General features: G+C 38.8%; 44 protein-coding genes, 1 tRNA gene and 5 pseudogenes (2 of these 50 cut by a window edge). 27 read left to right on the forward strand and 23 right to left on the reverse strand.

Annotation, left to right across the window (positions count from 1 at the left end):
- The 3 genes and pseudogenes from FXW07_RS12375 to thiC all read right to left on the reverse strand — a co-directional run.
- A pseudogene (locus tag FXW07_RS12375) lies at positions 1 to 618 on the reverse strand (ISNCY family transposase) (it extends 687 nt beyond the left edge of the window).
- Between the two features lie 300 nt (positions 619 to 918).
- Positions 919 to 2,994: a M3 family oligoendopeptidase gene (locus FXW07_RS12380; protein WP_229395701.1), complete on the reverse strand. Its 2,076-nt coding sequence runs from the start codon at positions 2,992 to 2,994 to the stop codon at positions 919 to 921.
- 409 nt (positions 2,995 to 3,403) lie between these two features.
- A complete protein-coding gene (thiC, locus tag FXW07_RS12385) occupies positions 3,404 to 4,690 on the reverse strand; it encodes a phosphomethylpyrimidine synthase ThiC (protein ID WP_048122842.1) in 1,287 nt (428 codons plus the stop codon).
- Between the two features lie 228 nt (positions 4,691 to 4,918).
- On the opposite strand from thiC, the gene FXW07_RS12390 reads away from it, so the two are divergent.
- Positions 4,919 to 5,182 (forward strand): hypothetical protein, encoded by a 264-nt coding sequence (locus FXW07_RS12390; RefSeq protein WP_229395702.1) that lies wholly within the window; start codon positions 4,919 to 4,921, stop codon positions 5,180 to 5,182.
- On the opposite strand, the gene aglJ is transcribed toward FXW07_RS12390, so the two are convergent.
- The 7 genes and pseudogenes from aglJ to FXW07_RS12425 form a co-directional block, all read right to left on the reverse strand.
- Positions 5,154 to 6,071: an S-layer glycoprotein N-glycosyltransferase AglJ gene (gene aglJ, locus FXW07_RS12395; RefSeq protein WP_229395703.1), complete on the reverse strand. Its 918-nt coding sequence runs from the start codon at positions 6,069 to 6,071 to the stop codon at positions 5,154 to 5,156. The genes FXW07_RS12390 and aglJ overlap by 29 nt on opposite strands.
- A gap of 116 nt (positions 6,072 to 6,187) precedes the next feature.
- The gene (locus FXW07_RS12400) at positions 6,188 to 6,739 is read right to left on the reverse strand and encodes a TATA-box-binding protein (RefSeq protein WP_048122839.1); all 552 of its coding nucleotides are present in this window, start codon (positions 6,737 to 6,739) and stop codon (positions 6,188 to 6,190) included.
- Positions 6,740 to 6,932: 193 nt separating this feature from the next.
- On the reverse strand, positions 6,933 to 8,048 hold the full coding sequence (gene scpB / locus FXW07_RS12405; RefSeq protein ID WP_229395704.1) for an SMC-Scp complex subunit ScpB: 1,116 nt from the start codon (positions 8,046 to 8,048) through the stop codon (positions 6,933 to 6,935).
- A gap of 124 nt (positions 8,049 to 8,172) precedes the next feature.
- Positions 8,173 to 8,327: pseudogene (locus FXW07_RS12410) on the reverse strand (ATP-binding protein); the annotation flags it as partial.
- A 348-nt stretch (positions 8,328 to 8,675) separates the two neighbouring features.
- Positions 8,676 to 9,857, reverse strand: a complete 1,182-nt coding sequence (locus FXW07_RS12415; RefSeq protein WP_229395705.1) for an MFS transporter — start codon at positions 9,855 to 9,857, stop codon at positions 8,676 to 8,678.
- A gap of 49 nt (positions 9,858 to 9,906) precedes the next feature.
- Positions 9,907 to 10,374 carry a MarR family transcriptional regulator gene (locus FXW07_RS12420; protein WP_229395706.1) on the reverse strand — a complete coding sequence of 156 codons (468 nt, stop codon included), beginning with the start codon at positions 10,372 to 10,374 and terminating at the stop codon, positions 9,907 to 9,909.
- A 794-nt stretch (positions 10,375 to 11,168) separates the two neighbouring features.
- Positions 11,169 to 11,681, reverse strand: a complete 513-nt coding sequence (locus tag FXW07_RS12425) for a DUF4405 domain-containing protein (RefSeq protein ID WP_229395707.1) — start codon at positions 11,679 to 11,681, stop codon at positions 11,169 to 11,171.
- 895 nt (positions 11,682 to 12,576) lie between these two features.
- Here FXW07_RS12425 and FXW07_RS12430 point away from each other — a divergent pair.
- The 6 genes from FXW07_RS12430 to FXW07_RS12455 all read left to right on the forward strand — a co-directional run bounded on the left by FXW07_RS12430 (position 12,577) and on the right by FXW07_RS12455 (position 21,206).
- The gene (locus FXW07_RS12430; RefSeq protein ID WP_229395708.1) at positions 12,577 to 13,137 is read left to right on the forward strand and encodes a TetR/AcrR family transcriptional regulator; all 561 of its coding nucleotides are present in this window, start codon (positions 12,577 to 12,579) and stop codon (positions 13,135 to 13,137) included.
- 993 nt (positions 13,138 to 14,130) lie between these two features.
- Complete coding sequence (locus FXW07_RS12435) at positions 14,131 to 14,688, forward strand: TATA-box-binding protein (protein WP_229395709.1); 558 nt, start codon at positions 14,131 to 14,133, stop codon at positions 14,686 to 14,688.
- A 484-nt stretch (positions 14,689 to 15,172) separates the two neighbouring features.
- Positions 15,173 to 15,733, forward strand: coding sequence for a TetR/AcrR family transcriptional regulator (locus tag FXW07_RS12440; RefSeq protein WP_229395710.1), 561 nt, complete (start codon positions 15,173 to 15,175; stop codon positions 15,731 to 15,733).
- Between the two features lie 1,225 nt (positions 15,734 to 16,958).
- On the forward strand, positions 16,959 to 18,338 hold the full coding sequence (locus FXW07_RS12445) for an agmatine deiminase family protein (RefSeq protein WP_229395711.1): 1,380 nt from the start codon (positions 16,959 to 16,961) through the stop codon (positions 18,336 to 18,338).
- A 25-nt stretch (positions 18,339 to 18,363) separates the two neighbouring features.
- Positions 18,364 to 19,719, forward strand: a complete 1,356-nt coding sequence (locus tag FXW07_RS12450; protein WP_229395712.1) for a phosphatidylserine decarboxylase family protein — start codon at positions 18,364 to 18,366, stop codon at positions 19,717 to 19,719.
- A gap of 77 nt (positions 19,720 to 19,796) precedes the next feature.
- Positions 19,797 to 21,206 (forward strand): C69 family dipeptidase, encoded by a 1,410-nt coding sequence (locus FXW07_RS12455; RefSeq protein WP_229395713.1) that lies wholly within the window; start codon positions 19,797 to 19,799, stop codon positions 21,204 to 21,206.
- A gap of 325 nt (positions 21,207 to 21,531) precedes the next feature.
- Here the strand turns inward: FXW07_RS12455 and FXW07_RS12460 are convergent, their stop codons facing one another.
- Complete coding sequence (locus tag FXW07_RS12460) at positions 21,532 to 21,816, reverse strand: hypothetical protein (RefSeq protein ID WP_048122820.1); 285 nt, start codon at positions 21,814 to 21,816, stop codon at positions 21,532 to 21,534.
- 99 nt (positions 21,817 to 21,915) lie between these two features.
- Positions 21,916 to 23,118, reverse strand: a complete 1,203-nt coding sequence (locus FXW07_RS12465) for a pentapeptide repeat-containing protein (protein WP_229395714.1) — start codon at positions 23,116 to 23,118, stop codon at positions 21,916 to 21,918.
- Positions 23,119 to 23,542: 424 nt separating this feature from the next.
- On the opposite strand from FXW07_RS12465, the gene FXW07_RS12470 reads away from it, so the two are divergent.
- From FXW07_RS12470 to FXW07_RS12490, 5 genes and pseudogenes are all read left to right on the forward strand, one after another.
- Positions 23,543 to 24,871: a DNA double-strand break repair nuclease NurA gene (locus FXW07_RS12470; protein ID WP_229395715.1), complete on the forward strand. Its 1,329-nt coding sequence runs from the start codon at positions 23,543 to 23,545 to the stop codon at positions 24,869 to 24,871.
- A gap of 635 nt (positions 24,872 to 25,506) precedes the next feature.
- Complete coding sequence (locus FXW07_RS12475; protein WP_229395797.1) at positions 25,507 to 27,300, forward strand: ATP-binding protein; 1,794 nt, start codon at positions 25,507 to 25,509, stop codon at positions 27,298 to 27,300.
- A 468-nt stretch (positions 27,301 to 27,768) separates the two neighbouring features.
- Positions 27,769 to 28,586: pseudogene (locus FXW07_RS12480) on the forward strand (IS4 family transposase).
- Between the two features lie 173 nt (positions 28,587 to 28,759).
- A complete protein-coding gene (locus FXW07_RS12485) occupies positions 28,760 to 29,056 on the forward strand; it encodes a hypothetical protein (protein ID WP_048120003.1) in 297 nt (98 codons plus the stop codon).
- Between the two features lie 526 nt (positions 29,057 to 29,582).
- Positions 29,583 to 30,812, forward strand: coding sequence for an acyltransferase (locus FXW07_RS12490; protein WP_229395716.1), 1,230 nt, complete (start codon positions 29,583 to 29,585; stop codon positions 30,810 to 30,812).
- Between the two features lie 283 nt (positions 30,813 to 31,095).
- On the opposite strand, the gene FXW07_RS12495 is transcribed toward FXW07_RS12490, so the two are convergent.
- Entirely contained in the window at positions 31,096 to 31,242 is a 147-nt protein-coding gene (locus FXW07_RS12495; RefSeq protein ID WP_229395717.1) for a hypothetical protein, read from the reverse strand.
- Positions 31,243 to 31,650: 408 nt separating this feature from the next.
- Here FXW07_RS12495 and FXW07_RS12500 point away from each other — a divergent pair, with 408 nt between their 5' ends.
- Positions 31,651 to 32,295 (forward strand): hypothetical protein, encoded by a 645-nt coding sequence (locus FXW07_RS12500; protein ID WP_048154920.1) that lies wholly within the window; start codon positions 31,651 to 31,653, stop codon positions 32,293 to 32,295.
- A gap of 62 nt (positions 32,296 to 32,357) precedes the next feature.
- Here the strand turns inward: FXW07_RS12500 and FXW07_RS12505 are convergent, their stop codons facing one another.
- Complete coding sequence (locus tag FXW07_RS12505) at positions 32,358 to 32,639, reverse strand: hypothetical protein (protein WP_229395718.1); 282 nt, start codon at positions 32,637 to 32,639, stop codon at positions 32,358 to 32,360.
- A gap of 197 nt (positions 32,640 to 32,836) precedes the next feature.
- On the opposite strand from FXW07_RS12505, the gene FXW07_RS12510 reads away from it, so the two are divergent.
- Both FXW07_RS12510 and FXW07_RS12515 read left to right on the forward strand, forming a co-directional pair.
- Positions 32,837 to 33,142 carry an MscL family protein gene (locus FXW07_RS12510; protein WP_229395719.1) on the forward strand — a complete coding sequence of 102 codons (306 nt, stop codon included), beginning with the start codon at positions 32,837 to 32,839 and terminating at the stop codon, positions 33,140 to 33,142.
- A gap of 277 nt (positions 33,143 to 33,419) precedes the next feature.
- Positions 33,420 to 33,676, forward strand: a pseudogene (locus tag FXW07_RS12515) (IS701 family transposase); the annotation flags it as partial.
- Between the two features lie 539 nt (positions 33,677 to 34,215).
- Here FXW07_RS12515 and FXW07_RS12520 read toward each other — a convergent pair.
- The 3 genes from FXW07_RS12520 to FXW07_RS12530 form a co-directional block, all read right to left on the reverse strand.
- On the reverse strand, positions 34,216 to 34,488 hold the full coding sequence (locus tag FXW07_RS12520) for a hypothetical protein (protein WP_229395720.1): 273 nt from the start codon (positions 34,486 to 34,488) through the stop codon (positions 34,216 to 34,218).
- 207 nt (positions 34,489 to 34,695) lie between these two features.
- Positions 34,696 to 34,941, reverse strand: coding sequence for a hypothetical protein (locus FXW07_RS12525; protein WP_229395721.1), 246 nt, complete (start codon positions 34,939 to 34,941; stop codon positions 34,696 to 34,698).
- A gap of 205 nt (positions 34,942 to 35,146) precedes the next feature.
- Positions 35,147 to 35,788, reverse strand: a complete 642-nt coding sequence (locus FXW07_RS12530; protein ID WP_229395722.1) for a hypothetical protein — start codon at positions 35,786 to 35,788, stop codon at positions 35,147 to 35,149.
- Between the two features lie 1,294 nt (positions 35,789 to 37,082).
- Here FXW07_RS12530 and FXW07_RS12535 point away from each other — a divergent pair.
- The 3 genes from FXW07_RS12535 (at position 37,083) to FXW07_RS12545 (ending at position 42,272) form a co-directional block, all read left to right on the forward strand.
- Positions 37,083 to 39,476, forward strand: a complete 2,394-nt coding sequence (locus FXW07_RS12535; RefSeq protein WP_229395723.1) for a glycosyltransferase — start codon at positions 37,083 to 37,085, stop codon at positions 39,474 to 39,476.
- 211 nt (positions 39,477 to 39,687) lie between these two features.
- A complete protein-coding gene (locus tag FXW07_RS12540; protein ID WP_229395724.1) occupies positions 39,688 to 40,722 on the forward strand; it encodes a glycosidase in 1,035 nt (344 codons plus the stop codon).
- Between the two features lie 209 nt (positions 40,723 to 40,931).
- Positions 40,932 to 42,272, forward strand: coding sequence for a glycosyltransferase (locus tag FXW07_RS12545; RefSeq protein ID WP_229395725.1), 1,341 nt, complete (start codon positions 40,932 to 40,934; stop codon positions 42,270 to 42,272).
- A gap of 78 nt (positions 42,273 to 42,350) precedes the next feature.
- Here the strand turns inward: FXW07_RS12545 and FXW07_RS12550 are convergent, their stop codons facing one another.
- Complete coding sequence (locus FXW07_RS12550; RefSeq protein WP_229395726.1) at positions 42,351 to 42,695, reverse strand: hypothetical protein; 345 nt, start codon at positions 42,693 to 42,695, stop codon at positions 42,351 to 42,353.
- A 458-nt stretch (positions 42,696 to 43,153) separates the two neighbouring features.
- Complete coding sequence (locus FXW07_RS12555) at positions 43,154 to 43,909, reverse strand: MBL fold metallo-hydrolase (RefSeq protein ID WP_229395727.1); 756 nt, start codon at positions 43,907 to 43,909, stop codon at positions 43,154 to 43,156.
- Positions 43,910 to 44,005: 96 nt separating this feature from the next.
- Between FXW07_RS12555 and FXW07_RS12560 the strand changes: the two genes are divergently transcribed.
- Positions 44,006 to 44,090 (forward strand) — tRNA-Leu (locus FXW07_RS12560).
- A gap of 347 nt (positions 44,091 to 44,437) precedes the next feature.
- Here the strand turns inward: FXW07_RS12560 and FXW07_RS12565 are convergent.
- Positions 44,438 to 45,568, reverse strand: coding sequence for a right-handed parallel beta-helix repeat-containing protein (locus tag FXW07_RS12565; protein ID WP_229395728.1), 1,131 nt, complete (start codon positions 45,566 to 45,568; stop codon positions 44,438 to 44,440).
- Positions 45,569 to 45,729: 161 nt separating this feature from the next.
- Here FXW07_RS12565 and FXW07_RS12570 point away from each other — a divergent pair.
- Positions 45,730 to 45,879, forward strand: a pseudogene (locus tag FXW07_RS12570) (CatA-like O-acetyltransferase); the annotation flags it as partial.
- 1 nt (position 45,880) lies between these two features.
- On the opposite strand, the gene FXW07_RS12575 reads toward FXW07_RS12570, so the two are convergent.
- Together FXW07_RS12575 and FXW07_RS12580 are read right to left on the reverse strand one after the other, a co-directional pair.
- Positions 45,881 to 47,536, reverse strand: a complete 1,656-nt coding sequence (locus tag FXW07_RS12575) for a hypothetical protein (RefSeq protein ID WP_229395729.1) — start codon at positions 47,534 to 47,536, stop codon at positions 45,881 to 45,883.
- 424 nt (positions 47,537 to 47,960) lie between these two features.
- Entirely contained in the window at positions 47,961 to 48,287 is a 327-nt protein-coding gene (locus FXW07_RS12580; RefSeq protein ID WP_229395730.1) for a hypothetical protein, read from the reverse strand.
- A gap of 181 nt (positions 48,288 to 48,468) precedes the next feature.
- On the opposite strand from FXW07_RS12580, the gene rsgA reads away from it, so the two are divergent.
- From rsgA to FXW07_RS12595, 3 genes are all read left to right on the forward strand, one after another.
- Entirely contained in the window at positions 48,469 to 49,578 is a 1,110-nt protein-coding gene (rsgA, locus tag FXW07_RS12585) for a ribosome small subunit-dependent GTPase A (RefSeq protein WP_229395731.1), read from the forward strand.
- Positions 49,579 to 49,879: 301 nt separating this feature from the next.
- Positions 49,880 to 50,989, forward strand: coding sequence for a DUF362 domain-containing protein (locus FXW07_RS12590; RefSeq protein WP_229395732.1), 1,110 nt, complete (start codon positions 49,880 to 49,882; stop codon positions 50,987 to 50,989).
- A gap of 396 nt (positions 50,990 to 51,385) precedes the next feature.
- Positions 51,386 to 51,571: a hypothetical protein gene (locus FXW07_RS12595; protein ID WP_048119964.1), complete on the forward strand. Its 186-nt coding sequence runs from the start codon at positions 51,386 to 51,388 to the stop codon at positions 51,569 to 51,571.
- A gap of 24 nt (positions 51,572 to 51,595) precedes the next feature.
- Here FXW07_RS12595 and FXW07_RS12600 read toward each other — a convergent pair whose 3' ends face one another.
- On the reverse strand, positions 51,596 to 51,832 hold the full coding sequence (locus tag FXW07_RS12600; protein ID WP_229395733.1) for a hypothetical protein: 237 nt from the start codon (positions 51,830 to 51,832) through the stop codon (positions 51,596 to 51,598).
- Positions 51,833 to 52,131: 299 nt separating this feature from the next.
- On the opposite strand from FXW07_RS12600, the gene FXW07_RS12605 reads away from it, so the two are divergent.
- The 4 genes from FXW07_RS12605 to amrS form a co-directional block, all read left to right on the forward strand.
- Positions 52,132 to 53,406, forward strand: a complete 1,275-nt coding sequence (locus tag FXW07_RS12605; protein ID WP_229395734.1) for an acetylserotonin O-methyltransferase — start codon at positions 52,132 to 52,134, stop codon at positions 53,404 to 53,406.
- A gap of 446 nt (positions 53,407 to 53,852) precedes the next feature.
- A complete protein-coding gene (locus FXW07_RS12610) occupies positions 53,853 to 56,324 on the forward strand; it encodes a PAS domain-containing protein (RefSeq protein ID WP_229395735.1) in 2,472 nt (823 codons plus the stop codon).
- A 21-nt stretch (positions 56,325 to 56,345) separates the two neighbouring features.
- A complete protein-coding gene (locus FXW07_RS12615) occupies positions 56,346 to 56,549 on the forward strand; it encodes a hypothetical protein (RefSeq protein ID WP_229395736.1) in 204 nt (67 codons plus the stop codon).
- Positions 56,550 to 56,789: 240 nt separating this feature from the next.
- Positions 56,790 to 57,671: the 5' portion of an AmmeMemoRadiSam system radical SAM enzyme gene (gene amrS, locus FXW07_RS12620; RefSeq protein ID WP_229395737.1), read on the forward strand. 183 nt of this gene lie beyond the right edge of the window; 882 of the gene's 1,065 nt are visible here — the first part of the coding sequence; its start codon is at positions 56,790 to 56,792; the stop codon falls past the right edge of the window.

Here is a 57,671-nt window from a genome sequence, read left to right on the forward strand (position 1 = left end):
CTCTGATGCATCCAGATTTTTCTGTAAAAATCCCTTGATGGTTTCTGARCTCTTATCTTCAAAWAGTTCATCTGCTATCGTTCTTTGAGTTTTTGCATCCAGTAARGTTAAACGGTATTTCTGACATCTTCCTTCTTTTGGATGTTGTTCGTCATAGTGYACCATATGTATATTTTCTGAAAATGGAACAGTTTTCTGTTCCATTTCTTCGTAGAATGCTCTTAAAATAGTGCTTTTTGATCTTGGATAGATGAAGTCCATTATATCAGAAATTCCACCATATGAAACGTTATGGTATCTGAGTAACTGGAAGAAATCATTGAATTAATTAAAAAGTAAAGTCTTCAGATCTTCCCAAAAACTATGATCTTCTTCGTGTGTACTACCACAATTTGAGCATTTATATCGACCAATGTTGATTTYTCCAAGACCTTCTTTAGTATGGGGATTATAGCCATTATGAACCATTGGAGTAYTACAAATTGARCAGACTGGAGGAATTTTTCTACGAAAAATTCCTCGTGTASTATATTCATAATCGTTTCCAAAACAACCAAAAACATCTAAGAGAGCAGGGAGCTCCGAAAAGTTATTAAGAGTAAGGTTTATAGTTACCATTGTTTTTGCCGTAACATCATTACATAATTATAGAATTATAATTTTGTGTAGTGATGTTACACTTACTTTTATCACTAGATTTTGAGACTGAGTCGAATCGGGTAGATTTTTATAAATAGAAAATAACTGGAAAAAGTGCCTTCCACAAAAAAGAAATTAAAGGTTAAGGGCACTTAAGTGCCCGCGAACACCCTCAAGCGTTTTATCTAAAACACTACAGTTTCACCTTAAGTGTCCGCGAATACCCTCAAGCGTTTTATCTAAAGCACTACAGTTTTACCTTAAGTGTTTAAACGCGTTTTACCTGGGGTGTTCCAGTTCATTTGTTTTTATATTATTTGTCCAGAAAAATTCAGATGTATTCAGGTCTTTTGCGCCAGAATCAGACTTATTTTCACTCTTTTCTTTCTCCAGTTCATTGAGCTCCTGAATCCTCAATTCAACAACATCCATTGCATCTTCAAAAAGTTGCCTATTTATTTCGATCCCGAAATACTTTTTAAGTTTTTCTTCAGGAGGCATTGTCGAGCCTGCCGAAAGGTACGCAATGTAGTTTTTGTTGAAAGTTTCCGGGTCTTCCTTATACTGTTTGAAAAGGGAGAGAGTTATTGCCTTTGAAACTGCGTAGTTGAAAGTATAGTAATTGGTTGTTAAGTAAATATGGTTAATATAGGCCCATTCTGCAGAATCCTCATCATAATATTCCACCGAGTCGCTCCCATACTCTTTAGAGAGATTTGTCCAGATAGCATTGAGGTCGTCTCCGCTGGCTGTCCCGTTTTCAGCATATAGCTGGTGTGCTTTATATTCAAATTCCGTAATCATAGGCTGGCGAGTAAAGTAGTTCTGGTATTCCCCTATATGCTGGGAGAGAACATTAACTGCAGTTTCTTTATCGGAATTTTGAACCACGTAATCAACAAAAAGTTCTTCGTTGAAAGTGGAAGGAACCTCCATTTCATAAATCGGACCTGAGCAGTAGAGATAATCGACGGAGTTGCCAATAAGGTAGAAATTAATCCCATGTCCAAGTTCATGAGTAATGGCCTTCTGGTCGCTGATAAGGCCATTGTAGTTGAGAAATACAAGGGCTGGAGACTTTAAAGAACATAAACTGTAAGTGTAACCTCCTGGCTGTTTCCCGTGTTCAGGATCAGGATATACATCTACGAAATTCCCAGTTACCATTTTTAGAAAGATTTCATTGAAACGGGGGTCTATTCTGGAATACGAATTCTGGATTTCCTGCAAGGCTTCTACATACGTATAATTTTTGCCTGGCTGGTCCGTCAACTGCAGCATAAGGTCGTATGGCCTGAGCGTTTCAACTCCAAGTTTCTTTTTCCTGAATTCATTATAGTCTTCAAACACGCCTTTTCTTTCTTTGAAAACCGTATTCATCTCATCAATTTGAGTATGGTTAAGATAGGCACTATAGAGAGTGTAGTCGTAGTAATCTGTATAGTTCAGTTCCCTTGCTTCAATATCGTCAATCCGGGCTTTTTCTGAATAGAGGGATGCCATGGAATCTGATTCGTTTTTCAGGTGGTAAAACCTCTTCTCATAACATTTCTTTCTGTTTTCCCGGTTTTGATCGGTTGAAAGTAAAGTATTGTAAGACTGAGAATTGACTGAATATTCCTCTCCATTCTCAAGCGTTATATTTCCTGCCATTGTGACGTTATTCGTAATTTCCGAAAACGCCTCAGTTTCCAGTTTCATGCGCTGGTTTTCGAGTTCTGTAATGTATATAGCCTGAGATTCATTCATTGCCTTGTGGTCTGAAAACCTCATATACTTAGTTTCAAGATAAAGCCTGTACTCCTCAAGTTTTGGCTCTTCGGAAAAGAGTCTGTCCCACTCTTCCTTATTGAGCGAGGTCAACTTAACGGTTGTAAATGAGGTTGCTTTCCCATATTCGGTAAGCAAGTTCTGAGAGTCCGTAAGAAGAGAAGCAAAGAACGGGTCACTCACATTTTTACTGAGCTGAGTATACGCATAAACGTACAAAACTTCAGTAGATTTTGAGAATTCCTTTTCAGCGTTCAGGTAATCGAGTAAAACAGGTCCAGATAAGTTTTCGAATTCAGGACGGAAAGTTGCGTTTATTTCTTCTGGCTTCTTTTTTAAGGTTTCAAGTTCTTTTAATGCATCTTCCCTGCTGCTGAAAAGATATGTATCGTTCCATTGAGTCGTAACATCATTTGGATTCAGTTTTTCAAACGGTTGTTCCTGGTTTAGTGTTTCAGAATAATTCGTAACCTCTGCAGAAGCACCACATTCAGAAAACGTTGAAAAAAACAGTAATAACCCTAGAGTGATGAGTCCTTTAACTATTCCGAGAACAACAAGCCCTTTAACCGATTTATATCTCATAAAAGCACCGTCCTTAATAAAATAAAAAATTTCAACTCAGGTTTAGAAGAAATCTTTCCAGTATCTCAATAAAATAATAAGAATAACTATTGATATTTCTATAATAATTATGTAAAAAGTTGTCGATTTTGAACGCCAGAATGGCAAAAACATGGGTTTCAAAACAATATAAAAGTGTACAAATTGAGTGAAGCATGTAAGTTTACTGAAAAAGAAGTTTACTGAAAAAGAAGTTTGCTGAAAAAGAATTTTACTGAAAAAGAAGTTTGCTGAACAAAAAGTTTGCTGAAAAAGAAGTTTACTGAAAAAGAACTTTCATGCCAAATGAGTGAAAAAAACATGAAAAACCGTTTAAAAAGATGAGTAAGTAAAGCCCGAAGGCTTCACTTTAAGAATTTACTGTACCTGCTTATTTTGCGAGGTTGTAGTTCTGGTTGACGATCTTGAGGGCGCAGAAGTTACCGCACATTGTGCAGGCGTCAGAATCTTCGGGGGCCCTGCTGTTCCTTACTTCTTTTGCGTGTTCTGGGTCGATTGCAAGAGAGTACATCTTTTGCCAATCGAGTTCTCTTCTGGCCCTGCCCATCGCAAGGTCCTGTTCTCTTGCCCTGTCTGGATATTTTACCATATCGCCTACGTGAGCTGCAATCCTGGAGGTTTTGACTCCTGTGATGACATCTTCGAGGTTTGGAAGGGCTAGGTGTTCTGCAGGAGTAACGTAGCAGAGGAAATCACAGCCATATGAGGCAGAAACAGATGCTCCAATTGCAGTTACGATATGGTCATAACCGGGTGCGATGTCAGTTACAAGCGGGCCAAGCATGTAGAAGGGCTTGTGGCCGCTCATTTCCTTCATGAGTTTTACGTTGGTTCCAATCTGGTCGAGAGGGACGTGACCTGGACCTTCAACAATGACCTGCAGACCCTGTTTGTGGGCTTTATCGGCCAGTTCGGCATTGATGATGAGTTCCTGGATCTGGGCACGGTCGGTTGCATCGTGGACTGCACCTGCACGCATTCCATTTCCGGTAGAAAGGACTACTTCGTGCTCCTTGAGGATTTCAATGAGATAATCAAAGTTTGCGTAAAGAGGATTTTCTTTTTCGTTGTGGAGCATCCAGGAAGTCATGAAGGCACCACCACGGGAACAGAGACCACCGTACCTGCCGTGGGCTTTAAGCCGGTCCATTGTGATATTGTTGATTCCTGTGTGGATTGCCATGAAGTTGGTTCCGAGCTTTGCCTGATCTTCGGTTGCCTTGAAAAGTTCGTCTTCGGTCATATCCACGATTGAGCCGTATTTCCTTGCAGCTTCAATGAAAGCCTGGTAAAGAGGCACTGAACCGACTGAAAGGGAAATACTGTCAATGACTTTTTTCCTGATTGCAAGGAAGTCTCCGCCAGTTCCGAGCTCCATAAGGGTGTCTGCACCTGCAGCTTCGGCAGCCTGTGCTTTTTTAACTTCCATATCTGCATCAACAATATCCGAGGACACACCGATAGATGCATTGACTTTGGTTCTGAGCCCTTCTCCTATACCGCAAATCTTTACCTTCCTGTATGGAGATGTTGGAATAACAATTCTGCCGGCTGCAACTCCACGGCGGATGAATTCAGGTTCAAGACCTTCGTCTTTTGCAACAATCTTCATTTCTTCAGTAATAATCCCTTTTTGTGCATCTTCCACGATCGTCATATTATTAACCTCAAGATTTTGATCATCTGTAAAATTTGTCTGTAAGATAAATCTGTAATTAAAGCAAGGGTGAATTAGATCATAAAATGCGCGTAATTATATATAACACTATTTAAAAAATTAACTTTAACCGTAATCAAGTTTACTTTACTTATGTGTCTATAGTTATTGAAAAATATGAAGTGTGGAATTAAAATAAATATTTTATAAATTTATATTAAACTTTCGTTGAATAAAAAACAAGTAAACTTGTTTTCAGAGGGGGTTGAAAAATCTGAAGAAAATATCAAAATAATAAAAGATTCGAGAGGCACGATTCGAGAAACAATATACGAAAAACCAGATCCGAGAAACCAGATCCGAGATGCCGTATGCCTAAGTTACTGTAACAGGATGAAAACCAAACAATCAGGCACTGTAAAAATGAGTAATAAAAATAAAAAATCGCCATTAAGAGAGTTCTTTACTTTCTCTGTTTGTTCTGCTCCATGATTAACTGGACGGTTTGCCTATGGAGGGTTAATATGAAATCACTCAAGGTTCCGAAGATAAACATCTGAAGGCCGAATATGATCAGTAGGGTTGTAAGAATAGTAAGCGGGATATGATCGACTCCCCGGAACCATTCGATTACAATAAAGGTTCCTGTGAACAGGCCTGCCATGATTAAGACGAAACCTATAATTCCAAAGTAAAACATGGGATTGTGCACTTTTGCAAGCCTGTAGATTGTAGATCCAATCCTGAATCCGTCTTTTACCGGATTTAGCTTGGTTGCACCTTTTTCACTTCTTGGCAAGTAAGTGATAGAGACTTCTTCAACCCTCTGTTTTTTAAGAATACATTCCACCGAAATTTCGGTCTCTATTTCGAAACCTGTCTTATTAAGTTCAAGTTCTTTTACACTTTCAAGCGTAAACGCACGGTAGCCTGAGAGGATATCTTTTAATTTCACGCTATATGCAACGTCAAAAAACATATTTATCAAGTGGTTGCCCACAAGATTGAGCCTCGTAAAAGCTCCCTGGGCGTAATTCTCCAGCCGGTTACCTATAACGTGGTCGGCACGGCCTTCCAGCACAGGCTTGAGAAGGGAATGAGCCTCTCGGGCAAGATATGTTCCGTCACCATCAACCATTATCACGTAAGGGCTCCCTATAAGCCCGAAGGCCTGAATCATTGCCTGCCCTTTACCTTTTCCGGTCTGCATGACTACTTTTGCGCCTTCAGCTTCTGCAATTTGCCCTGTGCCGTCCTTGCTGTTCCCATCAATTACCAGGATATTGGAAAAGCCTTCCTGCTTGAAGTCCTTAATAAGCTGCCCTATTGTTGCAGCTTCGTTCAGAGTGGGAATAAGAATGCAAACATCTGCGCTGTTCACGTCTCACACATATCCTTTACCGGAACCTCTACGTGCATCGCAGAATCCGTTTTATTGTATAATTTATCAGTTACTTTTACTTCCAGAATAGTGGTATATTAATATATTGAGGGTTCTTATAAAAGCCCCATGTTGTCGAGCTGCTGGCGGACGACTTCAACACCCCTCTCGCAATCCTCAGGGGTCTTGCCACCTGTAACTACCAGTTTTCCGGAGCTGAAGATAAGCACAACTACTTTGGGGTCATCGATCCTGTACACAAGGCCAGGGAACTGCTCAGGCTCGTATTCAATATTTTCAAGTCCAAGCCCTATTGCAATTGCATTCAGGTTCAAAATAGTATGCAGGTCTGCAGAAGCAACAATGTTCTGGACAGTAATCTGAGGGTTCTCTATAGTCGGAATCCCTATACTGTTCAGCTTTTTCGCCATATTGCCTATAACTGTATGTACATCAGCAACGTTTTTTGCCCCTGTACAGACAACCTTACCGGAAGTAAAGACCAGGAATGCAGCTTTAGGATCTGAAACTCTGTAAACGAGTCCGGGAAACTTCTGCTTGTTGTATTCGGCTCCTTCGAACCTTGATTCGATAACGGTTAAGTCGAATTCTTCAGCGAGTTTAGTGGATGCAACCACATTTTCGATCTTGATGCTAGATTCACTCATTAGTCAACCCTCAGTATATAAAGCAAAGGTAATATCCTCTACCCAGTATATAAAGCTATAGCTAAATAGCCAGGTTACTATATAAATACTTTATATATAGAATATAAATGCCACAGAAAAACTTAAATTAAGGGCGCCCGTAATTTAAAAAAAATAATCAGAGATGAGGAAGGTTGTGCACCAATAAGGTACATCAGTCTTTTAACTTCTCAAGGCCTTCAAGAATAGAATCATACTTTGCACAGACCCTCTGGAGAAGGTCGCCTTTAACACTGCGGTGTGTGGGTATGAGGATCTGAGCCCCTTTTTCAATTTTAACTCCGCTTTTCGAAGTTCCATAGTCAGGTGCGATAAGAACTCCATCTGCAGAAATTCCAAGGGAAAGGTCGTTTACGATTCTTGAAACCATTTCAGTTGCCGGCTTGACCTTCTTCTCTATAAGAACGGCAGCAGAAACATATCTTTCTCTGGTTTCTCGAATTTTCTTAATGCTTTTTTCCGCGGTTTTGGAGTCTACATCATCGGGGAGTTCTTCAGTAAGTAAGGCAATTGATTCTATAAGGTCTTCAAAAGTTGTTGAATGCATTTCAAGGACCTCTCCGTCGCAGTACTGCCGTACAGTGTCAGCGTAACCGGCCGAGACCACGACAACATCGGCTTCAAGCAGGCGAGAAATTTCCTCCTTCGAAGGCGAGTAGGCATTGGCTATGAAGTATTCCCTGATCCCGCACATGCTCATAAGAGATTCATACATGGGGGTCACGGCAATGGTCTTCTTGCCTATCCAGAGGTTGATCTCACTCTGCCCTGCCTGAGACCTCAAAAGGTCAAGGATTTTTTCTTTTATGGCTTTAGGGTCATTTCTTTTGAGCCCGAAGTAATCTGCAAAAAGAGGGGTTGTTGAAAGCTGCCTGCTTCTCCCGCAGGGCACGGACTCTACAAAACCTCGCTCTATAAGGTCCTTTATATGATCATAGGCTCCGCTTCCTCTCATATCAATGAGGTCTGACTGGAGCAGGGGCTGATGATAGGCAATCATGGAAAGGGTACGAAGTTTTGGGGCTGATAGCTCTTTTGGGGCGACTTCCCGCATAAGCTCGGAGTATTCGGGCTTGACCTGCATAACATACCGCTCCCCAAGATCAAGAATCTCAATTCCGGACCCTCGGGAAGAATAAATCTCTGTCAATTTCTGTACTGCCGAAAGGACGGCTTTTTTGGGTTTTCCTGTAATTTTCGTAAGCTTTTCGAGGCTTACTGCCCTGCCAGCAGCAAAAAGCGCAGCTTCGATTATCTCAAGCTCACTCATAATTCTCACTTCCAGAAAAGGAATAAAATTTTCTTTAATCAGGTTAATAGGTGATCGAACGGAGTTAATCAATCATTTTTGTAGGTTTTTACTATAAGTAAAGTTTCAGCGCACCAGGGATCCGCACTTTATGCTTCACCAAATCCCTGAGTTTCTTTTCAAGCATTCCTTCTCGATTTGCTGTTTTCAATCTTTAAATAAGGTTTCCTGTATTGTTAAAATAAACTGAAATACCTGCTTTACTGCTTCAATCCCAAGAGCAATTGCAAGGTGAGATTTGAATAACAGGGTGGAATTGTTCCCTACCCCTTCTTCTAAGAACCGGACTAGAATTTTTCAATTCATCCGGCTCGAGCCACTACTACCTTTCCGGGTGCCAGTTTGGAAAGGAATTGGATTTAATGATGCATTTCTTCCGGTAGTATTCCATTATTTTCCATTGTTCGAAATAGTCTTGTCGATAAATGGATTCTTTGTATCCTCTTCAAATTGCATGGGTAAAAGGAAATTTCATGTAATAAGATCAAAGAAAGGTCATACTCTGGAGCTTTAATGTTAGCATCGATAATGAGTTAGATGAAGTTTTGAGACAAACTCTTACACTATATCATCTAAAAGTTCAACAAATTATTGATTTGACAAAGATACTTTCGCCTCTTTTATATGTTTGTGACCTGAATTTTCAAACAAATTCTTCATTAAATACGTTATCAGAGCAATAAGCAACCCAAAGGAACCGGATACTATAAAGACCATGTTAATATTAAAATGTAACAGGACTATACCAAGTACTATGGGAGCAAGACTCTGACCTACATTTCTCATAGCATTGTGAATAGATAACACACCACCTGTTGATTCTGAAGGAGCTACATGAATTATTTGTGTGTCTATTAACGGTTGAGCAAGCCCGTAACCAGCTCCGAACAGCAATATTAAGAGGACAATCGTGTAAATTGAATACGCAAACGAGATTGATATTATTGCCAGTCCGACAATTGCAATACCAGTGGCAATAATTAGCATGCTTGAGTGCTTACTAACCAGATCCTTCACGCAATATATAGTAAGGATGACAGCTACTCCCTCCAGAGCCAGTATAAGTCCTGCTTCTTTTGCAGTATAACCAAATACACCCTCAAGCATAAAGGGCAAGTAAACTACTACTGAAAATAATAGGAAGTAAATAGTAAAACTCAGGAATACAGTGTACATTACTCGCAAGTCTTTGAGTGCTGTAAAAGCACTAAGTATTCCGTTGTGTTCGTCATTATCTTTCTTAACAATCTTTGTCTCTGGAAAGAAAAACATCACAACAAAAGCAAATGGTAGAGATAGTGCATAGAAAAGAAATGGATAGTTCCAGTCTATACTTGCCAGTCCTCCACCTATAAGAGGACCAGATATCGAGCCAATGGCAAGAGCCGTACTAACCTTGCTCGTGGCATATAACCTTTCATGACCTTTGTACACATCTCTTATGACCAGCATAGTCAAAGACAACATCCCTGCTGCTCCGATGCCCTGTATTAACCTCAAGATAATAAGGAACTGCAGACTGGAAGTAAAATAACTCACAAGTCCCATTAAACCGTAAATTACAAGGCAGGGGATGAGTAGCTTCTTGCGGTCCATACGGTCTATGAAATTCCCAATAACCAGCGTAAAAATAGCCGTTGAGATCGTGTACCCTGATATCAACAATCCTACTTCATGGGACGTTGTCTGAAGAGGTTCCACCATATCTGGTAATGCTGGAGCTAGGATGGCACCTCCAGCCATTGCAAAAAATGCAGTGATACAGAGCATTAGAAGATGAATATTTTTAAATTGCATGATCTTTTCTCGTTATTTCACATTATCTGTGTACATTTTCAAACATAATTCCAAGTGCATTCGTAATCTCTCTTCTCTGATTGTCATCAAAACCGAAGAAGAGAATTTCCTCCCATTCAGAAGCTATTTTTTTCATATCAGGTTCCAGCTTTTTCCCTTTCTCGCTGAGAAAAATCCTGTATGACCGCCTGTCCTTCTCATCCCTCTTTCTGAAAACATAACCCTCATCTACAAGTTTAACTATAGCCCTTGCAGTAGTGCCCTTATCAATTTTTAGATAGTCAGAAAGACTCTCCTGATTGATCCCATCCTCATTATACAGTCTCATGAGAAAAGGAAACTGCCCGCTTCCAATACCATAAGGCTCAAGTTTTTTCCCCATAAAGATTTGTTCATATCTGTAGAGAAATGAGATGGCCTTTCCAATGAATTCCATATTACCCACTCCTTTAGCATGTGAACTTCCATTCAATTCAATATTCATTTTCATTATCCCACCATATTGTCTAAGATCATGTCTCAAAATTCAAACTGTTTCTACATTTGGATAACTGGTACTGTTAGCCTTAAACCTGGACCGTAAACTTTTCTGCAATTCAAGTACACTTTGAAATGAAATTTTGTGACTATTCAGGATTTCCAAAATCAGTCTAATAATTTTGATTTTTGGTCGTCACAAAAATGAAATTGCCAACCCTTGCAAGATTGAAAAACGTAAAGCAATAGCCAATAATTTAAGAAAATGGACTCTCCAAAAAACGCCCATTAAAGTTTTAATAAGATGGCTGATTGTTGTTTTGTCCAAGCTAACTGGTTACGAAAATTTTACCATATGAGTTATGAACAGAAAAACAAACATGATATTCTTTGAATTACATACACAACCAATGAAAGCGCTTGCAGATGGCAGTATTTTCATCCTAAACAAACATGACATTCTTTGAATAACATGTACAATCAATTAAAATGCTTGCAGATGGCAGCATTTTCATGCTAAAATCAAACATATCAAACATATCAAACATATCAAACATATGGTTTGAATTTACACTTTCGAGATATGGCGCTTTAATGCTTCCGTTTTCCAATTTAGGTATGTGAGTCTTATCCGGATTCTATAAACAAATTTAATTTGAAGACACGTTCCAACTAAAATTGTTTCAATCATGATTGTTTTAACTGCGGGAATAAGCACTGATATTGGTATATTTGTTAACGCAATTAATTGTTCGAAGGCAAGGAAAAGTTGTTTGCTGGATATTTTGCGGTTTGCCCCCTATAATCTTACTTGCTTGTCCTGGTTACCTTACTTTCTTTTCCTTCTATTTCTGCCAGAAAGAATTTCTTTGTGGTGAATAGTATCCATCTCCGGTGAAGTGCAATGTGGACAGCAAAGAAAACCAGCATAAGGATCCCAACTTTATCATGGATCAACCTCAAGATCGGGCCTGCTGCATGATGGTTAAAAGACATTATAAGACCCGAGTAGCCGACCAGGACAAACTGAATGAAGAACGCCAGGTCCACAAGATAATTAAGTTTTATTTTACTGCTCTTTTTGATTTTCCTTTTTCTTACGAAAAAATTCTTTGTTGTGGTTACTATCCATTTCCAGTGGAGCGCAATGTGGACAACAAAGAAGATCAGCATCAGGATTCCAACTTTATCATGGATCAACCTCAAGAAGTAACCTGCTCCATGTTCATTGAAATACATTACTAAACCTGAATAGCCTACTAAGACAAATTGAATAAAAAGCCCAACGTCTATAAGATAATTGAGCCTAATTTTTTTCATATTTTCACTTCATTATAACTCTTTGATTGATATGTCTTAAATTAGTAATTTATTTGCCATTTTTCGGGGTAAATTCTCAAATACAATTCCAAGTAAACTCATGATCTCTCTGATCTCTCTTTTTTAACCATCACCAAAACTGGAGACGAGAGTTTCCTTTCATTCTTAAGTTATTTTTTTCATATCTGGTTCGAGCCTGATTTGTTCATATCTGTAGAGATATGAGACGCTTTTCCCAACAAATTCCAGATTACATATTTCTTTAGTTTATGGGCTTCCATTCAATTTTATTCGTTTTAATTACCCATCCAACAATTTAATCATAATAGTTGTTATTGCAACTATTTGGTTAAATACCCTAACATTGTATATATAGTTGTTGATGCAACTAATTGCTCACAAGACTTTGATATATTTAGATTTAGAACTTCCACTGGTGCACCCTGTAACTATTATATCGTGTTATCATCTCGTTTTATCATATCGTGTATTAAACTTTTAATGAATTTTTAATATGAAAAACGATTTCAGGATACAACATTAAAGGTGGGTATCGAAAATTAACAAACTGCTAAAAATATAAAAATAGTTAAGTTCTAAAAAGTATTTTTCTCATCTGTTCTTAAATAGCTTTAAGTCTTATAGCTGTAGTAATCCAATTAAATGCTGGGTTTACCTGAAAAAACCTCTGCATTAAAGTAGTCAGTAAAATATATATAATATGTAGACCAGTCGCTATAATTAATAGGAAAATTATTGGTCATGCCTGTGAGTTACTGATCAATTCTAAAAAATAGAGCACATTCTCCATGTTTGAAAAAAGCGGAAAGAGATAATTTGTTCTTACGTTTTTCAATAGCTCACTCCCTTTACCAATAATTCCATGGGATCTAAAATGAATACACGTGAAAAAATCCTTACGACGGCTGCTTTTTTATTCCAGAAAAATGGTTATCATGCTACTGGATTAAATGAGATCATTAAAGAAAGTGGAACTCCGAAAGGATCATTGTATTATTATTTTCCAAATGGAAAAGAGGAATTAGTAGCAGCTACTATAAAATTGATGGGAGAGAAAATTCAACATCAAATAGAAGAAGAATTGGCTAAGAATAGCGATCCAGTTCAAGCCTTTAAGGAGTTCATTCTGGATTTGGCACGGGACTTCAATGAAAAAGATCAAGAAAATTGTTTTTCTATCAGTTTGCTGGCCTTAGAGACAGTCTCGATGAGTGAGTCTTTACGAAAAACCTGTATTGAAGTCTATGATCTATGGACGGAAATGTATTATCATAAATTGGTTGATAGTGGGTTTTCATCAGAAAAGGCTACAGAATTAAGCTCAATTCTTCAATTAATGATCGAAGGCGCGATAACGATATCTTTGATTCGTAATGATACTACCATGCTGGTTGCCGCTGCTGAAAAAATTCCAATTTTACTAGACAATAACTAATTTAAATTTTTATATATTTTTGCCCACTGATATATAGACCGGTCTATTTTCTGCTGTGGGTGATTTGTTTAAGGAAGATTGCAGATTGTCAAACTTCCCAAAACTTTAAACTTGTATTTTAAATCTTTGAACAGTGATATTATGAGTAGAATAGAATTTCACAATACGAAATGGCTTGAAAAACTACGGGTTCATCTTGAAAAAAATAGATTTACTGACTGGGACACTCAATCAATAGACTTATATCAACATTTTCTCAAAATGATCAACACCCCGGATTATAAGCAGTTGCAAGGAATAGAGATAGATAGATATGAAATGCATTCTGGATGTATAGTTTTTTACGATGACGAACATATAAATCTGGTAATTGTATCTTTTGACGACACTGATGTGAATGAACTTACTAAGAGAGTTGGGTTATAAGATATCAAAATTTACATATAGTCAATTGTCATTGCCAGGAAATATATGTAGTAAGAACCTATTTGAAAAGTTAAAAATGGAATATTGTTCTGTCATGTCTTCGGTTGATATAACAAGATCAGATTAATTAGATATTTTTCTACATAAATATAATACCTACTGACCGCATTTATTTCATCGGGATCACAGAACAACGACTACTCTGTTTTTGATAGGGGATGAGGCGAACCCTGGTTTCATTTCGGATTCGCTTAAACCTCTGTACTATTTTTTCTTTTTAATGTAAGCTTTCCTGGCATTGCGGTTACAGAATGTGGTAACGAAACTTTGCCCTAAGCGAGTCTTGTTAGAGAAAATGTAACTGTTCTTCAAAGTAATCAGTAAAATATAAATAATATGTAGACCAGTCATTATAATTATTCGATAATTATCCGGTCATGTCCGTGAGTTGCTGACCAATTCCGAAAAAGAGAATTCATCCTAATGTTTGAAAAAAAAGGACGGTATTATTGTGATCATGTTTTTCAATAACTCACGCCCATCACCAATAATTTTATGGGATGTTGTATGGAACCCACAATAACTATAGAGAACATAGTGGCATCTACCAGGCTGGCAGAAGATTTCGACCTGCAAAAATTAATGGACGCTGGGCTTGAAGGCGCAGAATATAACAAAACGAAGTTTCCCGGCCTTGTATACAGAATTGAGAACCCAAAGGTCGTCTTTCTAATTTTCACCTCTGGAAAAGTGGTATGCGCTGGAGCCAGGAGTACCGATAAAGCTCATATGGCTCTGATCAATCTGGCTAATGAACTCAGCTCCATAGGTTGCAAGGAAATAGATCCAGAGCCTGAGATTCGCGTTCAAAATGTAGTAGCCTCTGCAGACTTAAAGACAAATTTAAACTTGAACGCCATTTTGACAGCCTTTGGAATGGAAAACGTCGAATACGAGCCAGAGGTATTTCCTGGGCTTGTTTATAAGCTTGAGGCTCCCAAAGTGGTAGTGCTTGTATTCAGAACTGGCAAGCTGGTAATTACAGGTGGAAAATGTCCGGAGGATTGCGAAGAGGGCCTGCGGATCATCAAGAGACAGTTTGAAGAATTAGGACTTCTTTATTAAATAGACACTCACAAAAATAATCTATTTTTAAAGATCCCAGTGCCTTATTTCCCAGGTTAAACACGTTTTTTGCCTCAAAAATAAATAACTCGAAAAAGTATGTCTGGATAAACAGAAACCTTGACTCAACATATAATGATTATTTCCTGCAGGTTCAAGTATTGATCTAGTTAAGGTTATTTGCTCTGACCTGGAGCTCAAGACTCTTTGAAACTCGTTCTACCAAGTCTTCGGTTGATTGAAAAAATCAGATGAATTCGATACTTTTCGTATAAACTTATGCTTTAGAGCAGTCAGTAAAATATAAATAATATGTAGACCAGTCATTATAATCAATCGGAAAATTATTCGGTTATGGGCGTGAGTTACTGATCAATTTCAAAAAAGAGTAAATCCTCCATGTTTGGTAAATAATGAAAAGCCATTATTTTCTCACGTTTTTCAGTAGCTCACGCCTATTACCAGTAATTCTATGGGATCTAAAATGAATACACGTGAAAAAATCCTTACTACGGCTGCCTTTTTTTTCCAGAAAAATGGTTATCATGTAACTGGGTTAAATAAAATCATTACAGAAAGTGAAACGCCGAAAGGATCATTGTATTATCATTTCCCAAATGGAAAAGAGGAATTAGTGACAGCTACTATAAAATTGATAGGAGATACAATTCAACACTATCTAGAAGAAGAATTATCAAAGAATAGCAATCCCGTTCAAGCCATCGAGGAATTTATTCTGGATATAGCACAGAAATTCAATGAAAAAGATCAAGAAAATTGTTTCTCTATCAATTTGCTAGCCTTAGAAACAGTCTCGATAAGTGAGTCTTTACGAAAAACCTGTATTGAAGTCTATGATCTGTGGACGGATACATATTATCAGAAATTGGTTGATAGTGGATTTTCATCAGAAAAAGCGAAAGAACTAAGCTTAATTCTTCAATTAATGATAGAAGGTGCGATAACGATATCTTTGATTCGTAATGATACTACCATGCTGGTATCCGCTGCTGAAAAAATTCCAATTTTATTAGATAATAAATGACTTAGTTTTTATATATTTTTACCAACTGATATATAGACCGGTCTATATACTCACGAGGCTGAAATCTATGACAACTCATATCGAAATTGATGGAAACGTTGTACAATTATATGAATAAGTATATGAATATGCATCTCGAAACGCACGCTTTTCTGACTATGCAGATGAGAAAGTAAATGTGTCATATTTTTCAGATAAGGACAAAGAATCGAAGCTCCCGAAAGTGTTTGTTCGCTCTATATTACTATATAAAAACTTGAATTTTTCAGTTGGAAAGCAGGTAGTCAATGGTGTAGAATTTCCTGAAACAATAGTAATAGGTGGCTTAGAATATACACTGGTAAATTGGGGTGAGCATGAAATAAGCTACCTGAAATCAGATGTTATGGATAAACCCGTGTACACTCTTATATACAGAACTGTACGGGTTGTGAATGGAGTGCATCTATGTTGTTATCCCTCAGACACTGAGATCTTCTAAACAGAGGAAGCAGCACAGGCAAAGGTCGATGAGCTGAACAACACGTGAAGAAATGTTACGATAAGTCCTTTTATAACAACAAATTCTTTTATAACAACAAGTCTTTTTTATCTTGTGTTAGGCTAAACAACAAAACGCCAAATGTTAGTTTTTATACTGAATGTGCCTGAATTATTTGAGTAACAGGTACAAGAAAATGGAAAGTGTTCGACCTTACATGTTTTTACTGTCTTTCTTTTTTGATCATGCTTTTGGTTATGCTTTTGGTTATGCTTTTGGTTATGCTTTTCTAAACTGAATCGTTCTACTGCATATAGGAATACAGGACATTTTGTTGATTACTGCTCATCAAATGAAAAAAAGTAAGAAACACATAGTCCCTTTTTGCAGTATTTTATACTTTATCAATGAGTTGGCACCTGGTAGCATCTATGCTGGGATTAGGCCTGATAAACAATAGTGGAAGTTCTGGTAATTCTGATAATTTATTGTTATGAGTTTTCTCGAAAAAGGCATAGCACTTCTCTTTTAATGAAGCGTGGCCTTCGTCTAATTTTGCATTGACACTATTTGATTTTTGAGTTTAATATACAAATCTTAATTATATATTCATAAATCGGTCTCCACGATTTCAAATATTTTTATATAATGGTAAAATTTAATTACAGAAGTTACATAGTGATACAGTCAAGGACATCTAGATGTTTACTGAGGAGTGAACTAAATTAAACAAAGGAGATATGTATGCTTAAAAAATACCATTTTGCCAAACCAACAGCGAGACAGTTGGCGACTTTGTTTAACAAAATGTGCAAATGTCCCTCCCCGCCCGCACACAAAACATATTACTGCGACGTGCCCTCGCCGGTAAATGCTGTCGCTGAATTCGCCTCCATGGGAGGGGTTTTGGTTGCTTATCCGGGAACTCTCGCCCCTCCGGAAGATAAAAAACAATTGCCGCCATCGGGACCGCGCTCTTTTGGTGTTCCCAACGAGCTTATTATCCGTATGCAGCAGTTGGATTCAAAAGTAGCTCCTGTTAGAATTTTTGTTATGTGCGACGATGAGACTCAGTTGCCTTTAATTATTAAAAGTCTTGAGGAAACTGCAAAGTCGTTAAAGATCGCATTTGATCCCAATCTGGTACATCTCGTTCCATGGGACACCGACACCTACTGGACAAGGGACTATGGCCCCTGGTGGATTAAAAACAAAAAAACCGGATGTTTCGCCATTGCAAAACATATCTACACCTCCCTTGGCGGTGGCTCTGTAGGTATGATAGAAGGAGCGGAAGAGGTTGACCCGCGTGAAGGTTCCGGGATATTCAGGCCGAACGATGATGCCGGAGCGACAAAGTTTTCCGATTGGCTGAACGCTCCCATCCGAAAATGGAATAATGCGGGCTGGAACGGCAAAAAACTGCCCCCCATCCAGACACATGACTGGTATTTCACCGGACTCCTTAACGTTGGTGGAAATTATATGGTCACGGAGGATGGTATTATCGCTTCGTCTTATCTCGTCGCCACGCAAAACGAACTCCCCATAGACTCAGAAGAGCAGGTTACGAATCCCGATGCGACTACCGTCGAAAAGCGTATGGAATATATCATGGACCAATGCAACCGCTTTCTCGGCGCCAAAAAATATCTTGTTCTGACCGACCCGACTGGCACCTATATCGGTCATATTGATTGTTGGGGGAAATTCCTCGCGCCAAATAAAGTGCTGATCGCGCAGTCTCAGGACAAGAAAACCAATGAGGCTTTTGACGGCATCTCGGATTTCTTTAAACAAGAGGGGTTTGAGGTTTTCCGGGTAATGTGCCAGGACATTTATGTCCCAATAGCCGACACCCCGTCAACTACAGCCGCTTACACTAACAGCCTAATCCTTAACGAATATGTGTATGTGCCTATAGCGGGTGGCGAATACACAAAATTCGATGATGAAGCCCTTAATGTCTACCGCAAAGCTCTGCCGGGTTACGAAGTTGTCGGCATACCTGGAAAACCTGAATTCCCATGGCTGGGTACCGATGCTTTGCATTGCAGGACCATGGGTGTTCCAAGAGAGGTAGTAGACAACTGGTTGAAAAGCCAGACCCAACCTCTAATTTAAAACATTCAATAGAGGAGAGAAATCTATGGAAAAGACTAACACCGCACAATACCGGATTGGAGAATGGCTCCCTTCTGACCAAAAAATTTTGAATGATTGGCTGGCCGATCTTATCGACGAAGTAGACGCTGAAAAAAAGCCGTTTCATCCGGTCATACAAGAGCTTCAGGAGCTTATTGAATCAGACGCTGAAATTTACGCGCTCGTAACAATGATGTTCGCCCAGGTGCCAAAGAAGTATGAACATAGCGTGTATGGAAAACAGGTAAGAGACTATAAGCATTTTTTAGATCTGCTGAACGCCATAATGACAAAATCCCCTACTTATAACGACACCGGCTGCGTCGGTTTTCCTATTAACGCGATTCTCGACTGGGCAATGGGTACCGAAGGCGGTTTTGCGGCGTTCCTTAATGATAAACTCAACGCCCAGTTCAAGAAGGTGCTGAACCATTGGGGGACGTTCCTTAAGTCCGTGGACTCAAATTATGTTCTAGTGGAGGACAATAACCCGATCAAAGGGACGAAAAAACGCAGAACAAAGCAGTATTATTGGCTTAGCGACAAGGCCATGGTGGCGATGATGAATATGATGAGGCAGGGAAATCCGCTCCTCAGACCCGATGAGCATGAAAAGGCGAGGTTAGAGTTTATCGAGACATTTGAATGTGAACCGGAAAAACCGCATTACGGCTTTGCCTGCTGGGACGATTTTTTCACCAGGGAATTCCGGGACGGGAAGCGTCCAACTGCCGGAGAGGGGGATGATTCAATCATTGTTAATGCATGTGAATCCGCTCCCTATAAAATTGCACAGGGTGATAAGGAAGTACAACTGCGCACAAAGTTTTGGATCAAAGGGCAACCATACTCCCTTGCGCATATGTTTGATGGTGACGAGAGAACCGAACAGTTTGTGGGCGGCTCTGTTTATCAGGCATTTTTGAGTGCCAGAAGCTACCATCGATGGAACAGCCCTGTATCGGGGAGGATTGTTAAAACAAAGGTCATTGACGGGACATATTACTCAGAGACTCCTACGGAAGGTTATGACCCGGCTGCACCAAATGACTCACAGGGGTATATAAGCGAAGTCGCAACGCGGGCGCTTATTTTCATCGAGGCCGACAATCCAAAAATAGGGCTGATGTGCTTTATGCCCATCGGCATGGCAGAGGTATCTTCTTGTGACATACAGGTTTATGAAGGTCAAAAGGTCACAAAAGGCCAACCTATCGGAACATTCCACTTCGGCGGTTCAACTTATTGTCTCTTCTTCCGAAAGGGGGTGAATATTGAATTTGATTTGCCGAAGGACAATCCACCAGGCCTGAATTCATACAATCTTTTCGTTAATTCAAAACTGGCCATCGTTAAATAATAAAACCCTATGGATGAGAGGAGTGTCGTGAAAAAATCCGCGACTCTTCTTCTCGCCTTATTAATGAAGGTGAGAGTATGTGCACAAGCTTAATGGCAGGCAAAAAAGCGACCTGCGACGGGACAATTTTGCTGTCCAGAAACGAAGACTATACCCGGAACAACTGGAATAAATATATGATCTTTCGTCCATTTCCGGAGTATTACAACAAGCAAGACGACAACGCCGCTGTTTCGGATAATGTATGGACTTTGGGGAACGGACTGAAAGTCCCGCTCCCGCAAAAAATGTACCGGTATAACGCAATGCCGGACGCGGCGGGTTATGAAGAGGCAACGTACGCTATCGGAAGACGTTTTTTCTTTGAAGAGCGTGGTATTAACGAACGCAATGTTGCTATTTCCGCGACAAACTCCCTTACCATTAATGATAACGCAAGTGGTGCCGACCCTCTGCTCGTTTCAGGCGGCATTGCTGAATCGGTAATACCAACCCTTCTTCTACCGCAGGTTGAATCGGCAAAAGAGGCTGTAAAACTTCTTGGCAGATATGTCGAAAAGTATGGTGCAAGCGAGGTTAATGGTATTTTAATAGGTGACCCCGATGAGTCATGGTACTTTGAGATAGGATCATGTCATCACTGGATTGCTGTTAAAATCCCCGAAGATTCATACCTCGTAGTGGCAAATGGCATGAGGGTGCATTCTGTTGATCTTGACAACGAAGATGTTCTGCATTCTAAAAAACTCTTTAAATTTGTTTGTGAACACAAACTGCTTGAGGCACCTGATCGGCATAACTTTAACTTTGCCGAAGCTTTTGGCATTCCCGGTGATCCTTATAATGTCGACCGCATATGGCTCGCACAGAAAATCCTTACTCCTTCATTGAAACAAAAATCCCGGGAATACCAGTATCCGCTTTTTCTCAAGCCGGACAAAAAAATCCATATCCGTGACGTTATGAACGTGCTACGTGCTACCTATAAGGGAACGGAGCTTGAAGGCATAGCGGAGCGGCCGATTGGGGTGGATAGGACTGCTGAAAGCCATATTATGGTTCTTGATCCAAAGATGCCTCAGGAGCTAAAAGGTTTGATATGGCAGGTTGTCAGCACCCCTATGGGCGCACCCTACATCCCTCTCTATAGCGTTATGGATGATATCCCTCACGGTTTTAGCCTTGAAGGAAATCAGTACAGTCCGTTATCGGCATATTGGTCTTTCAGGGGGCTCTATTCACTCTGCGAAGTAAACCATGATGAATATAGATTCCTTGTCGAGAAGTTGTGGCGAGACTATGAAGAGCAATCTTTCCGGGAATATGAGCCCATTAAAGAGACGTTAATGAAGATATATGCCAGCGACCCTTCTGCGGCAATAGATTTCGCAAAACGATATAGCACCGGAATCGCTTACCAGACTGTTGGAATAGCCAATAAGGAGCGGGACCTTCTCATGACGAAAATCACTAGTGATACACAGTAGTTCCGAACAACCCAATTTCCGAACTCTGAAGTCAAAACATTAGTAAATATTTTGGTGCCGTTCTCGTCTGCGGTTTCGTTAAAGGTCATACAAAATATGATTTCCGGGGAGGATCTGACTTAGCAGAAGTTTCGGTCCATAATTTGAAGCACATTGGAGGAGAATAAGGGGAATTCCAGGTAAAACGCTAAATCTGAAAAACTGATTTTAAGGAATTCCCTTGAAAAAGGGAATTTTTTTAGATTTAACTTTTTAAAGCCAGAAGGAAATAAATTTTCAAGAACTAAATGCATATGAAATTCTTAGAATAACAGGCATGTTTAACTTATTTATCAGTCTCGTAGGCAGATGTCCAGTTTAAATACAACTCAGTGATAAAATTTTCTTGCCCTTTTACATAATAAATCGTTTCTATGGCAGGCCACCAACCACAAAGAGTATAAACTTCTTCAGCAGTGGTATGCTTCGGATCAATTCCTTTATCAATGAGCTGTTGGAATTCATCAGCCGTTAGTTCCCTAAGTTCCGATGTTACAGGGTCTGGCCTAAAGACATATGTTAAGCTCATGACCGCAGGCTTCTTCTCCTCAGGTTTCTGTTTTGTAGCCATGTTATTTCATTTCCTATTCTATTTTCTAGTAATATAGGAAGTGAAATATATTAAATTTTTGAAAAATGATGAAAATTAGTATGTTGAAAGATATGTGCTTTAATACGATTTTTTAATAAGGGACTGGTATTTCTCTGGGTATTTCTCTTCTAGTAATCTGCAAAGATCTTCGCTTAATGTTGCACCATAGAGTGTTTTCACTTTGGAAAGTTGGTCTAGTGTAAAGTTCAGAGTTCCTCTAAGGTCAGATCCATCAATATGAGCATCATTAAGTTCAGCTCCTTTAAGATTTGCTTCATTAAGGTAAGCTCCTTCAAGATTAACTCCGTAAAGTTTTGCTCCTTCAAGATGAGTCTCTATAAGGCAAGCTTTTTCAAGATTAGCTCCATTAAGGTAAGTTTCTTCTAAATGAGTTCCTGAAAGATCAGCTCCTTCAAGATGAGCATTAATAAGATTAGCCCCTTCAAGATGAGCTTCATTAAGATAAGCTCCTTCAAGATGAGCTCCACTAAGTCTTGCTCCTTCAAGATGAGCTTTTCCAAGAGTAGTTCCTTCAAGATGAGCGTTCATAAGGTAAGCTCCTTCAAGATGAGCATTCATAAGGTTAGTCTCTTCAACAAGATGAGCTTCATTAAGGTGAGCTCCTTCAAGATGAACCTCCACAAGACTAGTTTTTTTCATATAAACCTCTATTAGATTAGCTTTTTCAAGATGGGCCTTTTTAAACTTTGCTTCTCCTAGATAAGCCTTTTTAAGTTTTGCTCCTTCAAGATGAGCTTCTTCAAAGTTGGTCCCTTCAAGGTGAGCTCCTTCAAAGTTAATCCCTTCAAGATGAGCCTCTATAAGGTCGGCGTTTTGAAGACAAGTTCCTTGTAGTTCTAAACGTTTGTCCTCTCCTTTATGAAAGGAGTACTTACGTCTTCCAATGATTGTGAGAATTGCTTGAATATCTGGTGAAATCTTTCTTACCTCTGGAACTTCGCTTATTTCAGCACTTGAATTCTCTCTGACGTAAGCGGTCAGAATCTCCATGATTGGCCAGTAGTCTTTTTCAGATTCATTTGAGATTCTCTCAAGTGCATATATTCCACCTAAGCGAATCTCTAATTTTTCATTTCCCAATTGATCAACAGCTCCACGAAGCTGCTCAATAAACCCATTTTTCAGACTTTCCTGAGCGATACTTATGCTTTTTTCTGCAGCAAAAGTTTGTTTACGATTGTAATGTAGAGCAATGATACTAATGATGACTCCTGAAATAGCAACAGTGACGCCTAAATACGGATTTTCCAGACCGGTCACTAGACCACCTTACACTTTTTGTAATTAAGTACTACTATGTCCTACTCAGTTCCCAAATATAGTGCCTTTTGCATTTTTTGATTAAAATCCTTAATTTCCAAGAAGAATTCAGACTTCAATCAAACTAAATATTCAAGATCTTCCAGAATCAATCAATAGATCACGTTCAAGGATTGTGACCATTTTCAAATCTAGTGATTTTTGATTTTATGGTTATCACTGGACTTTGGCATTGTGTCCCATATACACATTTTTTATTAATTAAATGGAAACATTGATTAGACTTTCTTAAACTTTCTCTATCACTTGAGAAGATTCTCATGGAAAAAAGTTGTATATTCCATCACTCATTTTCCAGTAAAGCACTTCATTTACTCCTTTCCATTCAATAAATATATATGACTCCTCAAAGTATCTTTTATCCATGACCCTTGAGCCCGTGCATATGCATAAAATCTCGGAGCTTGCAAAAAAGATTGACTGCTCGTTTGAGTCTGAGGAGGTAAAAACAGCTTCGGATATCTATTCTCTGCTTGAGGAGCTGAGTCTCGATGGGAAAGTCATTCTTAAAGCTATAGACAGGCTCTTTCGGGGAATTGTAAGGACTCAACTGATGGCACAGGGTGAAGACCCGTATCCTCTTACTTATGCCTGCGACAGCGGAAGCACAAATCCAAGGACTTATGACAGCGGGCTTTTTGTAGATTTCTGCCACTGTGGGCTGGCTTCAACGCCTACTAATCTTGATATTCAGAGATTCCGAACAATCGTATGCGCCGCTTATTCTTCTTCCCAGAGGGTATCCATGCAGGGTAGCGCAATCTGGGAAACCTTCGATGAAGGGTTTGGTAGGGCAAAACTGGTTACAATCGCGCCTGACGAGTTAAAAAGAAAAGCTTCTGACATGGTGCACAGTTTTGCCATGTACCTGGCAGAATCCGAACATATTCTTTTCATGAAAGACAGGATAAAGCCCGAGAGCTTTTTCATAATGGACGGGCCGATTTATCCAAAACAGCTAATGTACTGGATGGTGCTGGACGACGAGGACGTGAGAGTCCGGCAGAACACCGATGCCCGAAAAATTCTCCAGAATTACATTGATATAATGGATCATTTCCTGAAAAACCGGCAGCCTGTGATTGGGTTTGTAAAAAATCCAATTGACATGCAGATTATGGACAGCGTCCGGAAAAAAGGAAATGCTCTCGATCTTCCTTGGATGCTGGATTCGCAGTTTTTCAAGAATCTGCTCTCCCTGGAAAAAGTTGAGAACGCTTCAGGACACGGGGGACGAAATTCGAAAAACAATGGGAATAACGGCAAGCACAACGGCTCCAAAAATGATTATATTACTTACACTAACTGGTTTTTGCAGCCCAACAGGTTTTACGAAAAATTGCTTAACGGGACTTCACCCCTTGCAGCCGCAGACCCTCTCCAGCAGGAACTCAGGCACGATTTCCCGCCTGAAGATTATGCTCTTTGTTTTTTCATGCTTTATGTACCCTACAAAGATGTGGTCTTCAAGGTCGAAGCCCCGTATGGGCTTGTTAAAGACGATTTTCTCCGCATGCAAATGACCAAAAAAGTGCTCTTTGACCTTTCTTTGTATGGTTTTCCTCTTACCCTCACAAAAGCAGACCATCTGGCAAAAATCAGGAAAGTAGAGAGGGAAGAGATTGATAAATTCTTTGAAAATATGAATCCCGATACTACTTACAATGACACTCGGTGGGGTAAGATTGAATGAAATATGAAAATGTCGACATTTTTACTTTTAACTCTTACAAACCAAAAAAAGAGTCAGCTCCTGCCAATTCAGGAACGGAAGAAAATGCAGGTTCAAAGGAAATCCCTGCTGAGCTAAGAAATGAAATTCCTGCTGGGCTAAGAAATGAAAGTCTTGCTGAGTCAAGAAATGAAAGTCTTGATGAGTCAAGAAATGAAAGTCTTGATGAGTCAAGAAATGAAAATCTTGATGATCTAAGAAATGAAATTCCTGCTGAGCCAAGAAATGAAAGTCTTGATGAGATAAATCCTGAAAACAGGAATATAAGCAAAACAGCAAATTCCATTGAAGACGCTCCCGATCTGGTCGCCTCTAATCAGGTCACCTCTATACTCACACCTGATACTGAGGAAATACTGCAAATCCCCTTATCCGAGGATCTGAGGAAAGATTGTCTGGAGGATGTATCTGATTTTATCTCAACCAAATCCGGTATTGAATCCAGTACTGAATCCGATACTGAGTTCGGCATTGAACATGGTACTGAATCCGACATTAAATCTGGTACTGAATCCGACATTTGTTCAGACCCTGCCGAAGCAATTTTTGAATCTTCCTCTCTACCCAGAACTGCTCCTGTATCTCAGACTGCTTCTCTGTCTATTTCAGATCTCTCTCTTGAATCCGAAGTTCTCGGGAGCTCCGTAAAGGAAAATTATCCTTTTGAAGGTTTTGCCGGATGTGATGATAATGTACTGAAAGTTTCTCCGGTTTCAGAAGCTTTCGGGATTGTCACTACAGGCATAGAGCCCCTTGAATTAACCCCTTCAGGAGCTGTAATCACCGGCTACATTACGTCAGCTCGACGGGATGAGATAAGGCTGGGAACATACGTTGTTGTGCCTTATGAAAACGGAGAAAAACTCTTTGCCAGGGTGGGAAAACTCCAGTACAGGCAGGAGTTTGTGGTAGACGATGCAACTGAAATTCATTCAAGGCGCATGCTCAGTGCCCGTGGAAACCCTGTAAATGAAGACGATTACAAGTTCCTTGCCTGTCTTGATCCGCTCTGTATTCTCTACCGAAAAGCCGAAGGCAAACTCACCCGGCGGATGGCAGACCGGATTCCTCATCCTAACACTCCTATCCTGCCTGTTACTGACAGGCTTGAAGTCCAGACAGGGCTTAACATTCCCGAAAACGGGATCTTTATTGGCCACCTGAGTGTAGGGGGCGAGCTTTTAAAAACCAATTCCGAGCCCGAAACGGTTGCATATTACCTGAGAAACGACTATTCCATGGGTGATCCCCTTATTTTCAGGCATATGCTTATTTGCGGGAGCACAGGGACAGGAAAAACTTTCCTTTCTAAGAATATCCTCCGCCAGTTCATGAATGAAAGCAACAGGTACAGGCTGCGGGGTTCTCCTGACAAGGCGCGGAAAAACCCTTGCCTGGTAATTATGGACCCTCAGGACGAGTATTCCCAGCTTTTTGAGGACAACGAAACCCTCACTGAGGACGATAAATTCCGGTTTGAATCCGAAAATGTAACTTATGGCCGGGTACTCTCTACAAAGGCTTTCGTGGCAAAAGTCGATGGGCAAAGATATCCCGGAGATAAATCCAGAGCTGAGCAGATTGAATTTACAATTCCTTTTTCACTTGTAGAACACAATTCCTGGCTTATTGCAGCAGCCGGAATGTCAGAACTCCAGTATATCGGGCTTGAAGTGCTTCTTGGAGATTTCTTCAAGTCAAGTGTGTCTCATACTTACCTGAATTTCATCAACCATATTGATAATGAAGGTACTCGTTCCTACTATGTTGACAGCGGGAAGCTTCACGAGTCCTCATACGATGGGATTGTAAGAAGAGTAAGAAGTCACTTCTTCTCGAAGGTTTTTGACCGGGATGCGACTTCAATTACTGACCTTGTGGATAAGATCTTCAAGCCGGGGCAGATTTCGGTTTTCCCAACTGAATATATAAGTGCTCCGAGAATCCGTGACCTTATAGTACTCACAATCATGAGCCTGATCGTGGACAACAAATTAAGTACAACGGGAAAGGAAGCTATTAAAGAAACTCCAATCATTCTTGCACTGGATGAGGCTCATCGATACCTCTCAAATGCAAATGGGGAACATTCTCGCCTTATTATTTCACGCTTTGCAGATGCAGCCCGCCAGGGCCGAAAAGAAGGACTGGGCCTTTTCTTGATAACCCAGGACCCTCAGGACATCGATGATACGGTTTTCAAGCAGATTAATACGAAACTGATCCTTAACCTCAACAATGACGCAGCTATTACATCTCTAAAAGTTCCGAAAGAATACGAGCGGAGAATTCCCTATCTTAAGAAAGGACAGATGATAATTCATTCTCCGGACAACAGTGATATCGTGGAGATAATCGGGCTTTCAAATTGTGTAGTCCGACATCGGTGATCTTATCCGGTTCGGTGATCAACAAGTTTTCTGAGAAGATTCTTTGGCTGTGCATGGTTCTTAGGCTGTACAGGGCAGGGTTCAGGCATAATGAAAGTCTATCGTACGAAAATTCGAAACTTCCTGGTGTTGCGTAAACAGTAAAATGTCGTACCAAATCAATTGCAATTATTTGTAAGCGTTGAATCCTTGAAAATTGATGCTACACTAAACTTAATATGTGAATTCGTTTGCGAGAGTGAGTTATTGAAATCGTAAGTGTACTAAAATAGTTGTAAAAGTCTGGCATGTAAGCATCAATCTATGTTTTTTATAATATGAAGAATATGCCCTGTTTTTCCGATTAAATCAATAGCTCACGGACAACTAAAAACCAGATAATAAGATAGGTTTCCATTGGTCATCGGTTAAGCATTAAATCCCATCTCCTGTATATGTTTTTATACTAATATTATACTCTTTGAATCTATGTCTCCTCGTTTCCCACCTACCCTTGAAGACTCTCTTCGGAAAATGTTTCCCGAAGAGTGGTTAAGGCAAACTGCCAAAGAAACTGGTCTCATAGTACGTGAACGTAAAATTGATCCTGTCCTCATCTTTTGGGTTTTAACTCTGAGTTTTGGCGTACGCTTGCAGCGTACACTTGCCAGTTTGAAAAGAGAATACGAAAAAGAAGCAAATAAGATCCTAAGCGACAGCAGCTGGTACTATCGTTTTACTCCAGAACTTGTTGAGTTTCTTCATCAGTGTGTTATTCACGGCATAGAGGAGCTTGCAAAAGATCCTGGACGAAAACTTAGCAAAAAACTCGAAAACTTCCAGGATGTTCTCATTCAGGACAGTACAATTGTTCGTCTYCACTCTTCTTTAGCAGATAAGTTTCCAGCAGCAAGAGCAAGAAMAGTAGCTGCAGGCATAAAAGTGGGAGTTATGGTAAGCGCAGTTGCTAACGGACCTAAAACAGTTGCCCTGTATTCTGAAAAAACAGCTGAGATCAAAACATTAAAAATAGGTCCCTGGATCAAAGACYGTATTCTGCTTGTTGATCTTGGTTTCTACAAAACTCARATGTTTGCAAGGGTTGAGGAAAATGGAGGATATTTTGTTTCAAGAATAAGGAAAAATACGGATCCATATTTGCAGAGAATGCATCAGATTTATTGACAGTAATTCTGCATATATATGGAATTCTAAGAATTTTTGAAATAATAATGAGTGTATATGAAAGTCAAGCATTAGATCCGCATGTAGACAGAGAAAGATTTAGAGATGAATGGTTTGAATAAAAAATGAAAGAATTGGGCTCAAAAAGAGTGACAGGAGACGGACATGAATCCTTAACCGATGTCCAATGCAAAAATATTATATATATGAAATAGAAAAAAACTCAAAGCAAAACCTGTTTAATGAAGTTGAAAAATGAATTCATGTAACTTAACGTATTAAAAATGTGATCCCTATGCCCAGAAAATACACCAATAAGACAACCCATTTTATTCTCCACGATGATGGTACATTCGACGTCTATATAAATAAAAAGTTTAAAGAATGTGGACTATATGAGGAAACCCCAGATACTGTAAAATTGAACTACTTCAAACACTCTTCAATATTCCAAAAAGAGGTAGGATGTTTAATTTCTGAGAATTACAGAATCTGGATAGAGGACAGAATAATTAATGTTCCCGGCGGCATCCTAGACAATGGAGTGTTCATAGCTAACTGTGATGATACAAGTACCATCCTGAAAGATTGAAGTTTACGATATTAAATAAAATAGACAAAGAGTGTTTGGATTCGAAGGAATCCATTTCGGAATTTTTATTTAAGTTTTTGAATTTTTAGTCTGTTTTCGAAATTTTTTATTCAATATGGGAAAACATTTCCTATGAAAAGTGATTCCCAGTATTATCCTCTTTACTTTGTATGTTCAGTAGACTCTTTTTACGCTAGAAAACATAAAGCAAATAAAAGGATTTTTCCAATCTGCAAGCCTTGATCTGGAATTTAGTGTTGAACATCAATATTAAGCATCAATACTTATTTCCAACATCCCTTCAGATTCAAAAGACAGACTCATTAAAACAGGAACTGGAACAAATGGAAAGACTTATTTTATCTGCAGTTCTCGTTATTTGAGAGAGATTTATCAAAAAATAATTAAGGGTCTTACGTGATTAAGCTGGAGCTGAGTTTCATTTATTAAATGTGGTCATTAAATACGGTTTTGTTATGGAAATTCATGGGTTCTGTTTGAATAAAATTCTCTTTGAGCAATAAGTATGAACGAGAAGATAAACTATCTTGATGGGCTGCGTGGTATAGCTGCGATTAATGTGATGATAATGCATTTCTTCATCATATTAGTCCCGGCGATGATTTATAGTGATCGAATGCCTTCACATCTTGGGAATCTTGAAAAGATTTTCTCGAGTACACCACTGGGATTAATTGGTGCCGGGAATTTTTCGGTCTGTATCTTCTTTGTTCTCAGTGGCTACGTATTAACTCAAAAATACTTTAGAACTAAAGACAAAAAAATAATTGTAAGTGGCGCAGTTCGCCGATATATCCGATTGTTTGTTCCGGTGCTGGCAGTAACAATATTATCGTTTTTAATGGCATCAACTGGAGTATTCCATTACTATATTGAAACCGTAACGGTTTCCGGAAATAATAACTACGACAACTACTGGACTTTTACGCCAGACATTGTCGATGCAGTTAAGCAGGCGGTGTGGGGATCGTTTTTTACAGGTGAGGACACCTATAACCCGGTTTTATGGACAATGACAACAGAATTTTATGGGTCTATGCTTGTTTTCGCAATGACCTTACTGTTCGGGATGAAACGTAACCGATGGACATTCTACCTTGCAGCATCTGTGTTTTTCTTCAATTCCTACTATTTTGCTTTTATAATAGGAATGGGGCTTGCAGACACATTTAACAGTAAAAAGTCAGTGTTTAAAACCAATAACAAAATAATATTATATATTATACTGTTTTCAGGACTGTTTCTCGGTTCGTATCCTGTAGGCACCGTGACAAATGATTCATTGTACGGTTTTCTCAATAACGGCCTCTTTGAAATTCCAAAGTTGACGTATCATATCCTGGGTGCCGGAATGATAATGTATGTTCTATTGAACAGCCGACGGCTGCAACAGGTCTTTTCCTCTCAAGTACCAGTGTTTCTCGGTAAAATATCCTACTCGCTGTACCTGATACATTTCCTGATAATAAGCAGTTTCACCTGCGCGCTATTCCTCGCACTGCACCCTCTATTACCATACTGGATGGCTGCTTTTATTTCGTGTTTTTTGTCTGTGCTATTAATAATACCCTTGAGCTATCTGTTTTACAAGTACGTCGACACGACAGGCGTAGAACTATCAAAGACCTTTTATAACCGGGTGGTCGATCCTTTCATATCCAGCATCTCCGGGAACACAAAGCAAAAACATATCTCAAGCACGATTTTCGGAATATATAACAAATTATTTAAATAATTTTTAAAGTCGTGTACGGGTGTGAGAATTATGGATGTAAGATCGGAGAAAAGCCACTTTCCTTTATCCGGAGATTTCACGCAAAAGGCAATTTCACGAAATAGCCTGGAAAAAATAGAGGTTAAAGTGGAAAAAGAGCATACCTGATTTCTTATTATTCCTTGAGCCTAATAAAAATATGTGAACCATACGGATTCGATAATAACTGACCATAACGAGCTTGAAAAAAATAGCCCGAAGTTTTGTCTCAAAAACATTGACTCAAAATCAAGAGATTTCATATTTACGAGGTTTCTTCCTTCTTATTAGATGGGATTACCAGTTTTTCCAGGTTAACAGGCTCGTACTGATAATATACAATGTCACTACTCATTGTCAAATGGAAATATCCAGATGTTGCAGAAAGGTTATACTTGAAAGGATAAAGCATGGATTAAGAAGGCGCCTATTTTTCATAAATAATTTCCCCCCGGAAAACGATGGCTATTTCTTAAACTACTGAATTCAGTTTTTCAGTTTTTCAGTTTTTAAAGTCGGTTAGTTTTTTAAAAATAGTTAACTTTTTAAAAATAGTTAACTTTTTAAAAATAGTTAACTTTTTAAAAATGGTTAGCTTTTTAAAAATAGTTAGTTTTTTAAAAATAGTTAGCTTTTCAAGATAAATTGATTCGTTTAAACCATTTCATTTGTTAAAAATCAGTCCGTATACACGAGTTAGTTTATCTGTCATGGATAGATTTATAAATTGCTTATCACCTCGATTGATGAATCGTTTACAATAATTTACAACAAACAAATTTATAAATTGCTTATCGTAATGGGTTTAAGAGGCGCTTTTATGATTAAGATGAAATTACACGGTACATACAATATCTATTATGCCATTCTCGGCATGCGGAACCCTATGAACTCCTGGCACCTTATGGACAGCAGTAAGCCTGATGAGGCAGGAAATTGCAAGCTCGGGGAAAAGGACCTGAACCTGGCCCAGCGCCTGACCCTTGCAGGGAACGAGCACGGTAAATTTTTAAGGTTCATTACGGTCTGTTTTGACCTGACTGCCCCTCTCTACTGGTGGAAAGAGTTTGACACCTACAAATTCGTAGAAAAGAACTCCACTTCAACAATGCACAAGCTGACCAGCAAGGAGCTCGCACCTCACGATTTTTCGTTTGACACCCTGACAGATTATAGGAACGACCAGATCCGGCACCTGAACGACCTTATCAAAGCCTACAAATCCCGCGAGGGAGATAGCGAAGAGGACAACGCATACCGGAAAGCGATTTTCAGGGAACTCGTCCAGGACCTGCCGAGTGCGTTTCTGCAGAAAAGGACCGTTATAACCAATTATGCTGAGCTCAGAAACATTTACTTCCAGCGCCGCTACCACAAGCTTGATGAGTGGAGAGAGTTCTGCGACTGGATAAAAGAGACGCTTCCATACGCCGAAGAGCTTATCTGCCTGGAAAAAAAGGAGTAAAACCAGAAATATCTTTTCAGTGGCCCCTGCTAGAAATATATCGATTTCAAAACCCCGGGCTCTCACCGGTCGTGCGGAAACGACCGGCTTTTCCCAAAATTAATTTGAAAAATTTGAAAAATTCTTATCCTCTTCAAATTGAGTGGAGATCCCTCAATTTCCATTCTATGAACTTTTTTCTCTAATGAGTTGAGCCAGGCATGGAATTTTCTATCCAATAACTTCTTAACATTTGTGATTTTACTGAAAATTGGCGCACTTCCCTCTGTAAGTTTAAATTTTAATTCCGTTAGCTCCCATTTTATGTTTGTTTTTGTCCTCTCAAATGCTGACGATATTTCCAAACTTTCAAAACCCTGGATTTTTACCAGTTACTTGCAATCGAATAATTCCTTAAACTTATTTTCAGTCATAACTTCAATATAAAAGTCATTCCTGGACGATTTATTAATAAAGGATGCAAAGAATAAATGGATTGAACAGTGATAATTTTATAATTATTTTTATTTCATATGTCATTTCGCTGTTTGAGAGGGGTAATATGGGGCTTCTAAGTGAGTTTAAGGATTTTCTTTATGAATACAAGGTAATTCCACTTGCAATTGCTTTCATTATGGGTATCGCATCCACGGCTCTTATAAAGTCTCTTGTGGATAATGTCGTAATGCCGATTATCACACCTTTTGTGCCTGGAGGAGCCTGGAAAACTGCAACTCTAGAAATTGGGCCAATAGTACTGGGATGGGGGGCTTTTCTGGGAGAACTGATAAATTTTGTAATTATTGCATTCGTGGTCTTCATGATTGCAAAAATGGTGTTAAAAGAAGAAAAAGTGGAAAAAAAGTAATTAAAAGCATTAATGTATCCTCTTCAAATTGAGTGGAAGTCCCTCAATTTCTACTCAATGAACTTTTTTCTCTGATGAATTGAGCCAGAGATGGCATCTCGATTTGTTGGCGACTCTATCACATATAGTCACGCTGTAATTATTGCAGAAAAAAACTTCATTGTACCTTATTGGGCAGTTGCATTATTTAGCTTCGTGAATGGTTTGAAGGTTCACATCCCTTTTTCTGACTGTAAAAGGATATTGTGAAATTTCTGAATATTGTGAAATTTCTGAATATTGTGAAATATCTGAATATATAGTGAGAAGCTGAAATATGGCATCACCAGATGGCATTGGTTATGCTTACGATGCTTATTCTGTTGTCGTACAAGATAAAATTTATGAAATTCCATAAACTTTCACTTCATGGTGTCATTTTGATCATGAAGTTCCATAACCCAGTGAATATATTGAATGCGGGGTGGATTGGTTGCAAGAATATTGAACCAAGATAATGATATGAGAGCAAGAGCAAGAGCAAGCAGATTGAGGGTTCCTGACAAAAATATGAGTAGGGTTTTACTGAATTTTCTTCATGGTTACTGGCAAGTATTCAATTTTGAAAGTAAAAATGCAGGACAGTTTAAATAATTACGCATTGATCCAAGTGGATAATGAGAAAACAAAAATTTCAAGTCAAAAATTTCAAGTCAAAAATATTCAAAAAAGGGAATCAATTGGAAGAAATATGTAGTAACAGCTCCAAACAAGAGATAATTTAATAATGTCAAGAGAGAAGGGTCACCCAAAAGGATACAAACTATCAAGTCAATGAAAATTAAATGGGAAAATTAGAGAAGGGGTTAAAATATAGAAGTCATGTGACTCTTTGTAAACTTACTGAATGCAGATCTTATTAAAAATTAGGAGAATCACTGTGCTTGCTATTAATTACTCTCCATATGTCTACTGGTTTTGGTCAATCTTTTTTGCAAAAAGCTTGCGGTAAACTATACTACATATAGCTGTCAAATTTTTGGTCAAGCTTTTTTGCAAAAAAGTTACTGGTACAATTATTAATTCTGTAGAATTCAATAACGTATCGGATTAGAACCGTATCTTGAACCAGTTGATTTTTTATCCTCTACTTTTGTTTCAGGTTGTACAGTTGAACCAGTTGGTTTTTCATCCTCTACTTTTATTTCATGCGATACAGTTGAACCAGTTGATTTTTCGTCTTCTGCTTTTGTTTTATGCCAACTAGACAAACAGCAACATTCTTTGCAATGCATTATATATTTTATAACGCAGGCAAGTCCTATTGCTGCTAAGATACAGCCCACTATTTTCATTAATTTATGCATAGTTATTCACCCCAAAATATTATTGTACTTTATCGTTTATGAAGATACGCAAACAAATAGATTTGTCATAATAAGATCTCAAATTAGCTTTTAAAACCTCTAATCTAATTTGATATCCATTTCTTTAAAAGTACCTCCCAAATAAATGCTTATCTCCAACCTTATTTTGCATTTCTGTCAACACCAGTAATTGATATGCTATGAAACTCAATAGAGAGTGGAGTTTTGTTTTCTACTCTGATTTCTTACCTTTCTGATATCGAATTTTACTGTACCCTTAATATGTCCATGTATCTTTTCACATTCAGCTCTCTTTTTATACTGGTAATCAAAAGTCTCATCTTTCATGTTCTGGTTTCTAAGGTATATTCCTACCTGTTTTTCCTTCCAATCTTGTATAGAAATTTGAGTTTGTTTTTCATTAGTATATAAATATCTCCACCGATTTTCCACTTTTTTCCACTTTTTATTTACCCAGTGATTGATTCTTTCCTCTTCACCTTCTTTATTTTATTACGGCATTTGAAGCATAGAAAATAATCGGTTTTGCGTTCAAGTGATACTAAATAATAAACCTATACCATTATGTATTCAGCTTGAAAACTAATTGGAAAACTCAAGAGTAGCTAAGGGTTCTATTATGTTTTTCTATTAAAGTTTATAAAGCCCCAGCTCTCAGTTCTGCAATATATGAATCATAATCTGCAGTTGAGCCACCCGAAAAGCGTGAAATGTAATAATCTGCAACAATACAAGCTTGTTGCTCGCGATTATACTCACGGAAATGCTTTTTTTCCCCAGCTCTATATGCATATCCTTCACTTGCCTGAGCATGAAATGCTTCAACCAGATATTGCGAACCTGTGTGTTCCATCTGCGCCACATGAGTTAATTCATGTATAAGCCATTTCATATCGGAGCTGCCTGCGGTTGTGTTAAGCTTTCTATTGAAGTTAATTGTATGAAAAGTTGCAATCCCCATACCTGAGCATCTCTTTAGCTTTGTCCCTAACCAAGCGAGAAAAGAAGCTTCGTCGATATGTACCTTCTGGTAATCAATTTTATTTCCAAATATGCTTCGAGCTTCCTTTTCTTCTATTGTGGTAAGGTCCCGGGTATTAGTCTTGACAATTTGCCATAAATGATCCATAAGCTCAGGGAAGGCACAAATATCGAGAACTTTTGAGACAGCACGGCCGACACATATAGCGATGGATAACAGCTCATATTGTATCAGTTTTAAAAACCTTCGGCTCCCTGCCAGATCAGGATTTCGATGGTTTTCAAAGACGGTTTTCAAACAATCACCTGCTTTATTCCTATTTTTCAGGCTTTAATACTTTGATTCTCTCATAATTGACTTCTATACCTTGATTCATATATACACTACACCAAAAAGTATTATACATTAAATATAAAAATGTGGGTATTTAAAAAAGACATTTCAGCGTTCTCAACATAATTTCGTCACAACTTCTTAAGTGAATTAAATGGTCATTTCTAAAAACACTGGCTGAACAGCAAGTTTCTTTTTTGGAAGGAACAGCACCTAGAATAAAATTCTCATTCTCTAAAATTTTTGTATAGCAGAGGCCTATTTGCTGCGATTAAAACCTATAATGCATCAGTTAGCATACTCTAAAAAATTATACTCTAAAAAATTATACTCTAAAAAATTATACTCTAAAAAATTATACTCTAAAAAATTATACTCAAAGAAATTATACTCAAAGAAATTATACTCAAAGAAATTTTTCCTCTTTTAACTTTCAGTATTCCTCAGTCTAAAACCAGTTTTTTACTCAAAAAATTGGAACAACTCCATATCTTTGTTTTATATTTCACTATTAATGCATAAATATATTCAGATTTGGATAAAGCCAGTGTGGATAAAAAATCAACACATATTAAAGAATTTCGAACAAAGTAATGGAAAAAAATACTAAAAGAAAAGACAATGAACAAAAGCTAAAATTCAGTATTGAATTGGTGCTGATTAGGAAAAAGACCAGTGATAGCAAAAACCATTTCATAGCTTCTCAGGCACTATCTTTCCACAATTTTCTGTTGAACTTATTATGTTAACACAAGCAATTATATTTATAAATAATATTAAATAGCATCAATACAATTATTAGGTCTAATAAGTATTTTATTACCTACTTTGTTGAAATTTAGCGAAGTGAGTGATTGGGTGGGGACCATAAATCTATCGCTATTTAGTAATCATCTGAGTTACTAGTGTCATGAAAATTTAATTATTGAGCAAACCTATGATAGCTTTTCATCAACAGACAGCGATTCAGAGTTAACATGTGACCAATAACTAAATTTTCAAGATATTAGTGATTACCTATGCCTGGTATAGAGCTATATTTTATGGATTTTTGGCTATATATTTTCACGGTAGTCCTGTATTTAAGAAAAATATATATAGCTTTATTCAAGCTCGAATAAATTTTGTGATGCATAGTATGAGGATTAGTATGCAGATAATATGGTTTCACGGAGAACATGAGCATGTAACTGGAAAACTATACAGCTAGTAAGAATAAGAAAATGCAACTGAGTCACTTTAAGTGTGGGGGTATTAATTGAATAAGCAATTGAAAGTGTTATTTATAGGAACCTATGTTCCAAAAGAGTGTGGAATTGCCACATTCACATCTGATCTTTTAAATTCAGTGTATGGGGAAGATAATGACGTTCACTGTGAAGTAATTGCTTTGAACGATCCCTCTGAGACCCATATTTATCCTGAAGAAGTCGTTTTTCAAATACAGAGGGACAGGATCGAGGATTATTACCGGGCTGCGGATTATATAAACCACTCTGATATTGATATCGTATGCTTGCAGCACGAATTTGGGCTTTTCTGGGGAAATGCGGGAGACTATATTTTTGCTCTTCTTTCAGGAATCAACAAGCCTGTGATAAGCACAATGCATACTGTAATCCGGGAGCCTGAACCTGAGTATAGGGCATCCACGGAAAAACTCATCAGGTATTCCGAAAAGCTTATTGTAATGAGCCAGACTGCAGTCGAGATGCTAAAAGACGTTTATAAAGTTCCCGAGGATAAAATAGAATTAATCTTTCACGGAGTACCCGACTGCCCTTTTAACAACTGCAGTAAGTATAAAAATAGATTGAAACTGAAGGGATCTCCACTTGTCTTAACTTTCGGCCTGCTGAGCCAGAATAAAGGTATCGAAAGTATGCTTGATGCTCTTCCTGAAGTCATAAGCCAGTACCCTGACCTCGTTTACCTAATACTGGGTGCTACACATCCTGTAATTAAAAAGAACTTTGGAGAAACATACAGGCAATACCTCCAGAATAAGGTCTCAGAACTCGGACTTGAAAAAAATGTAGTATTCCATGACAAATTTGTCGAGAAAGAAGAACTCTGTAATTATATCCTTGCCAGTGATATTTACGTATCTCCTTACCTTTCCAGAGAGCAGATAGTAAGCGGCGCTCTGACCTATGCAATTGGTATGGGAAAGGCAATAGTTTCCACTCCATACTGGTATGCTCAGGAAATGCTTTCTGACAATCGCGGTTTGCTTGTAGATTTCGGAGACACGGGCGGTTTAAGAAAATCTCTTTTGCATTTAATCGAAAATCCAGAAGAGTGTGATAAGATGCGCAAAAAGGCATATGATTTTGGTCGAAAAATGACATGGAAAAACGTAGGTAAACAATATAATAAGGTTTTCACCAGGGCTTTAAAGAATTACAGAGCCTACTCCACCTCGAAAAAGTTTAATTTCCTTCCGAACCAGTTGCCTGAAGTAAAACTTGATTACCTTAAATTGTTAACCGACGACGTGGGCATTATTCAGCATACCAATCTAGGTGTACCGGCTCGTCATTACGGATACAGTACTGATGACGTGGGCCGAGCTCTTGTTGCACTGACACAGTTAATAGATAATCAGAAGAAAGCCGAGGAGTTCTGGAAGTTAATTACCACATATATGAGTTTTCTTGAACATGCCCAGACCGATACGGGTCACTTCCACAACTTCATGAGCTATAAACGGGAATTTCTGGATGAAAAAGGAAGTGAAGATACTCTCGGACGTGCTATCTACGGGCTTGGGCATGTGGTAAGCTGCCCCTATCTGTCAAAAAATATACGCACGCTTGCCCATACCCTTATGAGCAGAGCCAGGCCTGAGATGGAGAAGCTTAACTATCCAAGGGCAAAAGCCTATACCATGTGCGGCCTATCTGAACTGCTCAGGGCAGGTGTGGATACCGATGAATTTGAATCGGTATTTAATTCGCGCAGGGATGCCGTCAAGTCTGTAGACTCCCTTGTAAGTAAAGATACCTTTGAATCCATATTTGTCAGATATGCGAATTCTCTGGTCGACTTATATGAGGCTAACCATAAAGAAGATTGGAACTGGTTCGAACCTACGGTAACCTATAGTAATGCAAAACTTAGTGAATCCCTTTTACTGGCATACAATTACACCAAAGACCGAACTTATCGTAAGGTCGGCCTTGACACTCTGGATTTTCTTACTGATATCCAGTGGAAAGGTGACTTTTTTGACATGGTTGGAAACCAGGGCTGGTACTCTTACAATGGGGAAAAGCCTATTTTTGACCAGCAACCCATCGAAGCAGGTTATCTGACTCAAGCCTATGTTTCAGCTTATGAGATTGTACGTGACAGGCAGTATCTGGAACTTGCAAGATATTCTTTTGAATACTTCCTTGGAAGAAATCGTTTGCAAACTGTTATGTATGATTATTCCACAGGCGCGGTCTGTGACGGCCTCAACCGCGATGGTATGAATTGTAACCAGGGCGCAGAATCCGTAATTTGCTTCCTTATGGCTTTAAGCTCTTTAAATAAGCATATGGATAAAGCTTTCAGTACTATATTGCAGTCCAGGGTAAGCGACGAGGTAGATGATAGAACTCTGCAGAAAAGAAAGAGTTTTTTGTCAGCAAATCAGGTTGAGTGAAAGAAGAAAGTAAAAGGGTATACGATCCCGAGAGTCAGAGAATATGATCTGGGAATGAGAGAATAACATGGTCTGGGAATGAGAGAATAACATGATCTGGGAATGAGAGAATAATATAATCTGGGGAGCAAGAATAAAATGATCTGAGGGATGTGAGAATAATATAATCTGGGGAGCAAGAATAAAATGATCTGGGGGATGAGAGAATAATATGATCTGGAAAGACCATGGGGAGTTATTTGTAAGATACGATAGAAATCCTATATTAACCGTTGACGATTGGCCTTATAGGGCCCATTCAGTTTTTAATCCTGCAGCTGCTATAGTTGATGGCACTACCCTGTTACTGGTCAGGGTCGAAGATCACAGGGGCTTTTCTCACTTTACAATAGCAAGGAGTAAGAATGGAATTTATGGTTGGGAAATTGATCCAGAACCAACCTTTGCTCCTGATCCTGTAAGCTACCCTGAAGAGATATATGGTATCGAAGACCCACGCATAACGTATATAGATGAGATGGGAAAATGGGCTGTGGCATATACGGCTTTTTCGGATTCAGGCCCTTTAACTGCACTTGCCTTTACTGAAGACTTTCGAAATTTTGACAGAATAGGAGCTACCCTGCCTCCTGAAAACAAGGACGCTGCGGTTTTTCCTGTAAGGTTTAATGGCAGATGGGCAATGTTACACAGACCTGTATCCAACATTGCAGGTGCAAAAGCAAATATCTGGATTTCCTTTTCGCCTGATATGAAATACTGGGGGGAACATGAGGTTCTTCTATATGCCAGAGAAGGTGGGTGGTGGGACGCGAACAAAATAGGGCTGTCCCCACAGCCAATCCGTGTATCTGACGGATGGTTAATTATGTACCACGGAGTACGCCAGACAACAGCTAAGGCAAGTTACCGGCTTGGACTTGCCCTTCTTGACCCTGATGACCCCAGGAAAGTGCTCCACAGATCTGAAGGCTGGGTTTTCGGGCCTCGTGAAATGTACGAACGCAGTGGAGACGTCAATGATGTTGTTTTCCCCTGCGGATGGGTACTTGCGGGCGATGAAATTCGTATTTATTACGGGAGTGCGGATACTTCCGTATCGTTAGCTATCGCAAAAGTGCAAGATGTCCTGAGATATATTCACCAGTGTCCTGAGAAACAGTGCCCTGATGAGTATTGCCGGTGGTTTGAAGAAGATATAGAAAGTTCCACTGACCCGAAAAGAGGCTATTCAAAATTGAAATGAGGTAAATAAAAAATAGGGTATGAAAATCAAAAATCAAAAATCAAAAATCAAAAATCAAAAATCAAAAATCAAAAATCAAAAATCAAAAATCAAAAATCAAAAATCAAAAATCAAAATGTAAAGATCAAAAATTAAACAGTAAAAGTAAAAACAAGAATTAAATTAGGGGAATATGGAGTGGTTTTGGGGGTATTAATATAAGAATTGCAATGTTGTCTCCGATTGCCTGGAGCACGCCGCCTAAAAAATATGGTCCCTGGGAATCTATTGTATCTTTATTAACTGAAGGACTTGTAAAAAGAGGTATTGACGTTACATTATTTGCCACAGCAGATTCTCACACTGCAGCGAAGCTTCATGCTGTATGCCCGAGACCTTATGAAGAAGATAAGGATATGATCCGAAAAGTGTATGAAGGCCTCCATATATCAGAAGTTTTCGAGAGAGCAAAGGAATTCGATATAATCCATAATCACTTTGATTATCTTCCTCTTACCTACAGTGCACTTGTGGACACGCCTGTTGTAACAACAATCCACGGCATTTCTTCACGGAAAATTTTGCCTGTATATAAAAAGTACAATAATAGAACTTTTTACGTATCCATAAGTGACGCCTACCGATGCAATGATCTGGACTATATAGCAACGGTTCGTCACGGAATTGACATAGAAAGCTTTTATTTCAACGAAAAACCGCAGGATTATCTACTTTTTTTATCTCGCCTGCATAAAGATAAAGGCGTAAGGGAAGCAATAGAGGTCGCGAAAAAAACTGGCAGAAAACTTAGAATAGCCGGTTTCATTGCAGATCAGGCTTATTTTGAAAAAGAGGTCCAGCCTTATCTGGATAATAAACAGATTATTTATGAAGGACATGTTGACCCCGAGTTTAAGAAGGAACTTCTGTCAAATGCCTATGCTTTACTGCACATGATTAATTATGAAGAGGCTTTCGGAATTGGCATAGTTGAAGCTATGGCCAGCGGGACACCGGTAATTGCGATAAACAGGGGGGCAATGCCTGAACTTATCCGGGATGGAGAGACTGGATTTCTCGTCAATAGTGTTGATGAGGCAGCCGAGGCTGTGCAAAAACTTGGCTCCATATCCCGTAAAAAATGCAGAGAAAATGTGGAAAAACGCTTTTCAGTTGATAGAATGGTAGATGATTACATTAAAGTGTATGAAACTATTCTGGAAAAGTGTAAACGTGAAGAAGAAAGGCCCTGGGGTTTTTATGAGGTGCTTATGCATAAGCCTGGATATAAAGTCAAAAGCCTTACTGTTTTCCCCCAAGGTGAAATTTCGCTCCAGCGCCATTCTCATAGAAGCGAGCACTGGTACGTAATCAGTGGAGAGGGACTTGTAACCAAAAACGGAAGTGAAAGTAGGGTTCTTCCGGGAAATTCAGTCGATCTTCCGGTAAATAAGGTTCATCGAATTAAGAATATAGGCAGTCAAAACCTTGTTTTCATTGAGATCGCACAGGGAGACTATATCGGAGAAGACGATATTGAAAGACTTGAAGACAAATATGGGAGAGTTTGAGCAGGTTTGTGTAGAGTTGATACTGTTACTTTCTAGAATATTTTAATTTTTCACATTTTTACCTTAACTAATAAAAATTTAATCCGGGCATTCTGAATGGTTATAGGAATCCCTCACCTGAGTCGCCATTTCCTCACCCAGCCTTTCGGAGACATTTTCTATGAAAAGCTCGATATACTCGAGTGGTACGCAGCCAAGGCTTTCTTCTCCTGATAAGATTAGCCTGACAAGATATTCAAGGTCATATCGAGATAGTAGTTTTATTCGCCGCAGGAAATCCTGAGCATCTTTTGCATAGTGGTTTGCCAGCGGAGGGAGTATGGAACGATAAGCCATTCCCGAGCCTGAACAGAGATACCCCTCGCACTCTGGAGCAACGGTTTTCAGAATGCCAATGTCCGTTTCTGAGAGTATTCTTGCCATGATAATCACCAGTGATAAAAGTATAGATTTGTGTTTAGGAGATGTTTTGGAGATAATAGATGCATGAGAATCATATTTCAGATACGATAGATGTGTGCAACTGGGACTTCATATATGATAAATATATACAGACTAAACGCATACAGGCGGTGTTTCAGAGCTTTTTTCTGTATGAAGGTGATTCTGTTTTTCTGATATTTAATCATAGAGCTGCATACTCACCTGAAAGGATGCAGCCGGATGATTTGATAAGGAAATCCAGAAGTGTATAAGTCAAGAATAACAATTCTGAGTTTAGCTTTTTTTAGGAGGGATGAAGAGTAAAATTCGAGGATTGCCGAAGGATTTACTATTGTTCGGATTGCCTCTCATTTTAACAGTATAGCCTTTGTTTACAGATGAGATTTCACTTTGTACCTCATGGATTATTCTATACTTCACATCTCTCTTCATGCTTATTATAATTCAAGTTTCATGAGGTCTTCGGCAAGAATCACATTTCCTTCAAAATACCCTTTCAGGCGGTGCACTGCTTCTCTTTCGTGTCCCCGCATTTCCGGATAGAAATGCGTAAGGCAGATGCTCCCGATTTCGTTATTATATTCTTCCAGGATGTCGGCAAGTGAACTGGGAGTTGTATGGTTTGTGACTTTCATGTCCGATGGAAACGAGCACTCATGGATCAGGAGATCTGCCTCGGATGCAAGGTCCATTATATCTCTTGAGGGCTCGGTGTCTGCGGAGTAAACGAATTCCCCGTCTTCTCCAGTCACGCGGTAAGCCAGAGTCGGAACGCTGTGCGCGGCTGCCGTGCAACTGATCTCACAATCGAATCCTTCGGGAGTAAATTCTTTTCCGGGGGCGAGCTCAATAACGTCTATGTCCACTTCTTCCTGGAGATATTCATAAGCGTCAATCACTTTTGAAAACCATTCTTCGGTTCCTTCAGGCCCGTAGACTTTCATACTCGTGTTTCCGCGGAGCCAGTTTGCCTTTATGAGAGGGTGCAGGTCAGCTACGTGGTCAAGGTGGAGGTGAGAAAGCAACACTGTATCCACATCAGTGTGGGAAACCCCAGCCTCAGGAAACCTGTTCAATACGCCGCTTCCGCAATCGATAAGCAATGGCTTTTCGTCTAACCTTACAAGTATTCCGGACTGTACCCTATTTTTTTGAGGGATCGCAACTCCAGTGCCAAGAAATGTAATTTCCATGAGCTAAAGAATAAACTTTAAATAATTTAACTTTATTTAAAGCATGTCCGCATGACGAATTTCTGCGGCTCAAATAAACTTGCTTTTCTTCAAAGAGCGAGGGTTGCCCAGCCCGGTCAAAGGCGCCGGACTTAAGATCCGGTATCGAAGGATTTCGTGGGTTCGAATCCCACCCCTCGCATATTTAATGTGGGATATATAGTATTGTGAGATAATATCTAATGTGGAATATATCGTCACGCCTGTAATTGTAGTAGCAACAGAAAACTTCATTGTACCTAATTGGGCAATTGCATTATTTAGCCTCGGGACTACAGGTATCTTTAAAAAAGTGTATGCAACTGTAAAATTATCGCAGTATTATTTTTCTTAAAGTTGCTATAACAAAAAATGTTCTATTTCTATAAGCAGTGTAGGGAAAGTTCTGTAGATTATGACGCAGTTTGTCACAATCCCTTACTTAACCGAAGACGCATGACCGATGATCCAATAGAGATTACTATCACCTCCACAGTACCCTATTTTCAATTAAGTTCCAAAGACATCTTTTAAGTTTCCGCTGAACGTGTTTCTTTCACTTATAACATTGAACTTGCAAGGTACAGTAACAGCTATTGCATACCCTGCGTACGCATCCCTATTAAAAGGAGCCACAGTATTCTTTATTTCATTACTTGTAAGACGCACAACATACCCAGACCCCGCAGAAGTAGTTATGTAAGTCCCTATTCGGATACCGTTACAGTTGCCATCCAGGGCATTTTTCTGAATGTCTACCTCTGTCCACCCATCCAGACATATTCCAGCGACGGCTGAAAGTCTATCAGCAATTTCTTTGTCTTCAAATACAGGCATCTGCCCACAGTTTGTTATGGTATTTCCTTTAATTGTAAGTCCGGTTGCTGCATCTAAAGCAGGTGCAGTATGACCAGCCGCCCAGATCCCTGGACCCTGGCACCCATCAATAATATTGTTGAGTATCCGGATATTCGATGTAGTTTCGTTTGCCCTGGAGTTTTCAACCTGAATGCCTGGGCCTGTACGAGGTTTATACTTCTTAATGCTCTTTATTGTGTTGTCTTGGAAAATTACATTCCTGGAACCTTTAGAACGTAAGCCTGAATTGATCCTTGTATAGATCTCATTTCCTGAAGCTTCCACGTCAACACACCTTTCGCAATAGAAACCATCATGTCCGACGCCGTATATTTTGTTTCCAGATACGGTTACATCTCTGGAGTCTAAAATCCTGACACCATCACCCTTTGAATTTTGAATATTCACGTTCCGGATTTTGACTTTTGAAGCCCTGTTTCCTCCAAATAGATTATGGTAACCTTTCCCATGAAGCACGCTCTGCTTATCAGCCAGCCCATCAAACGTGAACCCTTCAAACAGATAATTTTCGCCAGAGAAACTGAAAACTGGTACCTGTGGCTTCCAGAGGCACATCGAAGCATATGGTATTAGCTGGATGATTGCTTTTTCATCTCCACTTATGGTCGTGCCAGGATGTAGCTGAATAGGAGTTTTGGCCGTAAATGTTGCCTTCGTTCCTGTTGTCTTGAGCTCTATTTCTTCGTATTTCCGGCCATCTCCGACTTTATCAAAACTACTCTGAAGAAATGTTCCTGGTGTTAGAGTCAGTACGTTTGTCATATATTATGCAGGTTCCCTGGATATTGAAAACGAAAATTGAATTCTTATTGAGGTCTTTTAATTTTAAGACTTTTATATTTACTGTTACAAAGGCACTTTTGCACACGTATTTTGGAAATAAGGAAAAAGCGCAGCCCACATTTGATTGAGGAAAATATCAGGAAAGAGAAGACAAATTTATGATGCCGTTTGCAGTCAAGGTTCATCATGCATTTGTTGATGGTATTCATATTGGTAAAGATTCATTAAGCAAACATATTGTCAAACTACCTAAGTGTCTACATGTGTGTGAAGTGGGAGTGAATAAATAAACTACCTATTTGTTACTATTTTCTCTTTCGCGACAGCCCAAATTACAAAAATTGAGTTTATCAAGCTTTCAAATAGTAATGGGTAACTTGCCTTGAAATTATTTATCTGAGTTGAGTTATGTGCATAGTAATTCCTAATTATCGTAGCTCTTAATAAGTTAACTAGGACAAACTTTTGCTTGTCATCTAATTTTTGATATTTATCAATTGCTTGGGGAACTTGATCGATTTTATCAGAGAAATTGCTAATGCTTACATTATTCATTGTTTTGATTGATTCACAATAAATTCCCCACCATGATTCATTACAACAAAAAGGAGATAAAATAAATTTAAAACCTGGTCCTTTAGTAGGATACTTATTTTTAATTTCAGAAATAGAGTTAAGTCCCATTGTTTTTATTGTTTCTTCAATAAATATACTTAGATTTCTTAAATGAAATGTAATATTTTTTTCAGATTTATAATTACTTTTGAAATAATCTTTATTTGCATCAACCATAAACATTAAAAAATGCTCTAATTCATTTGTTTCTATGAACTCAATAAAAAAATCAATATCTTTCTTGATGAGTTGGTACTTATAGGGCACTTTTTCATTGTAACTCTTTAATAGAACATCAATATTAAGCATAGCGTTTTCTTTAATATCGTCTCTTTCATTTGGGAATATTATTTCTAGTGTATTTTTTTGTGTCTTTGAATAAATCTTATAATAGATACATATTTGACCATTTTTATCAATTTTTGATGAGACATTTTCCCATGTATCGCCAGTAAGATACAAAATTAATTGGATACAGTACCAAATATCTATCTTAATAAGATTTTGAAGTTTAGTTTTTTCTTCATTTTCATAAATAAAGTAATTTCTACATAACGCTTTCAAAAATTCATAAATGTTGTCGATAGAAAGATTATAAAATTCGATAAGCTTGTTGCATTTATCTATGATTTTATTTTCAAGTAAGCTATTTTCTTCTTTTGTTAAAAAATCCCCTACATTTTTTTCCTTAAGTGCTACGTATATGTATCTTTCATAAGTTTGAATAAATTCGCAAAGAAAATCATAACAGTCTTCGAATTGATGAATTTTTAAAATAAAATTTTTATTACGTCTAGACCATTCTTCTACAATTTCCTTATTACAAGTTAAATAATAGTAACTTTCTTTCTCGTTAAAACGCAATGTATTATGATAAATAGTTCTAAAATCATTTATTCCATCCAACTCATATATTTGCCAATATGAATAATAATTTTGAACTCTAACTGCATTCAAATTTCTTCCATTTTTATCAAAGTACTTTATCTTGTAATCTTTCCAATTGATAAATTTATTGTTAATTGGTTTTATTAGATATTCCTTCCACTCCTTATCCTTTTCATCAAAAGGATGATCTATTTTATCGTATAAAACTAAGCTACTAAATTTAAAAACTTCTTCCTCCAGTTCTAGTAACGAGGAATAAGCAGAATTGTAAGCCTGTTGAGTAGATGAAATTAAATTTTGCTTCTTAGTAATAATATATCCTTCAGGAAATAGCCATCTTTTTATTGGATATAGAAGTTTTTCTTTTTCATAAAGTTCTAAATAATCGCTGTTGATCTTAACAGAATTATTCCTACAAAAATCTATGAACTCATCTTGCTTCATGTATCTGCAATAGGTATATTTAAGTTCTTTAGACATAAATTACTGAACGTAATTATTTTACAAATAAGCTTTTAAATATAGAGAAATTACTTTTAAGTCTGCGGTCGCGTACAAAAATGGCACGGTGAATATCAGGCAGCTATATACAAAAAATTCAAGATTTTTTTACTCTTAAACTTATTGCAAGGGATGAAACTCGAACCCATATAATCCTTATTACATGAGATCCTATCCCAAAACCAATATAATGGCAAAATCAGAGTTGTAATGTCAGTGGCAAAATGGATTTACGTTATGTTTCGGGATAGGCTCGAGAGTAAAATCTGCTGTTCTGGTGGAATTCTTAAAATAAGTTAGAATAAGCAAGAGGTCTTTTAAGAGGTTCCCAATAATAATCTTCTTTATTTGGCATGAAAGCATGTTATTATTTGTTTTTCATGTCCTCTCTCCTTCTTTTTTCCCCATATAAAGCTCCAAAAGCCATTCCAAGGGCAGGTCCGAGAGCAATCCCCAGGGTTAGATTGTCCATCATAAGGCCAAGTATCAAACCGAATGACATGCCAAGGGAAAGTCCAATCGCCATTGCGTCTTCTTTTTCATTTTCGCTCTCATTTTCTTCCTCTTTAGCACAGCTTTTAATGTATTTGTCAGCCTTATCGAGCCTTTTCCCTAGACGTGAGAATATAAGTAAAACGGCTATAACAATGACAATAAAAATTACAATTATTCGTAAAGATGCAGAATCGATCATTATTTTGAATTTGCCACTTTACTATAAAAAGAGTTTGAAAAGAGAAAAGAGTTTAAAATGAAGTCAGTTCTCCAACAGGGAACTTTTTCAGCCGGAATAAGAAGGAATTTCTAGGCACAATTGAACTTTTACAGGATAAAATATCAAAATATTTATCCATTTAACCAGATACTTCCATCTTATGAACAATCATAGCGAAACGGAAAGTTCAGGTCATAATCCCGTCAACGTTGACCCCGATAAAATTCCAGGATGGAACGAAGATCTTGAACTGGCATTTTCTGCCTACAAAGGCTCCTACACTCCCGGAAGAGTTGCATCAAGGCATAAAACGGTCTGCGAGGTACTTGTCTCTGGGGCTGTCGTACAGGCTGGAATCTCAGGTGCACTTCTGAAAATTGGGAAGCAGCCGGTTGTAGGGGATTTTGTCGTTTTGCTTGACCAGCCTGAACTGGGCTCACGCATGGTTGTGAATATCCTGCCCAGGAGGACCTGCCTTTCAAGAGGGGCAGCCGGAGACGGGGGCGGAGAGCAGGTAATTGCTGCAAATCTTGATACCATTTTTATCGTGACTTCCGTTGGTAAGGACCTCAACCTTCGAAGGCTTGAGAGGTATCTTGCCATTGTGTATTCTTCCGGGGCAAACCCTGTGATTTTACTTAACAAAATCGACCTTGAAGATAACCCAACCCGGCTGGTAGAGAAAATCCAATCCATTGCAGGTGACGTGCCAGTTATTCCATTAAGCGCCCTTTCAAAAACCGGGCTTAACGAACTTAGCCCTTACATCAACCCTGGGGAAACAGTTGCATTAATCGGTTCCTCAGGCGTCGGAAAATCCACGCTTATCAACGCTTTTCTTGGCGAAACTGTCCAGAAAACCGGAGATATCCGGAAAGACGATGAAAAAGGCAGGCATACAACCACAGTCCGCCAGCTCTTCCTGCTTCCAAACGGAGCAGTCCTTATAGACAACCCCGGGATCAGGGAAATCCAGCTCGGAGACTCAGCAGACGGTCTTGAAAAAGCTTTTTCCGAGATCGTCGACGCAGCCCGCAATTGCAAGTTTAAAGACTGCACTCACCACGACGAGCCGGGTTGTGCTGTACTGAAGGCGGTTGAGGACGGGCTTATTCCTGAGGAACGGCTTGCCAGCTATCACAGATTAACTGAAGAACTCATATTCCAGTCAAAAAAAGCAGAAATTGGGCTGAAACGGCTTGAAAAGGAAAAATGGAAGAATATAGCGTTGGATATTAAAAAATATAAGAAATCTACGGGAAAACTGTGAATAAAGAGTATTTTTAGAGCCTATCCGAAAATTCAGTAATGCATATCGAAAAGTTACAATAGGTCTAAATATCCGGGCATCCTTTCTGATTTTGCATATTGCATATTGTAAAAGTTATAACAGGCAACCACTTTTTGGATAGGCTCTTAATCGACTGAAGCTGATCTACTGAAGCAGCGTTTTTCGTTCTCTCTAATTTTTTCCAAACAGAGCACAAACAGCGCAATACCTAAAAATGAACAACACTTTTTTAACTTCACAGTTTTATAAAAACATTAATTCAGATTTAGGAGGCACTGATATGGCAAGTAAAGTTTATTTTGCAGATCTCAGAGCGAGAAATCCAGAGGAGAATACAATCAGCAAGATCCAGAAGCTTTTTGACGAAGCAGGTTTTGCTGAACTCCTTGGAGAAGGTGATCTGACTGCAATCAAAATTCATTTTGGAGAGTACGGAAGTGACGGATATATAAATCCGGTCTTTGTGCGGCAGGTCGCAGAAAAAATCCGGGCAGCCGGAGCAAAACCGTTTGTTACGGACACAAATACTCTTTATTCAGGCAGCCGGCATAATGCAGTTGACCACCTGACGACTGCAATTGAACACGGTTTTGATTATTCCGTTGTCAGGGCTCCGCTTATCATATCAGACGGTTTGAGAAGCCAGAACGTTGCAGATGTAGAGATAGGGAAGAAACATTTTAAGTCCGTAAAAATAGGTGCGGATATTGCTACTGCGGATTCTATGATTGTGATGTCCCACTTCAAGGGGCATATAGTAGCCGGTTTTGGAGGGGCTATCAAGAACCTCGCTATGGGTTGTGCACCTGCAGCCGGCAAGAAGGAACAGCATTTCAGTACAAGCCCGCATGTTATTCAGGATAAGTGTATAGGCTGCCAGAAATGTGTTAAAATCTGTCCTGTAGGAGCTTCTTCTCTTCTGGGAGAAGTCTCAATGATTGATCCCAATATCTGCATAAGCTGCGGACAGTGCATGGAAGTTTGCCCTGCCGGAGCTATAACTATAGATTGGGAACATGATATCCCGAACTTCCTGGAATGTCTTACTGAGTACGCTTATGGGGCAGTAAAAGGAAAAGAAGGAAAAGTAGGTTACATAAATTTCCTGCTTAAAATTACACCTGACTGCGACTGCGTACCCTGGAGTGATGCTCCGATAGTACCGGATATCGGAATTCTTGCCTCAAAAGACCCTGTTGCCCTTGACCAGGCAAGCTATGACCTCGTAAATCGGCAGAAAGGGCTTGTCAACTCCTCTCTTCAATGCAACCACGAAGCAGGAGCTGATAAGTTCAAGGGAGCATGGCCAATGATCGATGGAACCCACCAGCTCACGTATGGAGAAGAAATCGAGTTTGGAAGCCGTGAGTATGAACTTGTTGAGATTTGAGTTATTTTAAAGACAGATTGAGATTTGAGTTATTTTTAAGACGGATTGAGATTTGAGTTATTTTAAAGATTGGCTGAAATTCAACCTCGGCTAAAGAAATTAACTTCAGAAAAACAATTCTCAACAATTTTTCCTTTTTATTTGTTCCTTAAAAAACCTGAATATACAGGCTTAATTATAAGGTTTAAGTAAGGTAGATTTATAGGTCGATTCTTAATCAATTTACAAATAATTTACAAATAATTTACAAATAATTTATAAATAATTTATAAATAATTTACAAATCAACTTTAGTTGATTTAATCGCAAATCTATTTTTTAAAAAGATAAATATAGCAGATGCCACCACTTAATATATGAGTTAATATTACCCAACTTTACTGGAGATGAATTAGAGTGACCATCTGGGAATACGATGTTAAAGAGATAAGGTTCAGTGAGTGGTCAAAGGCAAAAGAAGATCTTAACAGCCTCGGGACTGAAGGCTGGGAGCTCATCAAATTTGCGGATGATATCGACGAAAATGGTATGATAGCAGCTGTTTTTAAAAGACCGGTCGATTACGTTGACGCATCAATCTAAAGTTTTTTTTAAATTTATTGTTTTTTAACCTTTTTTTCGGTGTGAAAAATTCAGTTTAGAGTTCAGGGCATTTGAAACAAGTTCGGTTACTACGATTTCTAGAGGAACAGCTGTATCCATTGCTAGGTAAACCTGCTCAAGTTCTAATTTTAAGGGTTTCTGTATATATCTGTAGAAATCCGAACTATATTTCAAAACTAATTCCCTATTAATTCTAATTCTCACTTTAACTCTAACTGATCCTGACTCTAACTGATCCAAATTATCTTAGCAATGTTTAAGGCGAGAAAGAAAGTTTCTATACAGATTGCCGTGTGTACCAGTTCGTTATAATAACATTTTTCGATTGTTTCAATCTTCACCTTAAGCTTTATTTTCTTAGAGTAGTACCTTTAGTTAACAATGTTTACTGATATTAATATAAAGCAAATTTCTTATCTTATTAATTATTACAATATTTTATTAGATTAATATTTACAGTGGGTAAATATATGAGAATAGTAACTTTTTAAAATTGATCTGTGAAAAGTCTGGAAGAATTAATAAAAAGGAGATAGGGCATGGAAAGTAAAATTGATGATAAAGCAGAACCTGATACTGAAGTTAATGCACAGGATACAGATAAAAACAGATTAGAAAATGAATTTGACCCCAGTGTAACGCTTAAAAATGAAGAAGAGGCTGGAAAAATTCTGGATTTAATGCAAAAGCCTGAGATCGATTTCGATCGCTTTTTTAAGTTTATGGATTCTTCTATTCAGGGTTTAAAAGAATACAGGCTGATTGTTTCGGCTCTTGAGCTCGGAGTGTTTGAAGCACTTAAATCTCCTTTGTCAGCAGAGGACCTGGCTGAAAAACTTGGCTGTGATCCTCTGCTCATGCCTCATTTCTGTGAAGCCCTCCATAGTCTCGGGTTCCTTGACAGATTTGAGGAGGGAATGGGTAAGGAAGAAGAGAAGGCGCAGATTGGAAAAATAGATGCAGTCGCCAGTCAAGATAACGGAAAATTCGAAACCGGATCTGAGGACCATGATAATGGAACAAAGAGTAGCGAGGCAGTGTACCTTGTATCTGAACTCAGTGCAACTTATCTCATGGAAAGTTCTCCGTTTTCTCAGCAGCATTACCTTGCCGAAAGGATTCGAAATGTTGAACGTTGGACTCGCATTTCTCAGATTATGAAGCAGGGACCCGATGTTGTTGAGAAAGGGTCTTTTTTTGGGGAAATTGTCCACTGTATGGCTGAAAACGCACGCTGTGGTCTGCTTCAGGAAACTGTAACTGTTGTCATGGAAAATGTTGATTTTACAAATGTCAAAAGGCTGCTTGACATAGGAGGGGGGCACGGGCTTTATGCAATCGCTTTTTCAAAGCTGAATGAAGACCTTCAGGCTTTTGTTTTCGACCTTCCCCCCGTCACTGGAGAAACAGGATATTTCATCGAGAAATATGGGGCTTCAAGAGTGAGTACAATTCCGGGAGATTTTTTTACAGATGAAATCGGAAGTGGCTATGACCTTATCTTTTCTTCCTTTAACCCCGGCGGAAAAGTGCCTTCCCTTGTCCCCAAGCTTGCTGAAGCTTTAAACCCTGGAGGCATTTTCGTAACCAGGCAGATGCCTGACGAAAAAATAAAATCAAGCCCACTTCTCAGCCTTGACTGGAACCTCTGGACTTTTGAAGGTGTGAAAAAAGGAGGATCGGGTTACAGTTTCGAAAATAGCGTACCCTTTAATGAGTATATAGAGCTGCTTGACAATTATGGGCTTGAAGTCTTCCGTGCTCTTGACATGACGGACGGTTCAAGGATTGTGTTTGCACGGAAAGCAACCTGAAATTTGCAGGAACAAGCTGTCTCAAAACTACGCTTAATTTTACAAATAGGATAATGTACTATACTTCAAGGCAAATAAATATCTGAATTTTAGAATAATTTTCGATTTGAATTTAAAGTCAACAATTCAAATTATCCAATTGTAGAAACGGGTCGAGTTTTGAGACAACCTGAAGAAGATTACTTTTTTCTCAGTTACTTTTTTATTATTTCCGAATTTCAAAAATTACTTTTTCCTTTCTTTCCTGAAGAGATAACTATTAATTATCATGAAATGCATTTTAACTTATTGATTTATTGTAAATTGAATATAGAAAACATCAGGAAACTTGTTTTAACTTTATCAATATTTATTTAGCCAGATATTCCGTCCATTAAAAACATAGAGCCTATCTGTTAATTTGAGTGCCAAAAAACTTGATTTTCGAAAAACTCTGGGGAAGAAAAATGAAGGACTATAATGAAGAACCAGAATGTCAGGAAGGAACGACAGCACTGGTAAACGAAGATAAAAAGACAAACGAGCTAAAAGCCTCAAATAATGTGGCTTGTAGCCAGGTTCAAGTATCTGGTGAAAAAAGCAAGATCTCAGGTCTTATTTTTCTGGATAGTCCTCATATTATAGAAAATATACTTGACACTATGGTCAATCCTATTTCATACAAGGATAAAAATGGTGTTTTCCTTCTAGTAAATGAAGAGCATTCAAGGAAGATGCTTGGCCTTCCAAAAGAAGAGATTATCGGGAGAACACTCCGCGAACTCGTCAGGAAATTTTTAGAGAGTCCCAGAAAATATATTGTAAAAAAGAGGGACCTCCTGGAAAGATGTAACGAATGGGCCCAAATCGAAAATGAAATCCTGAATCATGGTGGAACGAGAACCTTAGAACAGGAACTCATAGTTGCGGACGGGACAACAAAAATTTTTATTTTAAATAAATCAGCCTTATGCGACGAGAATGGGGAGACTATTGGGATTATTACTGTAATGCAGGATATAACCGAGCTCAGAAAGACTGAAAACATTCTGAAAGAGAGCCTTAGTTCCAAAAATAAATTGAATGAACAAATTAAGAAAAATGAGAAAATGTACAAGACCATTCTGGAAAAAACAGGGCACATGGTATACAATTGCGACATGATGGCTGATAAAGTCGACTTGCTTGGCTCGATTGAAGAAGTTACGGGATACACGCCTGAAGAATTAAAAGATGCAGGTGTGAACTCATGGATGGAATACGTTCACCCTGAGGACAGGTATAAGCTCTGGATAAACAATGAAAACCATATGAAAAACGGGGTAAACTTCCATCTGGAATACCGGTTCCGAAAAAAGAACGGCGACTATGCTTATCTTGAGGAAAGCGGAACCGATATACTGGACTCAAGCGGGAGTATCAGCAGGGTCACTGGAGTAGTAAAAGATATAACAGAACAGAAGCTTGCCAGCAAAAGCCTGCAAGAAAGTGAGGAAAGATACCGTACCGCAACCGAGCAGACAGGGCAGCTAGTGTTTGATTTCAGGCTCAATACACACGAGGTAGAATGGGCAGGAGCCATCCGGGAAGTAACAGGATACTCTCCTGAAGAGTTTAAAAGCTTTAATGAATCGTTCTGGATAGAGCATCTCCACCCTGAAGACAGGACCGAGACGATTGAAAGTATGGAGAACTTCTTCAAGAAAAAAGCGAGAATTCATGCAGAGTTCAGGTTCAGGAAAAAAGATGGAAAATATATCTACATTGAAATCCGGGGTGTCTGGCTAAAAAATGACGAGGGGAAAGTTTACAGGGCTATTGGTGTGATGAAAGACATCACAGAATGGAAATGCACGCTGGAAAAAGTTGAAGCGAGTGAAATGAAATACCGCTCTCTCATACAGAATTTCCAGGGGATTGCTTTTCAATTGGACACGAACCTAATTCCCATATTCATGAACGGAGCTGTTGAAGAGATCACAGGACATACCGAAGAAGAACTCATGTCCAGGGCTAAGTGGAAGGAGATAATCCTTCCTGAGGATCTGCCTTTACTCCTCAAAGAAGAGGAAAGGATTCGGAATTCACCTATTATAAAGAACAATAAAATTGATTTTCGCATAATACACAGGGACGGAAAAATACGATGGTTGCATGAAATTTGCCAGAAAGTCCTGGGAAAAGATGGGAAACCGAGATACTATCAGGGCACGATTTACGACATAACCGAAAGGAAGGAAACCGAGGAATTTCTTGCGAACATTAAAATTGCCCGCCAGAGAGAAATTCACCACCGCATCAAGAATAATCTCCAGGTAATCTCCTCCCTGCTGGACCTCCAGGCTGAAAAGTTCAAAAGCATGGAATGCGTTAAGAATTTTGAGGTTCTTGAAGCCTTCAGGGAAAGCCAGGACCGGGTAATCTCCATTGCTTTAATCCATGAGGAATTGCATGAAGGAGAAGGAACTGAGAAGCTTAACTTTTCACCGTATCTTAAGAAACTCATCGACAACCTTTTCCAGACTTACAGGCTTGGAGACGCAGCTATCAGCCTCAAAACGGAGCTGGAGGAGAATATTTTATTTGACATGGATATTACTGTGCCTTTAGGGCTAATTGTCAATGAACTTGTCTCAAATTCCCTGAAGCATGCGTTTCCAGACGGGAAAAACGGAGAAATTCGGATCAGACTTTCCAGAAATAACGAGTCCGGATGCCTCAAAGAAGAGAAAGGCCCGGAAGGCAAAAGTACAGAATTTAACCTTACGGTCTCGGATAACGGGAAAGGTATCCCGGAAACCGTAAACTTCGGAAATCCTGAAACCCTTGGCCTGCAACTGGTAAGCATTCTGGTTAATCAGCTGGAAGGCGAAATCGAACTGAAGAGAGAAAACGGAACCGAGTTCAGCATGAGGTTCAAAGTGGAAAACAAATTTTAAATTGTTTTTTCTGCACAGGCAATGGCATCAAAGCATGAGATTGTTTCAGATTGCTTTGTTACAGACCGTTTTGTTTCAGGTCGCTTTGTTCTAGAACACTTTGTTACAGACCGCTTTGTTTCAGATCACTTTGTTTCAGATCGCTTTTTAAACCCTATTGTTCCAGAACGCATTGTTTTAAACCCTATTGTTCCAGATCGTTTTTTTCGGATAGCTTTGTTTTAAACCTTATTGTTCTAGAACGCATTGTTTTAAACTCTATTGTTCCAGAACGCATCGTTTTAAACCCAATTGTTTCATATCTCTTTGTTACAGACCGCTTTGTTTCATATCGCATTGTTTTAAACCCTATTGTTCCGATGGTATTATCAGATGCAGAAACTTACCCGTAAGTTGACCATTTTTTCCTGAAAAACTGGAAAAATATGAAACAGCAACATTATTATGCTGTAAAGCAATTTCTAAATGGGGATTGCTGTGATAAAAGAAGCCATGCTCTACGAGAAAATAGGAGATAATAAAGTACACTGCAAGCTCTGTGCCCATAGTTGCAAAATTTCCCAGGGAAAAAGGGGCTTTTGCGGAGTCCGGGAAAACAGGGACGGAAAACTATATACTCTTATTTATGGGACGGTTTCAAGCGAGGCTGTTGACCCTGTCGAAAAAAAACCTCTTTATCACTTTTATCCAGGGTCTTATGTTCATTCTGTTGGGTCAATAGGGTGCAATTTCCGATGTAAGCACTGCCAGAACTGGTCGATTTCTCAGGTCTGCCTGGAAGATGCTTACACAATGGATATTCCACCTGACGAACTTGTTGAAAGGGCGCTTCTCTCACGTTCAAGCTCCATTGCCTGGACCTATAATGAGCCAACAATCTGGCACGAGTATACCTATGAGTGTGCAAAAATGGCAAAAGAGGCAGGGCTTGGAACAATCTATGTGACAAATGGGTATATGACGCCTGATGCCCTCAGGAATATAGCACCCTATCTGGATGCCGCGAATATCGATATCAAAGCATTCACTGAAAAATTCTACCACGATGTCGCCAGCGCAAAACTCGCCCCTGTGCTCGAAGCTTCTGCCCTTGCAAAACAACTTGGAATACATGTTGAGATTACAAACCTCATTATTCCAAGTGTAAACGATTCCCTTGATGAGATAAGGGAACTTTCAAAATGGGTATATAAAAATCTCGGACCTGAGACTCCACTGCATTTTACTCGTTTCCATCCCCAGTACAAGATGCAGGACCTCTACCCGACGCCTGTAGAAACCATGCAGGAAGCCTGTAAAATTGCAACTGAAGAAGGAATGAAGTATGTTTACATGGGCAACGTTCCT

The sequence above is a fragment of the Methanosarcina sp. DH1 genome (assembly GCF_020804205.1).
In the GTDB taxonomy this organism is placed as follows: Archaea; Halobacteriota; Methanosarcinia; order Methanosarcinales; family Methanosarcinaceae; genus Methanosarcina; species Methanosarcina vacuolata.

What these genes read in the sequence shown, in the direction of transcription:
- FXW07_RS12555 (WP_229395727.1), bottom strand. Translation starts at nt 43,909, where the DNA reads ATGGAAATTACATTTCTTGGCACTGGAGTTGCGATCCCTCAAAAAAAT.
- FXW07_RS12400 (WP_048122839.1), bottom strand. Translation starts at nt 6,739, where the DNA reads ATGAGTGAATCTAGCATCAAGATCGAAAATGTGGTTGCATCCACTAAA.
- FXW07_RS12425 (WP_229395707.1), bottom strand. Translation starts at nt 11,681, where the DNA reads ATGAAAAAAATTAGGCTCAATTATCTTATAGACGTTGGGCTTTTTATT.
- rsgA (WP_229395731.1), top strand. Translation starts at nt 48,469, where the DNA reads ATGAACAATCATAGCGAAACGGAAAGTTCAGGTCATAATCCCGTCAAC.
- FXW07_RS12545 (WP_229395725.1), top strand. Translation starts at nt 40,932, where the DNA reads ATGTTGTCTCCGATTGCCTGGAGCACGCCGCCTAAAAAATATGGTCCC.
- FXW07_RS12455 (WP_229395713.1), top strand. Translation starts at nt 19,797, where the DNA reads ATGTGCACAAGCTTAATGGCAGGCAAAAAAGCGACCTGCGACGGGACA.
- FXW07_RS12610 (WP_229395735.1), top strand. Translation starts at nt 53,853, where the DNA reads ATGAAGGACTATAATGAAGAACCAGAATGTCAGGAAGGAACGACAGCA.
- FXW07_RS12430 (WP_229395708.1), top strand. Translation starts at nt 12,577, where the DNA reads ATGAATACACGTGAAAAAATCCTTACGACGGCTGCTTTTTTATTCCAG.
- FXW07_RS12470 (WP_229395715.1), top strand. Translation starts at nt 23,543, where the DNA reads ATGACCCTTGAGCCCGTGCATATGCATAAAATCTCGGAGCTTGCAAAA.
- FXW07_RS12450 (WP_229395712.1), top strand. Translation starts at nt 18,364, where the DNA reads ATGGAAAAGACTAACACCGCACAATACCGGATTGGAGAATGGCTCCCT.
- FXW07_RS12540 (WP_229395724.1), top strand. Translation starts at nt 39,688, where the DNA reads ATGATCTGGAAAGACCATGGGGAGTTATTTGTAAGATACGATAGAAAT.
- FXW07_RS12615 (WP_229395736.1), top strand. Translation starts at nt 56,346, where the DNA reads ATGGCATCAAAGCATGAGATTGTTTCAGATTGCTTTGTTACAGACCGT.
- FXW07_RS12550 (WP_229395726.1), bottom strand. Translation starts at nt 42,695, where the DNA reads ATGGCAAGAATACTCTCAGAAACGGACATTGGCATTCTGAAAACCGTT.
- scpB (WP_229395704.1), bottom strand. Translation starts at nt 8,048, where the DNA reads ATGAGTGAGCTTGAGATAATCGAAGCTGCGCTTTTTGCTGCTGGCAGG.
- FXW07_RS12460 (WP_048122820.1), bottom strand. Translation starts at nt 21,816, where the DNA reads ATGGCTACAAAACAGAAACCTGAGGAGAAGAAGCCTGCGGTCATGAGC.
- FXW07_RS12485 (WP_048120003.1), top strand. Translation starts at nt 28,760, where the DNA reads ATGCCCAGAAAATACACCAATAAGACAACCCATTTTATTCTCCACGAT.
- FXW07_RS12500 (WP_048154920.1), top strand. Translation starts at nt 31,651, where the DNA reads ATGATTAAGATGAAATTACACGGTACATACAATATCTATTATGCCATT.
- FXW07_RS12580 (WP_229395730.1), bottom strand. Translation starts at nt 48,287, where the DNA reads ATGATCGATTCTGCATCTTTACGAATAATTGTAATTTTTATTGTCATT.
- FXW07_RS12520 (WP_229395720.1), bottom strand. Translation starts at nt 34,488, where the DNA reads ATGCATAAATTAATGAAAATAGTGGGCTGTATCTTAGCAGCAATAGGA.
- FXW07_RS12565 (WP_229395728.1), bottom strand. Translation starts at nt 45,568, where the DNA reads ATGACAAACGTACTGACTCTAACACCAGGAACATTTCTTCAGAGTAGT.
- FXW07_RS12435 (WP_229395709.1), top strand. Translation starts at nt 14,131, where the DNA reads ATGGAACCCACAATAACTATAGAGAACATAGTGGCATCTACCAGGCTG.
- FXW07_RS12590 (WP_229395732.1), top strand. Translation starts at nt 49,880, where the DNA reads ATGGCAAGTAAAGTTTATTTTGCAGATCTCAGAGCGAGAAATCCAGAG.
- FXW07_RS12415 (WP_229395705.1), bottom strand. Translation starts at nt 9,857, where the DNA reads ATGCTCTGTATCACTGCATTTTTTGCAATGGCTGGAGGTGCCATCCTA.
- FXW07_RS12420 (WP_229395706.1), bottom strand. Translation starts at nt 10,374, where the DNA reads ATGAAAATGAATATTGAATTGAATGGAAGTTCACATGCTAAAGGAGTG.
- FXW07_RS12490 (WP_229395716.1), top strand. Translation starts at nt 29,583, where the DNA reads ATGAACGAGAAGATAAACTATCTTGATGGGCTGCGTGGTATAGCTGCG.
- FXW07_RS12605 (WP_229395734.1), top strand. Translation starts at nt 52,132, where the DNA reads ATGGAAAGTAAAATTGATGATAAAGCAGAACCTGATACTGAAGTTAAT.
- FXW07_RS12380 (WP_229395701.1), bottom strand. Translation starts at nt 2,994, where the DNA reads ATGAGATATAAATCGGTTAAAGGGCTTGTTGTTCTCGGAATAGTTAAA.
- FXW07_RS12495 (WP_229395717.1), bottom strand. Translation starts at nt 31,242, where the DNA reads ATGCTTTATCCTTTCAAGTATAACCTTTCTGCAACATCTGGATATTTC.
- thiC (WP_048122842.1), bottom strand. Translation starts at nt 4,690, where the DNA reads ATGACGATCGTGGAAGATGCACAAAAAGGGATTATTACTGAAGAAATG.
- FXW07_RS12510 (WP_229395719.1), top strand. Translation starts at nt 32,837, where the DNA reads ATGGGGCTTCTAAGTGAGTTTAAGGATTTTCTTTATGAATACAAGGTA.
- FXW07_RS12440 (WP_229395710.1), top strand. Translation starts at nt 15,173, where the DNA reads ATGAATACACGTGAAAAAATCCTTACTACGGCTGCCTTTTTTTTCCAG.
- FXW07_RS12575 (WP_229395729.1), bottom strand. Translation starts at nt 47,536, where the DNA reads ATGAAGCAAGATGAGTTCATAGATTTTTGTAGGAATAATTCTGTTAAG.
- FXW07_RS12445 (WP_229395711.1), top strand. Translation starts at nt 16,959, where the DNA reads ATGCTTAAAAAATACCATTTTGCCAAACCAACAGCGAGACAGTTGGCG.